The sequence below is a fragment of the Mucilaginibacter sp. genome, assembly GCF_039921305.1.
Taxonomy (GTDB): Bacteria; Bacteroidota; Bacteroidia; order Sphingobacteriales; family Sphingobacteriaceae; genus Mucilaginibacter.
This window is the reverse complement of record NZ_JBDSCA010000082.1, coordinates 1-57,671: the sequence shown is the minus strand read 5'-3', so window position 1 is coordinate 57,671 and position 57,671 is coordinate 1. Positions and strand designations below refer to the sequence as shown.

Below are 57,671 nucleotides of genomic sequence, written 5' to 3'. Positions count from 1 at the left end.
CGTTAAATTAACAAACAATGACTCAAGATGTAGTTCACGGAAGTATTGCTGCCATTGGCGCAGGTTTAGCCGTAATTGGTGCTGGTATCGGTATCGGACAAATCGGTGGTAAAGCTGTTGAAGGTATTGCCCGTCAGCCAGAGGCTGCTTCTAAAATTCAAACTAACATGATCATCGCTGCTGCACTTGTTGAAGGTGTTGCTTTGTTTGCTGTGGTAGTTGCATTGCTTTAATATTTAAAGCAACAAAAAAAGAAAAGAACTTCCCGGTGCGATTGGCCCCGGGTAAGTTTTTTTTAAAAAGACTGAAAAAATATCTGTATTAATACAATAGTAAAATGGAATTAGTTACACCCGAATTAGGTTTAGTTTTCTGGACGACGATCTCTTTCCTGATCTTATTATTCATCCTTAAAAAGTTTGCCTGGGGACCTATCATGGGTTCTATTACCGAGCGTGAGCAATTTATTGAAGATGCTTTGCAAAAAGCAGAAGCTGCTAAGGAAGAAATGGCCCGTTTAACTAACGAGAACGACCAGTTATTGAAACACGCCCGTGCTGAACGCGATTTGATATTGAAAGAAGCTAAACAAGTGAAAGATCAAATCATTGGCGAAGCTAAGGATGCGGCACAAAAAGAAGGTGCTAAAATGCTTGAGAAAGCCCGCATTGAAATTGACAGCCAAAAAGCTATCGCGATGGCTGATGTGAAAAACCTTGTTGCAGAATTATCTATCGAGATCGCTGAAAAGGTTTTACGCACAGAATTTGAAAAAGCAGGCAAACAGGATGAGTTAGTTGCTGACCTGTTAAAACAAGTGAAGTTAAATTAAGATAGTGAATAGTTAGCGGTGAGTAGTGAGTTTACGCTTACAACTCACTACTCACCAATTCACAAATCACTATAAGAATATGTCGGAATTAACAGTAGGAGCCAGGTACGCCAAATCATTGATTGATCTTGCACAGGATGAAAATATTCTGGAAGAGGTTAAGAAGGATATGGAGCTTTTTATAGATGTTGTAAAGCAGAACCATGAATTGTATGCTGTTTTGCGCAACCCTATAATATCTCACGATAAAAAAGTAAAGATACTTGATGCCATTTTTGGCGCTAAGGTTAGCAAAGCTACCATAGGTTTCTTTAAAATAATGGTAACTAAAAGCCGCGGCGAGGTTTTGTATTACACCGCTCAGGAATTTATCAACCAGTACAATACCAAAAAGAATATCATCAAGGCTTTGGTAACATCGGCTACGCCTTTATCGGCAGCTAACCAAAAACAAATTGCTGATTTGGTTGCGGCCGAAGTTGGTGGTAATATTATACTGCAAACCAAGGTTGACCCGGCATTAATTGGCGGTTTTGTATTAACCGTTGGCGACAGGCAAATTGACACCAGTATTGCCAGCAGTTTGAAGAAATTGAAATTGGAATTTGCTCAAAAGGCAGTTTAATATATAGTAAAACAAAAACTCTAAAATAAAAAAAATGGTAGAGGTAAGACCAGACGAAGTTTCAGCAATATTGCGTCAGCAATTGTCGGGCTTTAAGTCAGCATCTGAATTAGAAGAAGTAGGTACTGTACTCCAGGTTGGGGATGGTATCGCCCGTGTTTACGGATTAACCAAAGTACAATCAGGCGAGCTTGTTGATTTTGACGGCAGTTTGCAAGGTATAGTACTGAATTTGGAAGAGGACAATGTGGGTGTTGTATTGCTTGGCGCCAGTGACGGTGTTAAGGAAGGTGATACCGTTAAACGTACCAGCAAAATTGCATCTATTAAAGTAGGTGAAGGCATGTTGGGCCGTGTGGTTAACACATTAGGCCAGCCAATTGATGGTAAAGGCCCTATCACAGGTACCACTTACGAAATGCCTTTGGAGCGTAAAGCGCCAGGTGTAATTTACCGTCAGCCGGTTACTGAGCCTTTGCAAACAGGTATTAAAGCTATTGACGCGATGATCCCTATCGGCCGTGGCCAGCGTGAGTTGGTTATTGGTGACAGGCAGACTGGTAAAACCGCTGTTTGTATTGATACCATCATCAACCAAAAAGAATTTTACGAAGCTGGCAAGCCAGTTTATTGTATATATGTTGCTATCGGTCAGAAAAACTCTACCGTTGCAAACATCCTGCGTACTTTGGAAGAGAATGGTGCATTGCCATACACTATCATTGTAGCGGCTTCTGCGGCAGATCCTGCTCCAATGCAGTTCTTTGCTCCATTTGCAGGTGCTGCTATTGGTGAGTTCTTCCGTGATACCGGACGCCCTGCTTTGATCGTTTATGATGATCTATCAAAACAAGCTGTGGCTTACCGCGAGGTATCGTTGTTGTTGAAACGCCCACCGGGCCGTGAGGCTTATCCTGGTGACGTGTTTTATCTGCACAGCAGATTGTTGGAGCGTGCCGCTAAGATCGTATCGGTTGATAGCATCGCGCAAGACATGAATGATCTACCTGAATCTATAAGAGGTATTGTTAAAGGTGGTGGTAGCTTAACAGCTTTGCCTATCATCGAAACACAAGCCGGTGACGTATCAGCCTATATCCCAACCAACGTGATCTCGATCACCGATGGTCAGATCTTCTTAGAGTCTAACTTGTTTAACGCGGGTGTTCGTCCGGCTATTAACGTAGGTATCTCGGTATCTCGTGTGGGGGGTAACGCTCAGATCAAGTCGATGAAGAAGGTTGCGGGTACTTTGAAATTAGATCAGGCTCAATATCGTGAGTTAGAGGCTTTCTCTAAATTCGGTTCGGATCTGGATGCTTCAACTAAAACTGTACTGGATAAAGGTGCACGTAACGTTGAGATTTTGAAACAAGCACAGTTCTCTCCGCTATCGGTTGAAAAACAAGTAGCTATCGTTTACATCGGTACTAAGAACCTGATGCGTAACGTACCTATCAATAAAGTTAGAGAGTTTGAAGCTGAGTTTTTAAGCCAATTGGAATTGCGTCACCCTGAAGTATTAGCTGGTTTGAAAGCCGGTAAACTGGATGATAGCATAACAGGTGTGCTTGAAAGCGTAGCTAAGGATTTGACTGGAAAATATTAATTTTAAGTAGCAAGTATTGAGTATCAAGTATCAAGACGTTCCGTTTTCATTACTTGATACTTGATACTAACTACTTGATACCAAAAAAAGAATGGCAAACTTAAAAGAAGTAAGAAACAGGATAGCCTCCGTAAAATCGACCCAGCAGATCACCAAGGCCATGAAAATGGTTTCGGCGGCCAAGCTGAAGCGTGCTACCGATGCTATTATACAGCTGCGCCCTTATGCCAATAAGCTGAACGATATACTGGCCAACCTATCGGCAAGTATTGAGGATGGCTCTTCGCCATATTTGCAAGAACGTGAACCTGTACGTGTACTGGTTGTTGTTGTTGCATCAAACCGTGGTTTGGCCGGCGCGTTTAATACTAACGCTATTAAAACAGCTAATATTTTAATAGCCGAAAAGTACAGCGCGCAGTTAAAGGCAGGCAATGTTTCTATAGTAGGTATTGGTAAAAAAGCACAGGAGTTTTATCAACGACGGAAGTACAATGTTATTGGTAACAATAATGAGATATTTAACGCCTTGAATTTTGAGAACGTAAGCGTAGTTACGGAATCAATAATGGAAGGTTTTGTGAAAGGTGATTACGACCGTGTTGAATTGGTATACAACCAGTTTAAAAACGCTGCTATGCAGGTTTTGAAAACCGAGCAATTGCTACCGGTACCTAAAGCTGAAAAGAAAGCTAACGCTACTTCGACTGTTGATTACATTCTGGAGCCATCAAAGGAAGAGATTGTTGAGCAACTGATCCCTAAAAATATTAAGATACAATTATATAAAGCTGTTTTAGACTCACATGCATCAGAGCATGGGGCGCGTATGACAGCGATGGATAAAGCGACCGATAATGCAGGCGAACTGCTGCGTAACCTGAAGTTGAGCTACAACCAGGCACGCCAGGCAGCCATTACTACCGAGCTTACCGAAATTGTAAGCGGAGCAGCGGCATTATCTAACTAAGACTTTCTCCAATTATAAACCGTTTATGAAGGCTTCGCAACGCGGGGCCTTTTTTTGTTTAATCTGGTTTTAATGTGTGGTATTTATCCAACCATTATATTTGATAGATCACAAAAAAACTAAACCGTGTACACCTATACCACTCCAGATCAAAAATATCGTAACGCGAAATACATTTTGCCATTTGTTATTGGTTTCTTCTTTTTGTTAAGCGCGGGACAAATAATAGGGCAATTTGTTAAAGTAGACCAGTTGGATAAGGTAACTGGCAAAATTAGTGAGCTGCAAACCAGGATTAGATCGTACAGCAAACAAAGTTCGGGACATCGGCCCAATTACGTTTTAGCCATTATAGTTAACGGAAAAAATTACGATGTGGAAGATACTGCTGCTCGAAGTAAGCTGTCTCGACTGTTGCATGTTGATGACGAAGTAACCATTTATTATCCCAGTGTGCTTTACAAAATACTGTGTTCGGGATTTGTGCATTCGGTCAACCAGGTTGAGCTTGGTAATGAGGTTGTGTATAGTTTTAACGAGCAAAAAAAGCAGGCATATTTATTAATTATTGGTTTTGCCATAGCCGGTTGCATATTTGGAGCTGTACGCTATTACATGCTGAACGCTTATAATTGATCTTTTACATAGTCATTCAACGTTACCAGGTTATGCACCGCATCGCCCATGGTATTATTGAAATAGGCGTAAACGGTTTTGCCATCGGCCAGCCACTCGGTGATGTAGGTGGCGTATTCGGATAGGAAATCATCGGTGTAGCTTCCGCGATAGCCGCCATTGGGGCCGTGGAAGCGGAGGTAGATAAAATCGCGGTCCAATATTTCAAGGGGTGATGCTGATGCGGGCAGATCCTGGATAACCATTCCCATTTGGTATTGATCTAACAGTTGATAGGTTTTATCCGAATACCACGATTTGTGGCGGAACTCTACGGCGACATCCCATTGCTGATGTTCGTCTTCAGTTCTGATCGTACTTAAAAGGTTTTCTAACTGACGGGCGCTATCTGATTTAATTGATGGCGGGAACTGTACCAGCAGGCTTCCCTTTTTATCGCCCGCAGCGTTGATTACCTGCATAAAACGTGTTACATCATCGGGGTTGAATACTAAGCCTTTTTGATGGGTGATACCCTGCCAAAGTTTGTACGTGAATTTGAACCCGTCCGGAACTTCGCTGGCCCATTTAGCTACTGTTTTTGCTTGAGGGATTTTATAGAAAGAGCTGTTGACCTCGATACTGTTGAATAGTGAGCCGTAGTAAGTGAGGCGCGTTTTATCCTGAAACCCGGGCGGATAGCCGGCTTTGTTGGGTATGGGAAGAACGAGGCCGCTTGTACCGGAATAGTATTTAGTTTTTGGGCTCTTCATAAGCCTCCTCTTGTGTCTTGATCAGCGAATAGGTAATTGTTGAAAAAACAGCGAACACAATATGTGCCGGAACGAGCTGAATGTAATAATTTGTAAAATCTATCCAGGGTGGTAGCGGGTGCATTTTAAAGGTTGCTTTCCATACCATCACAGCCAGAATACCACTTAACGCGCCCATGATGATGCCATTTTTTAGCGTATGTTTGATTTGGCCGGTCTGCCAGAGCTCAACATACACAGCAGCAAATAACACACGTACAGCATAATGCGCGCTCCAGCCCGCTATGCGATTTGTTTTTTTTGAGCTACCGGGTGCCCTGTTTATGAGTGTTGAAAGATGCTCAGGCTCACTAAAGTTTTTTTTGGACAGTGCTGAAACAATGTAGCTAAACATCGTCATACAGTTGGTGCCCATTATACCGGAGAGTATTATCTTTTCTGCCTTGTTCATTGGTTTCCGGGTTGTTTACACGATAGCTTGTGATGATATAACAACGGCGACAAACCAAAGTTTTAACAATGGTATAAGTGTGTAAATTATGTAAGTGCTGATTATGCTTAAGTACAGCAACCAAGTAACTATATAAAAGGATAGTATATTGACGCCCCTTTGAATCTTATTGATTGATCAGATTAGTCTTAAATGCTTCTTCTTTTTGAGCGGTGTTTAGCCTTTTGTATTGGTATAATGATGATTCCCAATCGCCATAATTGGCGTTTGGTATTACGATGAAGGTTTTACCAAAAAGTGCGGAATGCTCGCGGGTGGTTTGGTTACGCTCATCGGTAGTTTTTTTGTCGAACATGGCCGAAAAGTCTGCCAGGTTATCACCCATCAGCATAATGATGTTGTGCGTTTTGGCAACTTCAAGGCGGCGGGTTTCTTTGCTTGATGGGGTACCATCCTGGTGTAATATCAAATGTGCGTTATCGGCATTAGGGAAACCATATAATTGAAGGTTTTTAATGGTTGCCGCACGTTCGCTTTCGGCGCGGTTGGTGATATAATAGATGGCGATGCCTTTTGATGCCGCGTATTTCAGAAAAGATGGCGCTCCGGGAACTGTATCGGCTTTAGCCATGGCTGTCCACTCGGCCCACGCGGCCGGTTCGTAATCTTTACCTTGTAAAGCCTGGTGTACTGAGTTTGGGCTGTTATCTAACACGGTTTCGTCAATATCGGTAACTATAGCTAAGGGTTTACTTTTAATTTTAGACTTGCTTTTGTTCTTAAGCAGGGCCATATCGGCACGTAAGTGAGCCATATTATATGCCTGGAAACATAAAGCTTTATACTCGGCGGCTTTTTGCTGGTACATGCTGCTCCACAGCTTACCATCGGCAACAAAGTTTGATGTTGATGTGCTTGTTGTGGTGGTAGTAGTTGTAGTTTGCGCTTGTGTAGTTGTGGTTATGATAGCGCTTGCCACGAAGGCTATGAGGATAGATTTTTTGAACATGGTTATTATGTTTTGTAAATTTAAAGATAGGTTAAAAGACTCAGGATGCAAGACTCAGGAATCAAGATTTTAAGTAGTGCGCAAATACGTGCACTGGTTTTTTGGAAGGAATAGCGTATTTTTGTAGGCCCCCTAACCCCCTGAAGGGGAATGAGAGTTCATTGCTATTTTAGATAAGATGTGGTTGAAAAAACCTACTTTATCCCCCCTCTTTATGGAAGATGGATTAGGTAAGATGGAAGATGTGGTTTATGAAAAAACCTACTTTATCCCCCTCTTGGTTTTTGATGGTCATTGCGGTTATTGCATGTTGGGTTAGGGCCTTGCGCTCCGTCCTTCGACTAACGCTCAGGATGACACCCATCGCGCTTTTTGAAACACCCATATTTCCCCATGTTTTATTATTGGGGTAATTGTTTTTCGTAGCAATAAAAGCTAAGGCCGGGGCGGAAGGCTAAAGTGGTCTCGCCGGCATATATGTAGCCGAGTTTTGGGAAGAGTTTTTGGGTTGCCTGATTGTTGCTGTTAGTGTCGGTACGCAGAATAGGAATGTGCCTGCTGATGGCTTCGTGCTCGGCCTGGTTGAGCAGGGCGGCGGCTATGCCGAGGCCACGGTAATCGGGGTCGACAGCGAGGCGATGGGTTACGATGGCGGTTTGAGTAATGCCCCAACCAACATTGGCATACTCGGCATCCTGATCGGTGGTGATAGCGGCTATCCCGGTAAGGTTGCCTTCAATATCGGCTACCCAAAGCTGGCAGAGTGCGATGTCGTTATTAAAGACTTCGGGGTTTGGGTAGGTGTTATCCCATTGAAAGTTGCCTGCGGCATTCATTAGAGGGACTACCTTGCGGATGAGCTGCATTATGTTTGGAATATCGGCTAAGGTGGCTTTGCGGATTAGCATATGGCTGCAAAGGTATAAATATAGTAAATGAAGAGACTGGTTTTAAGAGATAGCCTGCCGATGGAAGATAGTTGGTGCAGAAACCCCTCCCTGCACCCTCCCGTTGGGAGGGAATCGCACTTGGCCGTTCTTTACAACAAATGCTGGTTATTCAAAATAACAGCAGCTACTTCTTCAATACATCGTTACCGGGTGCCCATTTTTGTTGCCAGGCGTGGTATTTATCCAGCACTTTTTGGGGGCTGTAGGTGTACCAGCCGTAGCCATCGCGGCGTTCGCGGGCAACTTCGGCTAAGGAGTATACATACTTACTATCGCGATTGCAGAATAGGGGGCGGTGCGTTTTGAGCTCGTAATAACGTGTCCAGATGGGGGGCGCGGTTGAGTCGGTAACAGCCACACGGTCGGTAGTTGAAAGGCGGAATGGCGTTTGCTCTGGCGTTGCCTGTATGGTTTGGATACGGGTGTTATAGATCTTTGAAGCTTGAAACCATGCTGTAGCATTTTGAATGGCATCGATTATGGGCTTTGAAGGATGATCTAATCCCATTAAAAAGAGTACAATACCGCTGCTTTCGCCGTTGCAAATACTTGGTGGTTCAAACTTACGGGCCCAGGCGGGTTGGAGGGTAACCTCGTTATGTTGCTGGCACCAGGCGGTTGGTTTGCCGTTGTCCACTATCTGGGTTTTGATGATGCAATCGAGGCCTTTTTGGTAAGCGGCTGCCAATTTTTGGCGACGATCGCCATCGATAAATGCATACTCGGGTTTGTTGTTTTTGATATCGTATAGTAACCTGATAATGCCCTCGAAAACACCATCGTTAAAGGTAATGTAACGGCTATAGTTTGATTCGAGCGGGTAATATTGCGGGAAGCCGCCGTTTTGGTATTGCGATGTGAGGATGTAATCGAGACCTTTCAAAGCGGCATCTTTGTATTTATCGATATGCGTTTCGGTGTATACATTGGATAGGCAGATGATCTGGTTATAGGTGTTGTCGTTATCGTAGGTGGTGTTTGTTGCGTTTTTAGAAGCTGTAAGGCTGTTTTTTTGCTCATCGGAGAGTATGGCAAATACATCGTAGTTTTTTGGCCATCCTCCGTTGTTTTTTTGGAAGAGCAGGATGTTATCAGATACCTGGATAATATCGGCCGGTTTGTAACGGGGCCTGTTAGGTAGTGGGTTGATCACGTTGCCTTTATCGGCTATGCCATACCAGTGGCGTGAGTTATCGCCAAAGGCTTCGGCATCTACTTTGTATTTATAGGTGGTTTGCGCTTGCGCGAGATACCCCGATAGGAATAAAGAAACCGCTAATATGCCGGCCTTAAGTGTTTTCATGATGTTATAATTGATAGGTGAAGATAGGGCAATTTTAAACCGGTTGCAGAATTGTAATCAACAAAATACAAAGGGACCGTTTGGTAATAATTAAGTTACGGAAGGTTTTTAACGGTCACCTAATCAGGATTAATGCATTAATAGTAAATCATTTAAATCTTAATTATCATGAAAAAAGAACAATTAACTTGTATGGCATTGCTATGCTCAATTTTATGGATGGGATGTAGCGGTAATAAATCGGAACATAAGCTATCTACGGCCGATACGGCTTCAATTTCATCAAAAGCAGAGAGTACACAAGATAGCCTTAAGTTGGTAAAAACAGCAGATATGCATTTTAAAGTAAAGGATGTTGAACGTTCAACCGAAGATATTGCAGCATTAACCGCGAGTTGCAAAGGAATGGTTATGCATCATGCGGTACACTCTACAGTGCAAAAAAGTGAAGATATACCATTAAATAACGATTCGATAGGGCATGTTACCTTATATAATACTACAGCCGACATGCTTGTAAGAATACCAAGTGTACAAACGGAGCAGTTTATGAATCAGGTAAGTAAAATGGCCATTTATATTGATGCGCGCAATATGGATGTGCAAGACCGGACACTTGATTACCTGGCTACCAAAATGAAAACTGAAAACAGGAGCGGCGTAGTAAAGGATCAAAAAGAAGGCAGGGTAAAGCTTAAAGATTCGACCGATTTACTATCGATGAAAGACGATATTGTTGACCGGAAGATCAATAATTTACATACTGATGCAGATGTTAAATACAGCACAATTGCGTTAAGTATTTACCAAAGCAATACAATATCAAAGGATATGGTTGCCAATGATGATCCATCGGCATATCAATTGCCACTAATAAAAAGGATAGGTATGGCCTTTGAAAACGGCTGGTTGGTGTTAAGTGAGCTTATTGTTATGCTGATGAATTTGTGGCCAATTATGCTAGCTTGCATTTGCGGATGGTTTGGTTACAGATATTTTAAGAACAGACGTGTGGTTACAAGAGAACTGCCATAGATAATCACTTGTAAAAAAACTTTGGAATGCCCTATATATTTTCAGTAAACATTCCTATTTTTGGGGCAATAAAAAACGTATAACCATGAGTTCAAGAGCAAACGCAAACGATACCCGCCATTATGTAATGTTAACCATAGCCATTATTATTGGCCTGTTTGGTGTTTACATCCGTTTTTGGGGACCAGAATCGTTTATGTTAACGTCGATATCAAACGTAGTGTTTGTTGTTGGTATTTACCTTGCTTTGGTAACTACGTTCAAAATAATGAAATAAGGAGCATATCTATTATATAAAAAGCGCATTAGTTATATAACTGATGCGCTTTTTTGTTGGGGTAGCTTTTGATTAAGCCTTGTTTTTACTTCCTTTTTTATTGGCTTGCACAATAGCCTGTAGCTTTTCGTTACTACGGATGGCTTTTAAACCTTCTTCGTAGCCTATCATGTAAATTTCTTCGGCGGCGTCGGTATCAAATATGCCGTAGCCGCCAAGGCCGTGAGGCTCTATTACCACATCGCAGGATATTTTATGGGTGTTGAGGCTGGCGTTGATGGCAATCATGGCCGCGCGGTCTATCATCCTGCCAAAAGAGCTTATTTCGGTAACCACCGGTAAATGATTACAGGTTGAACCGATGATGAAATCACAATTGCCTATTAATGGTTCAACTGGGAAGTTGTTTAATATACCTCCATCAACATACATATGATCGTTAATAATGATGGGCTTAAATACGCCCGGTAAACAGCATGAGGCTAAGAGAGCCAAATCAAGCTCGCCTTCGGTAAAGTAAACCAGCCTGCCTTCGCCCAAATCAACAGATGATATGGTAATGCGGGTTTTTAATTCTTTGAATGAGTTATGCGGAATGTATTGCCTGATGAGGTGTTGTACATTTAGTATCGATAACAGGCCGGTACTACCGATAGAAGGGCGCAAAAGCTTAAACAGTTTGGCCTCTTTAATAATATTCAGAATCTCTTTAGGTGCAAAGCCGGCAGCAAAAAATGCCGCGGCAATAGCGCCCGCGCTTGTGCCGGATATATGCGAAAACTGGATACCATGATCGGTTAAAGCCTGTATAACGCCTAAGTGCGATACGCCACGAATGCCACCCCCCGAAAGCGCGAGGCCAATTTTGTGCGGTTTATTTGGGTCGGTATTTGGATTCATTTAGTATGGTTTGTACGTCATCATTGGCCATTAATTGTGCCAAAGTTATTTTAGGGTGCTTATCCATGTATTGCCTTACAATTTGCCAGCCTGTCCACACCGCAATTTTAGGTGCCGATTGGTTATGCTCGCCTAAGCCGGGTGTAAAAGGCGCTTCGTTTAAATACTTCTGTGTTTTTTGGAAGTCGCTTTCGTATAGCAAGTTTTCATCTAATATATAGGCCCAAATCTGGGGTTTGAAATCTTCGCACCATTTTAGCTGTTGGGGTGTGTAGCCTATTTTGATAGAGTCGGGAACATCGGGCAGGGTTTGATCCATACAATACATGATCTTTCCGTTGTAGATCATTTTTGCCAGCAGCATTTTATTTTCTTCCTTTTCGGGGAACATATCTTCGCGCAATACGCCTTCAATTACCCGTGATGAAATATTTTGGGGTGTAAACCGGCGCGATATGTAGTGTGGGTAATTCTCGGTCAGGCCCGGGTAGAATTTAGAACCGGCGCCTAAAAACTGGTCTAACCCGATAGCGAAGTAGCTATCCCCAATAGAGGTTTGGGCCTGAAATCCCGATAAGTAAGCAAATATCTGTGGTGTTTGTTGTTTAGGGAAATAGTATTTTATGCGTCTGAAGGCATCGGTTAGTTCTGCGTTTTGCTTATCCAGGTTGGGGTAAATGGAGTCGACCTCCTGTTTAACGGCCATATAATCTTTGCTTGCAAACATTTTACGCAGGGTGGCAAAGTATACGGTATCGTTAGTACTGCCTATTTTTAAAACGCGTTCGATAAAATCGCGATAAAAAACGCCGTATTGCTTTTTTAGTACCTCGGCTTGCGCAGACATGGGGTTAGTACGCATTAAATCAAAGTCGTGATCAAAGCGTGAGATCTTAATATTGACCGGAATATTACTTACATCAACTTTTTTATTCTGTTGGCAGGCTGCAAATAGCAGGGCTATAGAAAAAAAAAGGTAAATTTGTTTTATAGGTTTGTTGCGCAGCAATGCATTCATACAATCGCAAATTAAGTTTAAAAATTACATAAACGGAAGGCTATTCCGTTACTACCTTATACAAGATGATAAATATAGCTTTGGCCCAGCTAAATTACCACGTTGGCAACTTCGAATCGAATACAAAAAAGATAATCAGCACTATTGATGTGGCACGTAATCAAGGCGTGGATCTGATCGTGTTTTCGGAGCTATGCGTTTGCGGATATCCCGCCCGTGACTTTTTCGAGTTTAAAGAGTTTATCGATCTGTGTGAAGAAGCTGCCCAGCAAATTGCGGCGCATTGTACTGATATCGCTTGTATCATCGGTTTGCCAACACCTAATTTGAAAGATCAGGGTAAGGAGCTTTTTAACTCGGCTTATTTTATTGAGAATGGTAAAGTAAAAGCGGTTGTAAATAAGGCTCTATTGCCTAATTATGATGTTTTTGACGAGTACCGCTACTTTGAACCAGAAACGGATTTTAACTGTATCGATTTTAAAGGCTTCCGCATCGCCTTAACCATTTGCGAGGATCTGTGGAACACTATCGAAAACCCGCTATATATTACGCGCCCAATGGATAGCCTGATAGAGCAAAACCCGGATGTGATGATCAATATTGCGGCTTCGCCGTTTGCTTATAATCACGATACCGAGCGCATTGATATTTTGAGCGATAATTCTATCCATTATAAACTGCCTTTATTTTATGTAAACCAGGTGGGCGCGCAAACGGAGCTGATATTTGATGGAGGCTCATTGGTGTTTGATGCCGAAGGTAATATGCTGGATGAATTGCCTTATTTTAAAGAACATGTATCGTACTATAAATTAGATAAGGTTGGTGAAAAAGCTGTGATCAGCTTTGAGCATAGCGAAACCTTTAAGCCGCAACATACTACTGATATTGAACAAATATACCAAGGGTTACTTTTGGGCATACGCGATTATTTTTACAAGTCGGGCTTTAAGCAGGCTATTTTAGGATTGTCTGGTGGTATTGACTCTGCCGTGGTATGCGCTTTAGCCGCCGAAGCATTGGGTGCAGAAAATGTGATGGCGGTATTGCTGCCATCTAAATATTCGTCTGATCATTCTATTACCGATGCGGAAGTTTTGGTAAAAAACTTAGGTTGTAAAAGTGAGACCGTAGCCATCAAAACTATAACCGATGCTTTTGAAACGGCGTTGCAGCCGCAGTTTAATAACCTGCCCTTTAATATTGCTGAAGAGAACATCCAATCGCGCAGTCGTGCGGTATTATTAATGGCCATGTGTAATAAGTTTGGATACATCTTACTCAATACATCAAACAAAAGCGAAGCTGCAGTTGGTTACGGAACTTTATATGGCGATATGTGTGGTGGTATTTCTGTTTTGGGCGATGTTTATAAAACTCAGGTTTACCAGTTAGCTAATTACATCAATCGTGATCAGGAGATCATTCCGGTAAACTCCATTGTAAAACCGCCATCGGCCGAGTTGAGGCCAGGGCAAAAAGACTCGGACTCGTTACCGGATTATGATATACTTGATACTATTTTGATGGAGTATGTGGAGCACCGCAAATCATCAAGCGAGATCATTGACATGGGATATAACGAGGAAGTTGTAAAGCGTGTAATTAAACTGGTAAATACTGCCGAGCATAAGCGCTATCAAACACCGCCAATTTTGCGGGTATCGCCAAAAGCGTTTGGAATGGGCCGCAGAATGCCTATTGTTGGTAAATATTTATCTTAATAAACCGCGTTACTGGCGTTGATAATAATATCAAGCACGCTGACCTTACCTTTTTTAACCTCAATGGTATTAATATTGCCCTTGCCATCAAAACTATTGGCATAAATCTGATCGTTATCATCAACAAAAACAGAATAATATCCTGTTAGTAGTGCGATTGAGTAACATCCCGTATCGTCGCTTTTAGTTTTTGCAATCAATTTGGTTTTAATGTTTGAATAATGCGTGCCATTTTCTGTAACTTGCTCCCGGTTAGTTACCTCGTATATATAAATAGTCCGCTTAACAGGTTTGCCTTGTGGAGTTATTTGCCCTGGCGATGGCATGTAATTACCCTTGCGTAAATAAATTTTACCCATTATCCCTTGTTTAATTACGGGTGGATGATAAATGACTACAGACAAGGTAATTAAACTATATAGTAATAATATTTTATTCATACCCTTCAAATTAACGTTGCAATCTAATAGTTATTCTCTTAGTTATTTGGGTAATACATTTTTTATATGATTAAACTTTACACGCGTTTATTTTTATTGATTGGATTTGTTTTTTGTACAAGTGACGTAATGTCACAAAATGTATTGACAAATGCGGTTCAAATTAAACAACTTGGTAACCTTTCTACCAGTTTAACAGCGGTTAGCACCGCAAACCGTAAAAAAGCTTATGATTTGGCCGCAAAAAAAGGCTGGATGACCTTTAAAGTTACTAATAACGGAGCCATAATTAGCCTTGCCGGAGTAGACGAAAGAGGTGCCCCTGTTTATTTAATGGAATTTAACAACGTAATTGCAGCAGGAACAACCCGTACCAATACCGTTCAGGGTGGCGGCACACTCGGGCTTAATTTAAGTGGATCGAGCACCCAGATGGCCGGTAAGTTAGGCATTTGGGATGGCGGACGTATTTTAACAACCCACCAGGAATTTGCAGGTAAAACCATTACAGCGGGCGATGGTAGTTCCACAGTTAGCGATCACAGCACACACGTTGCCGGTACTATGGTAGCAAAGGGTGTGTATGCTCCGGCCAAGGGAATGTCATATGGTGCTACAACATTATTATCGTACGATTTTAATAACGATGCTGGCGAAATGGCTACAGCGGCGCCTAATTTATTGGTATCAAACCACTCATATGGCTATGTAGTTGGGTGGAATTATAACGATGCCCAGGCCAGGTGGGAATGGCTTGGTTTAGCAGGTGATACTGAAGACTATAGATTTGGCTTTTATGATAGCAATGCGCAAGCTTTTGATCAGATAGCTTTTAATGCTCCTAAATATTTAATTGTTGTGGCGGCAGGTAATAACCGCGGCTCCATCGGCCCACCTGTTGGAGTTACCTACTTTGGCTATAATACCCGTACTGATTTTACCATTGTAAATAAAGGCCCGCGCCCTGCCACTATTAGCAGTAATAATAGCTATGATGTTTTAGCGCTTACTGCAAACGCTAAAAATATACTAACAGTAGGGGCGGTTAACCCATTGCCTAATGGACCGGTAAATGTAAGTGATGTGCAAGTTGCCAGCTTTAGCAGTTGGGGGCCAACAGATGATGGCCGTGTTAAACCGGATATTTGTGGTGATGGTGTAAATGTACTATCTACCGGACCGGCATCAAATGATAACTATATCGTAGAATCGGGTACATCAATGGCTACGCCTAATGTAAGCGGATCGTTGTTTTTATTGCAGGAGTACTATTCGCAAAAAAACTCGGGCAATTTTATGCTTTCGGCTACATTAAAGGGGCTGGCCTGCCATACCGCATTTGATGCCGGCAACCCTGGCCCCGATTATATTTATGGATGGGGATTATTGGATATGCAAAAAGCAGCGCAGGCTATAACTGATAATGGTACCAAAAGCATAGTAAGTGAGAAAACCTTAACTCAGGGCCAAACACAAACAATAACGGTTGTGGCATCGGGCAATGGCCCCTTAAAAGCTACCATCGTGTGGACAGATCCGGCCGGAACGCCAACGGCTTCGGGTACGATCAATAGCCGTACCCCCAAACTGGTTAATGATCTGGACATCCGCGTAAGCGATGCCTCAATAACTTATACTCCCTGGGTACTCAATCCGGCTAATCCATCGGCAAATGCCACAACAAGTGATAATAGTGTTGATAATGTTGAGCAGGTATATTTGGCTAATGCTGTTCCGGGGGTATCATACACCATCAAAGTAAGCCATAAAGGGACTTTAAGTGGGGGAGCTCAAAATTACTCATTGATAGTGACCGGAGTTGGAGGATCAGCTTATTGCGCATCCGCGCCAGGCTCAAGTGCCGATTCGAGGATCAATAATGTTACCCTGGGAGGTATCAATAATACACAAACTACCGGTTGTACAACCTATTCAAACTACACAAACCTTATTGCCACGTTAGAACAAGGAAAAACCTACCCCATAAGTTTAACTTTGGGTACGTGTGGGGCATCGTTTAATAAAATAGCTAAAGTTTATATTGACTGGAATGGCAATGACTCTTTTACCGATGCAGGTGAATTGGTTGCAACTACGCCTGTAATTAGTACGGCTACAGGTACTTATTCTACTACAATTTCTGTACCGGCAACCGTTGTGCCGGGTAATTTTAGCTTAATGCGTGTTGTTTTAACCGAAACAAGCGACCCAACACAGGTTACTCCTTGTGGCACCTATGGTAAAGGTGAAACTCAGGATTATAAAGTAGCATTTGTAAAAGCAAGTATTGATGTAGGTGTTACGGCTATCAATACGCCAGCCACTAACGGAACATGCCCAGGTAGTAACAGTACGGTTTCGGTACATCTTAAAAACTTTGGTACAGTATCACAAACAGCTATCCCGGTAACGGTAACTCTAACTTCGGGCACAGGTGTTATAACCACTTTGAACGATACCTACACTGGCACACTTGCCCCATTAGCAGAAACGGACTTTACATTAGCAAGTACATTTACCGCCGTGGCGGGCTCTTCGTATACGGTTTTGGCAACTACAAACCTGGCATCCGATTTTATAACAACCAATAATCAGGCATCATCAACAGCGGTTGTAAATAATTCACCAGTCATTACTAGTTCAAATGCTACTTATTGTAATTATGCCGAAACCTATACTTTAACAGCGACGGGTGCTGGCTCTGTTTTTTGGTATAAAAGTTTGACCGACGCTAATGTGGTTGCTGTAGGGCCAAGCGCCACAACAATAGAAAAACCTGTAACCGATACCTTTTATGCCGGTATAAATGACTTCAGTGGCGATGTTGGTCCGGCAAATAAAGGCGTATTCTCGGCTGGTGGTTATAACCAATTTACAGGTGCTGTATACGTAACCACGGCTGTGCCCTTGGTTATCAAAAGCGCGAGGCTTTATATAGGTAATAGCGGTAAAATAACATTTAATGTAGCCACAGAGGGTGGCGCTGTTGTATCAAGCACAACCATTGATGCTGTAGCCACAAAGTCTAACCCGGCTCCGGGCGCAACTCTGGACGACGCGACTGACCAAGGTGCTATATACAATTTAAATTTGGTGTTGCCTGTTGCCGGTAACTATATTTTAAGTATAGCTTATCCGGATAACGCTACAATTTATCGCAGTAACGGAGGGGTAACCGGCTATCCATTTAGTATTGGGAATATATTTAGTATAACAAAAAATAATGCCACATCAGGCACCACACCGGTTGACCCCAATTTTTATAAAAGTTTTTACTATTACTTTTATAACATGCACGTACAGGCTTTTGGTTGCCAGTCGGTAGCAAGGGTTGCTGTTCCGTTAAGTAAGCCTATTGTTACATTAAATGGTGTTAACCTGGTATCAAATATAAGTCAGGGTAATCAATGGTTCTTAAACGGCAATAGCATAGCCGGAGCTACAAACGCTACCTACACTCCGGCAAGCAGTGGTATATACCGGATTGATGTAACCGGTAGTACAGGCTGTATTTCCAGATCGGACGATTTTAGCTTTGTTTTACCTGCCAAGGATAACAACGATGGTTCAGAAATAGCTTTGGCTGTTTTCCCGGTGCCGTCAAATGGCCGGGTGAACCTTGCATTTAATGCAACAAAGAGCGAAAGCTTAAGTGTTTCAGTTGTAAACAGCGCAGGGCAAAGTGTATATAAAACCAGTAATACAATAGCTACCGGGCCTTATAACGATATCCTTAATTTAACAAACTTGCCATCGGGTATATATTTTATGCAATTAACAATTGGCGATAAAACCTATTTACGCCGATTGTCTATCGCAAAATAATTGCAGGTAAAATAAGAGCCGCAGTATATTTAATATAGCTGCGGCTTTTTTGCTTGTAAATTGTGAAGAATTAAAAAGTGTACTTAACACCTAAACCCGGAGCCAGATCAACAAAAGGGCCGCTTGCCAATTCAATACGAGGGTTTAGATCAAGACTAACAGCAATAGGTGCTTTGGGGATTATGTATTCTAATCCAATCACACCATCAACACCTAACAGCAATTGATTATTAGTGTATGTAGTGCCATTGCTGCCAAAACGTTGATATGAGTTTCCAACCGAACCAATGTGCGCGCCTGCTCCATAATAAAACTTAAGTTCGGCAACGTTAAAAGCAGTTTGGTTGATCTCGTATAAACCGGTTATTACTACTCCGCCCGAGCGGAAACCCAATATGCCTTCTAACGCGATATCTTTTCCTGCAAAGTATTTTCCCGATATCCCGTTCTCATAACCCCCAAACTTTAAGCCGGCAGCAAATTGATAACTGGTTTGTGCCTTTGATTGTGTAGCGGCAAATAAAATTACATTAAACAGCAGTGTAGTTAGTAATAGCTTTTTCATATTAGCGTTTGTGTTGTTAGCATGCTGTTAAAGCGCATGTTGGGTTCAAAACGTAAAAATAGCATTTGCAGTATTTATTTGGTGTGTTTTTAAGACCGGAGAAAAATTAACTCGTAAAATTTACTATGCAAGCATAATTTTATATATTTGATTAATGGCATAGCCAAACCAATATAACCGCTCATTTTTGTACTTTAATACCTACTACAATGGCCATAACTAGGGTTTTTGATCTGTTACCATATAATCTGGAAAAATTTCCGATGGGCGATATGCTTGCCTATAAAGAGAACGGTGCATGGACTAAGTATGAATCGAAGCAGGTTACGGATATCATCGATAATGTAAGTCATGGTTTGTTGGAGCTTGGGATAAAAAAGGATGATAAAGTTGCCATCATGTCGGGTAATCGCCCTGAATGGAATTTTTGCGATTTTGGTATCATGCAGATCGGCGCTACACAAGTGCCTATGTACCCCACCCTAAGCGATACCGATATTGAATTTATATTGAAGGATGCCGAAATTAAAATGGTTTTTGTGTCTGATAAAGACATCTATCATAAAATTGAGATTCTTAAAGAAAAAGTAGCCCCTGATTTGATCGTTTATACTTACGACAAAATGAAAGGCGCAAAACATTGGAGCGAGGTTGTTGAATTAGGCAAAAAGCACCAGGAGCCAAACCTGCAGGAATATCGTGATAAAATACAACCTGATGATCTGCTTACGCTGATCTATACATCCGGCACAACCGGTACACCTAAAGGCGTTATGCTGACACATGGAAACCTGATCAGCAATGTGATGGAATCATCCAAACTATATCCCGCTGAAATAAAGCGTGCATTGAGCTTTTTGCCCATGTGCCATATTTTTGAGCGGATGGTGGTTTATATGTATTTCTATTTGGGTATATCGGTATATTATGCCCAAAGCATGGATACCATTGTTGCCGATATGCAGGATGTTAAGCCGCATTGCTTTACCACTGTTCCGCGTTTGTTAGAGAAGGTTTATGATAAGATAGTTGCCAAAGGAGCGGAATTACAAGGCATCAAAAAAGGCATCTTTTATTGGGCGCTTGATTTGGGATTAAAATACGAGCTGGATGGTGCAAATGGCTGGTGGTACGAAACCAAGCTTAAACTTGCACGTAAATTGGTCTTCAGTAAATGGCGCGAGGCTTTGGGTGGCGAAATTATTGCCATCGTATCTGGTGGTGCGGCTTTACAACCACGTTTGGCCCGGGTGTTTTGGGCTGCCGAGATCAAGATATTAGAAGGCTATGGTTTAACCGAAACCTCCCCTGTAATCACCGTTAATTTCCCGATGCCGGGCGGTACTAAGTTTGGTACGGTTGGCCCGGTATTGACAGGTGTATCGGTTAAAATTGCCGGGGATGGCGAGATCATGGTGAAAGGTCCCAATGTAATGAAGGGATATTATAAACGCGAAGATGCCACTAAAGAAGCCCTTGATGCCGAGGGCTATTTCCATACAGGTGATATTGGCGAACTGGTTGACGGCAAGTATCTGCGCATTACCGATAGGAAAAAGGAGATCTTCAAAACCGCCGGCGGTAAATACATCGCTCCCCAAACGCTCGAAAATAAATTTAAAGAATCACCACTGATAGAGCAGATCATCGTGATTGGCGAAAACGAACGTTTCCCTGCTGCCTTGATATTACCTGCTTTTGATGCGCTGAAAGGCTGGTGTGCTAAAAAGGGTATCAAATACACCACCAAAGAAGATATCATTACCAACGCTCAGGTTATTGAAAAATATCAGCGCGAGATTGACCGCTATAATGTAGGTTTTGGCCATTGGGAACAGGTTAAAAAGTTTGAGCTGATTGCCGATGAATGGTCGATAGCTACGGGCGAGATGACCCCTAAATTAAGTTTGAAGCGTAAGGTGATCTTAAAGAAATATGATAAATTAGTAGTGAAAATTTATCAAAGCGCTACGCCACATGCTTAAGTCATCAAATACCGTTTCAAAATATCATTACATCCTGCCCGTTGTGGCAGGATTTTTTTTGCTGGGGAGCTGTGTATCGGGGCAGTTGGGTAAAGATAATGGCGATCAGTTTCGTAACGGGATGGTGGTATGCGCTTATCCCGATGCATCGGTGGTAGGCTTAAACATCCTGAAAAAGGGTGGTAACGCGGTAGATGCCGCCGTAGCCGTTCAGTTTGCATTGGCCGTGGTTTACCCGGATGCTGGCAATATTGGCGGTGGTGGCTTTATGGTTTACCGCTCATCAACCGGCGAAACCAATACCCTTGATTTTCGCGAAAAAGGCCCGGCTACGGCAACTACCAATATGTTTTTAGATAGTGCCGGTAATGTAATACCTAACATGAGTTTAGCCACACACCAGGCTTCGGGCGTACCCGGATCTGTAGATGGTATGGTTGAGGCTCACAAAAAATACGGCAAACTTAAATGGGAGCAACTCCTGCAACCGGCTATCGATCTGGCCCGCGATGGCTTTAAGATAACCAAAAAATTGGCCGGTGCGCTGAATGCTGTTCAGGCTGATATCAAACAACTCAATCCCGGCAAGGCTTACTTTCTTAAAGATACAGGCTGGGCCGAAGGTGATATATTAGTTCAGGAAGACCTGGCTAAAACATTAGAGCTTATCCGCGATAAAGGCCGCTCAGGTTTTTATGAGGGTGCTATAGCGGATTCGTTAGTTGCCGAAATGAAAAGTGGCAATGGCCTGATTACGAAGGCTGATTTAGCCAACTACCATTCTGTTTGGCGCAAACCCATTATTGGCAATTATAAGGGATACAAGATCATCACCATGCCGCCGCCATCAAGCGGTGGCATAGCTTTATTGCAATTGCTTAAATCGGTAGAGAACTATCCCATCAAAAGCTGGGGATTCAATCGTGATTCGACCGTGCAGCTCATCGTGGAAGCGGAGCGCCGGGTATATGCCGACCGCTCCAAATACTTAGGCGATCCGGACTTTTACAAAGTGCCTGTTGATAGCTTGCTAAACCCTACGTATATTAAAGAACGAATGAAGGGTTTCAATTGGGCTGCCGCTACGCCAAGTTCAACTATTTTACCAGGCTCTTTTGTTGGTTACGAAAGCGACCAAACTACCCACTTTTCTATTGTAGATCATGATGGTAATGCCGTATCTGTCACTACAACTTTAAATGGGGGCTTCGGCTCACGCATTGTGGTAAAAGGCGCGGGCTTTTTACTGAACAACGAGATGGACGATTTTAGCGCTAAACCGGGCGTGCCCAATATGTTTGGCTTGGTTGGTGGCAAAGCCAATGCTATACAACCCTGCAAACGTATGCTCTCGTCTATGACACCCACTATCGTGGAGAAGGACGGCAAGCTGTTTATGGTGGTAGGTACACCGGGCGGTTCAACCATCATTACCTCGGTATTCCAAACCCTATTAAATGTGATCGATTTTGACCAAAGCATGCAAAAAGCTGTAACCTCAAAACGTTTCCATCACCAATGGTTACCCGATGAAATTTCTGCCGAAAAGGGTGCTATTGATAGTTTAGCTAAGATTCGCCTTGAGCAAAAGGGCTATAGGTTTAATGTTGGAGCTAAGATAGGTAGGGTAGATGCCATCTTGCTCAACAAGTGGGGGTACTATGAAGGTGGCGCCGATCCGCGGGGCGATGATACTAAGTTAGGTTGGTAGGGGAGCTGCAAGTTTTAAGCTACAAGCTTCAAGTTTTTAGTAATAGCGTATTTTAATCTATGAGAAACTTTAAAGATTATTTGGTTTGGCAAAAATCTATGGATTTGTCGATATCTATTTATGCTATTACCAATAAGTTTCCAGCCGACGAAAAATTTGGTTTGATATCTCAAATAAGGCGCGCTGCTGTATCCATTCCATCAAATATCGCAGAAGGTGCTGGTGCATCGACGCAAAATATTTTGGTGAATATTTGCAACGTGCGCTGGGTTCGTCTTTGGAATTAGAAACACAAATAATCTTATCTAATAAACTTAACTATATTACGGAGCTTACTACGCCAGAAATTCTTGAACAAATAGTTGAGGTCCAGAAAATGCTCTCCAGTCTGATCAAAAAAGTTAAAGAATAGTATTTGCTTGAAACTTGTCGCTTGCAGCTAAAAGCTCATGAAAAACTTTCTAATCATTATGCTTGCATATTAAAATCTTACTCTATATATTTGTTATGCTTGCATAGTAAATATGAACCAACAAGAAACCATCGATTATTATTTAAAAGTAGTTTGGCAAACGGTAGCTAACCGGTACAACCAGCTGGCATCCGAGTTTGGCATCACCCAATCTATTGGCTATTTGTTAATTAACATTAACGAAAAGGAAGGAACAACGGTGTCGCAGGTAGCTGCGCTGCTTGGTTTAAAATCAACCAGTTTATCGCGGATGCTGAGTAACCTGGAGGCGGATGGCTTAATTTACCGTGAGTCGAACAAAGGCGATAAACGCTCTGTTAAAATACACCTTACTGATCTTGGTCGCGAAAAAAGGCATCTGGCCCGCGTTGTTGTACGCAAGTTTAACGACTACTTAAACGATCATATCAGCGAAAGCGAAAAAGACCAGTTAGCCGAAACATTAAAAAAAATAAATCAACTGACCCTCGATTATAAACCTGAGTAAGCCCTCTTTGCAGATTCTCTCCGCCAGCCAGTGGGAGGATTTGTTTAAGGGCGAAAACATCTATCCAAATGAAGAGATCAATTAAAAAAGTAGCCGTTTTAGGTTCCGGTGTTATGGGTTCGCGGATAGCATGCCACTTTGCCAATATTGGCGTTGAGGTTTTGCTGTTGGATATTGCACCCAAAGAACTAATACCCGACGAACAAGCTAAAGGCCTGGCGCTTGATAACCCCAAAGTTAAAAACCGCATAGTCAACGCGGCTTTAGAAGCGGCGGTAAAATCGAACCCATCGCCTGTATATACCAAAGCTGTAGTGAACCGGATAAGCACCGGGAACTTTGACGATAACATGAAAGATATTGCCGGTTGCGACTGGACGATAGAAGTTGTTGTCGAAAACCTGGATATTAAAAAGAAGGTTTACGATCAGGTTGAAAAATTCCGCAAGCCGGGTACGCTGATTACGTCTAACACATCCGGCATCCCCATTCACTTGATGGCCGAAGGCCGCAGTGATGATTTTAAAGCCAACTTTTGCGGAACGCACTTTTTTAACCCGCCACGTTATTTAAGGTTATTAGAGATCATCCCAACCCCAAGCACCAGCCCAGAGGTTGTTGATTTTGTGATGCATTACGGCGATAAGTTTTTAGGCAAAACCACGGTTTTATGTAAAGATACACCAGCATTCATCGCTAACCGGGTTGGCGTTTACTCCATTATGGCGCTGTTGCATTTGGTGGAGAAAATGGATTTAACGGTAGAAGAGGTTGATAAATTTACCGGTCCGGTTTTGGGCAGGCCAAAATCAGCAACCTTCCGCACCAGCGATGTTGTGGGATTGGATACCATGATCAATGTGGCCAACGGTTTATACAATAACCTTCCGGATGATAAGGCGCACGATTTGTTCGTACTCCCTGAGTACGTGAAGAAGATGGCCGAAAACAAATGGTTGGGCGATAAAACGAAGCAAGGCTTTTACAAAAAAGTTAAAAATGCCGATGGCTCAAGCGAGATTTTAGCTTTAGACCTGAAGACATTAGAATATAAACCGCAGATCAAAGTAAAATCGGCCACGCTGGAGGCAACCAAACCGGTTGAAAACCTGCGTGAGCGGATGAAGGTTTACGCCAAAGGAACTGATAAGGCAGGCGAGTTTTTCCGCACCTCGTTCTATGGTTTGTTTGAATATGTGAGCGACCGGATCCCGGAAATATCCGATGAGCTTTATCGTATTGATGATGCGCTAAGAGCTGGCTTTGGCTGGGAGCTTGGTCCGTTTGAGGTTTGGGACGCTTTAGGTATTAAAGATACCGTTGCCAAAATGAAAGAAAAAGGCAACGAAGCCGCTGCCTGGGTACACGAAATGCTGGATGCCGGTAACCAAACCTTTTACAAGGTAGAGAACGGCGTTAAAATGTATTACGATATCCCGACTAAAAGCTATAAAGCCATCCCGGGAACGGAGCAGTTTATTATATTGGATAACATCCGCGCCAACAAAACCATTTGGAAAAACAGTGGCACAACCATTACCGATTTAGGCGATGGTATATTGAACCTGGAGTTCCACACTAAAATGAATACCATTGGCGGCGAGGTGCTGCAAGGCATTAACAAAGCGATAGACTTAGCCGAAAAAGATTACCGCGGTTTAGTTATCGGTAACGATGGAGCCAACTTTTCGGCAGGGGCCAATGTGGGTATGATATTTATGATGGCCGTTGAGCAGGAATGGGACGAGGTGAATATGGCTATCAAAATGTTCCAGAATACTTCTATGCGTATCCGTTACTCATCCATCCCGGTAGTGGTAGCGCCGCATAACCTAACCTTAGGTGGTGGCTGCGAGTTTTGCTTACATGCCGATCACGTTCAGCTTAACGCCGAAACTTACATGGGTTTGGTTGAGTTTGGCGTAGGATTGATTCCCGGTGGCGGCGGTACCAAAGAGTTTACTTTGAGAACATCCGATGAGTTTAAAGAAGGCCAGATAGAGCAAAACGTTTTAAAAGACCGCTTCCTTACCATTGGTATGGCTAAAGTTTCAACCTCGGCACAAGAAGCTTACGAATTGGGTTACTTGCTGAAAGATAAATACAGCATCAGCATGAACCGTAGCCGTTTAATTGCTGATGCCAAAGAAAAAGCGATCGAATTAGCCGATGCCGGATATACCCAACCAGCGCATCGTAAAGATATTAAGGTATTAGGTAAAGCAGGTTTAGGTATGGTTTACATTGGTGCTAATTCCATGTATTCGGGCCATTACATATCGGAGCACGATAAAAAGATCTCCGAAAAATTAGGCTACGTAATGTGCGGCGGCGACTTATCATCACCAACCTTAGTAACCGAACAATATCTGTTGGATTTGGAACGTGAAGCATTTTTATCGCTTTGTGGTGAAAGGAAGACATTAGAGAGAATACAGAGTATCATAACTAAAGGAAAACCGTTGAGAAATTAACATCACGTCATTGCGAGGTACGAAGCAATCTCTACGTAAGCAGAGCCGCTCTGTATAATTTAGAGATTGCTTCGTACCTCGCAATGACGCCAATAATAAAAAAATGGCACAAGAAGCATATATAATTGCAGGATACCGCACAGCAGTAGGAAAAGCACCGAGAGGTGTGTTTAGATTTACCCGTGCCGATGACTTGGCGGCCGAAGTTATCCGCGCCTTAGTAGCTTCAGTTCCCGGATTGGATAAAGAACGTATCGACGATGTTATCGTTGGTAACGCTACACCCGAAGCTGAACAAGGTTTAAACGTTGCACGTTTGATCTCGTTAATGGGATTAGATACTGATAAGGTTCCGGGAGTAATAATGAACCGCTACTGTGCATCAGGATTAGAAACTATCGCGACAGCTACGGCGAAGATCCGTGCGGGCATGGCAGATTGTATTATTGCCGGTGGCGTTGAAGTAATGTCGACCATTCCAATGGGCGGCTGGAAAATTGTTCCGAACGAAACCGTTGCTACAACGCATCCGGATTGGTATTGGAACATGGGCCTGACTGCCGAAGCGGTTGCTAAAGAATATAATGTTAGTCGCGAAGACCAGGATGAGTTTTCGTACCACTCACACCAGAAGGCCATCAAGGCTATCCAGAATGGGCACATGAAACAAGGTGTATTGCCTATCACCGTTAAGGAAACCTATCTGGATGACAATCTGAAAAAGAAAACCAAAGAATACATAGTTGATACTGATGAAGGGCCACGAGCTGATACCAGCATTGATAAACTGGCCAAACTAAAACCGGTATTCAGTGCCGATGGTGTGGTAACCGCGGGTAACTCATCACAAACATCAGATGGAGCGGCGTTCGTTTTGATCGTATCCGAAAAGATGCTGAAAGAATTGAATGTAAAACCTATAGCCCGTTTGGTAAGCTATGGCGTTGCAGGTGTTCCGCCACGAATTATGGGTATTGGGCCTATTTATGCTATCCCGAAAGCACTTAAACAAGCGGGAATGACCTTAGATCAAATAGACCTGTTTGAATTGAACGAAGCCTTCGCATCACAATCATTAGCGGTAGTTAGGGAGTTAGGCATTGATCAAAGCAAGTTAAATGTAAATGGCGGTGCCATTGCGTTGGGGCATCCGCTTGGTTGTACGGGCGCTAAATTAACGGTTCAATTGATGAACGAATTGAAACGAGTGGATAAGAAATATGGTATCGTTACCATGTGTGTTGGAACGGGACAAGGCGCTGCGGGCGTTTTCGAAATGTTATAAACGGGTTAAGAACAAGAAATATTAAAGTCATGGACACTATAGAAAAAAAGGCAATAAAAGGCGGTGAGTTCATTATTAAAGAAACTGAAGCCGCGGATATTTTTATACCTGAGGAGTTTGACGAGGAATCGCAGATGATCAAAAAAACCTGTGAGGATTTTTTGGCTGCCGAAGTATTCCCTAACCTTGAACGTATTGATGCACAGGAAGAAGGTTTAATGCCAACGCTAATGGATAAAGCTGGCGAATTAGGTTTGCTCAGTGTATCCATCCCCGAAGAATACGGCGGTTTTGGTAAAAACTTCAACACTTCCATGTTGGTTGCTGATGCTGTTGGCGCGGGGTATTCGTTCGCGGTGGCTTTATCTGCTCATACCGGTATCGGTACGTTGCCGATCCTTTATTATGGTAACGAAGCTCAGAAAAACAAATACATCCCTAAATTAGGTACTGGTGAGTGGAAAGCTGCTTATTGTTTAACTGAGCCAAATTCTGGTTCGGATGCTAACTCGGGCCGTACCAAAGCTATATTGAACGAAGCCGGAACGCATTATTTGATCACCGGTCAAAAAATGTGGATCACCAATGGTGGCTTTGCCGATATCTTCGTGGTGTTCGCTAAAATTGATGATGATGCTAATTTGAGCGCGTTCATTGTTGAAAAGGAATTCGGTGGTATCAGCATGAACCCTGAAGAACATAAATTGGGTATCAAAGGCTCGTCAACCCGTCAGGTATTCTTTACCGATTGCCCGGTTCCGGTTGAGAACTTGTTATCAGAGCGCCAGAACGGTTTTAAGATCGCCGTAAACATCCTGAACATTGGCCGTATCAAGTTGGGTGCAGCAGCTATTGGTTCGTCACGTATGGCTATAAATTACGCGGTTAACTATTCTAATGAACGTGTTCAGTTTAAACTGCCGATATCTAAGTTTGGTGCCATCCGTTACAAACTTGCCGAGATGGCAACACGGATTTACGCTACCGAAAGCGCGGCATATCGTGCCGGTCAGAATATTGATGATGCTTACGAAGCATTACACGCCGGTGGCATGGATCTGGCGAAAGCCAAACTAAAATCGGTAGAGCAATTTGCCGTAGAGTGCGCCATACTAAAAGTATGGGGATCTGAAACTTTGGATTATGTGGTTGACGAAGGCTTGCAGGTTTACGGTGGTATGGGTTACAGCGCCGAGGCGCCGATGGAGCGTGCTTACCGCGATAGCCGTATCAACCGGATATTTGAAGGTACCAACGAGATCAACAGGATGCTGATCGTAGATATGTTATTAAAACGCGCCCTAAAAGGCGAGTTGGATTTGATGACACCAGCCATGGCTGTTGCCGGAGAGTTAATGGCTATCCCTGATTTTGGTGCCGAAGATGATTCGCCTTTCGCTTACGAAAAAAGGGTGTTGAAAAATTTAAAGAAAACCGGTTTAATGATAGCCGGTGCCGCGGTACAAAAACTGATGGCTACCTTGGGCAAAGAGCAAGAGATATTGATGAACATTGCCGACATTATTGGTTATGTATATGTAGCCGAATCAACCATACTGCGTACCGAGAAACTGGTGAGCATGCGTGGCGAAGAAGCCTGCAAGGGCCAGCTGGATATGATGCGCATTTATTTGCACGAAGCCGTTGATCATACTTACCTTGCAGGTAAAGAGGCCCTGAACTCTTTTGCCGAAGGTGACGAGTTTACCGCAATGATGATGGGATTAAAACGATTCACCAAAACAGCGCCGTTTAATATTAAGGATGCGCGCCAGCGTGTGGCCAAACAAATTATTGAGGCCAACAAATATTGTTATTAACTGACCATTAATATATAATGCCGAAGCCGCTGCCAAAAGGTGGCGGCTTTTTATGTTAAATGCGTTATAAAACAGGCATTGAACTAAAAGTGATATTTGTGCGTTTATAGGGTTTCAAAGCATGTTTGAGCAATAACAACATATTTTATTTCAACTAAAATGTGTTAAAAAGTGTTAAGGTTCTGTTTTTGAATTTTAAAAGAATAAATTTGCCCTTTATTAGTAAAATGGGCAGAATACTGTTATTGGCATTTGCTGTGTGTATAATAATGAGCGGTTGTGGAAAAGACAATACGCTGGAAGATAACGCACGTGTACAAGCTGCCGCCGATAGCATTATAATACACAAATACCTTACTGATAACAATTTGAATACGGTGGCTAAAGAGATCAGAAAAACAGGGGAGTTTTATATTATCGATACTGTGGGTACCGGTACCGCCTTGTTTACAAACTCAACTTTGGTAACTGTTGGCTTTAAAGGTAGTATACTTGGCCAAAGCAATACATTTATTGATAATATGGCCGGTTTCCATCCATCGTTTACCTTGGGGAATGTTATTCAAGGCTGGCAATTGGGGCTTCCTTTTAATAAAAAGGGCGGCACCATCAGGCTTATCGTTCCATCGGGATATGCTTATGGGCCATATCCGCAATCTGATTATAATTTACCGGCTAACGCCATACTTGATTTTAGAATAAAACTTTACGATATAACCAACTAATTTAATGAAGCGAATTTTATATACCCTGATGGTATTGTGTGCCTTTGGCTTATTATCATGCAGAAAAAGCGGCACTGATATCAGCCTAAAACAGTTTGACGACAATCAGATACAAAACTATATTAAAAGCAATAACCTTACGGAGATGAAACCGTATACCGGCAATGGTGATACTACCGGTATTTATTACCAGGTTATTATCCCCGGTAAAGGTGATTCTATCCTGAACACTACACAAACGGCGTATTTATATACGGCCAAATCATTCGATGGTCAGTTTAACTCCAGCGATACTATATTGAACCATGTTTACAGTTATGCGCCTTATATAGGCCCAACAGGTTTACAAACCGCTATTAAAAATATAGCAAAAACAAGGGGTACTAAAATACGTGTTTTGGTGCCATCAAGAATGGCCTATGGTATTAATGGTACAACAGTAACCCGGTATACATCAAATACAACTACATCCACCACTACAATTCCGGGTAACCAGGGTATTGATTATACTATTACTATTATGGACGAGAAGGGTACCATGGTTGTTACCAACCCTTTAACCAACCAGCCCGAAACTGTTTTAAAGCAAGCGGTTTATGATGAGATCAGTATTAAAAAATACCTTGCCGCGCAAGGCTTTAGCGGTTATACCCGAATTGATACAGGTAAATATAAGGGGCTATATTACAAAATTACCAAGGCCGGTACAGGTACTGATAAAATTGGCATAGGCTCGGTTGTTGGGGTTCAGTATACGGGCTTTTTATTTAACACCGCTATTTTTGATCAGCAGATAATTGAAGGTAATTATGCGGCTTCGTCATTGATACTGTACAAAGATGAGGTTGTTGACGCGATGCTTGGCGCTTTACCTAAGGCTACTGCGGGTGCAGATATTTCTATCATTACACCATCAGCGTTGGCTTATGGTGTGGCCGGAGCTACTAATAGCGCGAGCGGTGGGTTTGGGATACCGGCATTTAGCTGTTTGCGTTTTGATATGAGCATAATAACGGTTGCCAATTAATTTATTTACTTAAAGCCGCTTTAAAAGCTTTAAGGCAACGATCGCGAGCGAAAACGTGATCAACAATGGGTTTTGGATATGTGCTGAAGTCGGCATATTCCGGAACCCATTTTTTTATGTATTCCAATTTGGGATCAAAGCGTTTGAGTTGCAGTTCGGGATTAAATACCCTGAAGTACGGAGCCGCATCATTACCCGATCCGACGGCCCATTGCCAGCCGCCTACGTTGCTTGCCATTTCGTAATCTAATAGCAGGCGGGCAAAGTAATGTTCGCCCCAGCGCCAGTCTATCAATAAATGTTTGCTTAAAAAGCTGGCAACAACCATACGTACACGGTTGTGCATATAGCCTGTGGCATTCAATTCGCGCATGCCGGCATCAACTAAGGGGTAGCCTGTTTTACCTTCGCACCAGGCTTTAAATTCGGTTTCGTTATTGCGCCATTTAATGCGGTCGTAATCTGGCTTAAAGGCATGTGTAGCCATTTGGGGGAAGTGGTATAATATCATGGCGTAGAAGTCACGCCATATCAATTCATTCAGCCATGTTTTTTCGGGGGCCTGGTTGGCATCGCTTGCCAGCTGGCGGATGCTTACTGTGCCGAAACGTAAATGCAGGCCAATGTGCGACGTGCCTTTAACAGCCGGATAGTCACGCTTCCCTGCATAATTATCAATTACATTTTTGTATTCCTTTGGTGGGAAGCTGGTTTTGCTTTTCACAAAGCTCATATCTTTTAATGTTGGGATAGGCAGTGGTTTTATCCCGACAAGGTTTTTTAGGTATTTTGTGGTAGGATATGATTTAAGATAGAAAGCGTTAAGCTTGCCATTCCATTTGCGTTTGTAAGGTGTAAATACGGTATAGGGTTTGCCGTCATCTTTAATAACCTCGTCCATCTCAAAAATAACCTGGTCTTTGTAAGTGTTAAATGAAATGCCTTTTTTATTGAATAGCTTTTTCATTTCACTATCACGCTCAAGAGCATAGGGTTCGTAATCGTGATTGGTATAAACGGATTGTACGTTGTACTCATTTAAAATCTCGTCCCAGGCATGGTAAGGTTTGGCATATTTGACTAAGAGCGATGAGTTGTGGGTTGCTAACTCGCTGTTTAAACCTTGGATGGTTTGGTAGATGAAGGTTACGCGGGCATCATCTTTATCTTCCAGTTTATCCAGTATTTCGGGATCGAAAATAAAGAGGCATAGTACAGGTGTGTTGCCTTTAAGGGCATGATATAAGCCTGCGTTATCATTTAATCTCAAGTCGCGCCGGAACCAAAAAATGCTGATGGGCTGTTTCAATTATATATTTTGTTTACCAACGTGTATTTACGTAAATGGTTTGGCAACGGATCGGTACTGCGCAATAAAAAAAAGCCCCGCTGATGGGCGGAGCTTGTGGGATATTTGATTTGAATAAGGGACTATAGAATTTGTACGCCCTGGTACGAGTTATTAATGGTAACCTTGGTATCGGAGTTGTTTTTGCCTGCGTAGCCGGTATAGGTTTTTGTTGTGGAAAAACGTTTTGAATCTTCGGGTGTTTTGTTGGTTACTTTAACACGGTCGTCGTCATATTTAAGTTCGCCACCCATTCTGATCGCTACAGAGAAATCAAAGTTGTTTTTTGAACTTAAAGTTACCGGCGCGAAAGATGAGTTAACGTTTAATATTTTTACATTTTTATCCAGACCGTTTATCTTTAAACCATCACCGTATCTTACCGATATTTCGCCCGAGCTTTTAATTGTGGATATATCGGCGGAAATACTCACACCTGTAAACTTGAGGTTATTGGCACTGCCTATTTTAACACCACCACCATTACTGTATTGGCAGTTGAGCGTGCTTCCGGTTATTGATTCGATGTTGACATCGCTAAAGCGGGTGGTTATATCGTTTTCGGTATTGGTTAAATCTTTGGCGGTAAAAGTACCGTACTGGGTATTGATCAATAACTTGCCTTTAAAATCGGGCAGGGTTACGGCGCCAAAGCGGTTTTTAATTTCTAACGCGCTTTTTGATGGCATGTATACCGTGTAATTTACCACCGCTTTGTTTACGTAGCTTTTGCCATTGTTACTCCAGCTGCCCCATTGGTGGTTCTGGCTCTCAATTTTGGTGGTGAATGATATTACGCCATTATCTTTATTATCGTTAATGGTAATGCCATCTAATAATTTTTGGGCATCTTCTTCTTCGTTAGCTATACCTTTAATTTCAACATCAACCTTAAACTCGTTTTTATTCCAGGTGTTTACGGTTACTTTACCATAGCTGTTATTGATCTGCAATTTATCACCCGAACTAACCGAATAGCTTTTGCTGAATGTTTTTGTTTTCTCTTTTACTTCGCCGCTTTTAATTTTTTCATCAAGGTTTTTATCCGAAGAGTTATAGGTAAATGTATTGCTGCTATGGCTAAAAGACTTTGCTACACCCTGATACGCTTTGGCGGCGCTTCCGTCATAAGTATAGCCATACCTTTGAACTACTAAAGGTGCTGTAGGCGCTACTTTATATACCCTGGGCGCTACCTTTAAAGCTTTAAGGCTTTTGGTAGTATAAAGTTGTCCATTAATTTTTACTTCTTTCCCGTTACTATCAATAACGATCCCCACTCCATTGGTAGAGGTGCTAAAAAGCTGACCGTTTAATGCTGCGGCCTGCAAATTGTGCCTGGTAAGTACCTTCATGCTATCAAGTTTGGTTTGCATATCTTGTAATTTCTTCTCCATTTGCACCATTTTTTCTTCAAGGGCTTTCTCTTTTGCAGGAGGCACATCCTGACTAAAGGCAATGGTATGTAGGCCCACCACCATAATCAGGGTGTATAGGCTGGTATTAAATATTTTTGATTTCATGATCTTTTTGTTGTTTTTTACTTTGATTAAACTGCTCTATTACATTTAATTGCTGATTAAGCACCTCGGTTTGTATTTGCAAGTTCCGGATCATTGCGCGTAAAACACTTTCCTGGTCGGGGCTGGTTACTAAATCTTTATTTAATTTTTTATAGGTGGAATCCATTTTTGCTAACTCGCCGCTAAACTCTTTGTATAGCTGCGGATCATTTTTTGCCAGTGTTCTTAACTCGGTACGCTTGGTTTCAACCAATGATACGTAGTGGGCCTGTTGTTTGGCATACTCAGGGCTTATGGCGTTTGCTATATCGCGGGTGTTTGTGTGATCGTGCTTTTCGGTTTTGATATAGCATACGAAACCTATAGCCATTACTACTATTATTAAAGCGGCTACACGCATTACAAAACCCAGTGTAAAGGTTTTGGCTTCGCGCTTTGGGAGCTGTACTTCCGTTGCCGGGAGTTTTGCTTCTATCTTAGTCCATAAATCATTTCCGGGTTCCAGATCATCAAACTCGTCGGTATTGTTTTTGATGAAATTTTCTAATCGCTTGCTCATGATGTTATTCCTTTCTGTTTCAAAATTTCAATTAACTTTCTTTTTGCTCTTAAAAACTGAGTGCGAGATGTATTCTCGTTTATACTTAAAACCTGCCCTATCTCCTCATGGTCATACCCTTCTAAAAGGTAAAGCGATAAAACAATGCGGTAACCTTCGGGCAATAGTTTCATGGCTTGTTTAACCTGGTCCACTTTGTATTGCAGTTCGCTATCGTCATCCGGGTCAGCATCGGCCAAGTTCTCTATTTCTTCACCGTTAATGTCAACCAAATCCATTTTGCGTTTGCGCAATTGATTTATGCAGCGGTGTACAACAATTTGCTTTAACCAAAGGCCAAAAGTTGTTTCCTGCCTAAAATCTTTTATCCGTGCAAACGCATCCAGGAATGCTTCCTGCAATACATCTTGGGCCTCATCCAGGTTATTCATCATACGGAAAGCGGTATTTAACATCGCTTTTGAGTATAATTTGTATAACTCGTAATGAGCCTGTTTGCTTCCCTGTTTACATTCAACCACCAGGTTGTAATGTTTGTCTACATAAACGGCTTCCAAATTTTTTATTCAGCTTTCAGGTTAAATGACACAGCGTTTTTTAAAACGTTGCATATGAGCGTGAAAAAATGTTAATGTTTATTAAAGATACTTTAAAGAAGCGTCATTGCTGCGAGGTACGAAGCAATCTCTTTAGGACAAACAGACTTACATAGTGGCTCTGTACAGTTGGGGATTGCTTCGTACCTCGCAATTGTAAGGGTTTATTAATTCGGTAATAGAATCAGGATTTTTATTTGTTGTTTAGGGTGGTCATTTCGATAGGTTTTTTTCCATTGATACCTTGATGTGGCCTTTCCCAATTATAGTAAACGAGATATTTAAGAAGTTCATCTTCGAGTTCTGCAAAGCTGTCAAAATCGGTATCCTCGATAAGATCTTCTTTAAGTGTACGCCAGAAACGTTCAACCTTACCATTCGTCTGCGGGCGGTAAGGCTTCATGTAACGTCGTTTGATACCTGTTTCTACCAGCATTCGTTCGAAGGGATGGTTTTTCTTATTCAAACTGGTAGAAGTGCCGAACTCCGGGCCATTATCAGCGATGATCTCTTCGAACTGAATACCGAACTCACGTTTAAGTGCCTGCATACAGCGCAGTGCTGTAAACATCGTGGTTAAAGCGGTAATATCTTCCATTACTTCTGCCCAGGCCAGGCGGGAGTGGTCGTCCAATACGCAAAGCAGGTATAGCTTCCTGTTTTGTCCCCTGATCACACTTTTACTGAGGTGATGACAGTCTATATGTCCTAATTGGCCCATACGCTCTTTGATAATCTTTCGCTTTTCTTCTTTATCTGCAACAGCTAAACGGTTCTTATTGTGCCGCTTCAGAATGTTATATACACCTGAAGGCGATGGTGTAAAGTTATTACCTTTTTGCTTAAACCGATCTGCTATCTCGAACTTATTGCAGCCTCTGGCACGCAAATCTAATACCTGCTGTTCATCTTCAGGATCAGGACGACGGGTACTATACTTCGGCCCGCGTTTGGCGGGTAACAGATCATATTCGTTGCCGGACTGCTTAAAACGATTGTAATACTTCAGAAAACTTCGTGGGTCAGTGTCATGGGCCGAATAGAAGTCCTTGGCAAACTTAAAGGTCGTGTGCTCTCCACGTTTTACCTGTTCATATTCTCCAATAAGGAAACGATACTTGCTCAGATAGTTCCGCTTTAGCGTTAGGTCATTATTAATATTCCGCATAACTTTTAGCTTACATAGTATAAAGCTAATTCTGTTACCGAATTATCTGACCTTTACAGCAATGACGCGATGGAGGTATGGTGTTTTATATGGTATGATCTTTCAAAAAATTATCAATCGCCTTTACCGCGCTTTGATATCTTTCATCACCAATACCCGAAATAACTATATATGGTGCATTTAGCGCTTGTAACTCTTTATGCCAAACCTGCATAAAGTGCTCACGCATGTTTGGGAAATCCCGTAGGGGATCATCTTCCCAGGGCAAATCGATATTGAGGAGCAGGTAGTAATCATAATGATGCTGTGATAGCTCGTCAATAACCACTTGCGGTGCTTTGCCAAACATCTGATCACTCCAGATCTTGACGGTGATAAACGTGGTGTCGCAAATGAGTATTTTGTTGGCTTGGGGGATCAGGCTGTTTTCGAGGGCTATCTGGCCGTGAAACATGTTGATCTCATCTTGCCAGGTGGGTGGTTCGGTTAAGGCGTCGCAGTACTCCCGGGCGTACTCGGGCACCCAAACGGTATGGTAATGATTAGCCAGATAGGCCGACATGGTAGATTTACCTGTTGACTCGGGCCCTACTATCGCTATTTTGATGATGCCACTCATGCCTGGATAGTTTGTTGTTTACGATAATCTTTACGCCAGTCCAGATACCCCATTAAAGCTATGGCAATATAAATGGCATACATTAGGGCAGTTAGGTTAAGATGCTTGAAAGAATATACACCAACGTATATTACGTCGACAAAGATCCAGATGAGCCAATTCTCTAAAACCTTGCGGGCTAAAAATACTTGCGCTACTAAACTGCATGCGGTGCAAAAGCTATCGATAAAAGGAAAAGCGGCATCGGTGTTTTTTTTGAGCAGAATGCCTAATAAACCTGTAAACACAATAACGGCTGCAATACTGAGGGATACTTCGGTATGGGTAATTTTTAGTACGGGGGTTTTGGCTTCGGTTTTAGGTTTGCGGCTCCAAAAATACCAGCCATAAATATTCATGACCATAAAATAAAATTGCAGGCCCATATCCGCGTAAAGCTTGGAATCCCAGAAGATGAAGATGTAAATACCAACGCTCACAATGGCGAAACTCCAGTTCCAGATGTTATTGCGGGCAGCAAGGTATACGCATAGCAAACCGGTAATTACGCCCACAACCTCCAATGTACTTTGGGCGGCCCACCAAGTTTCTATCGCCTTTGTAATATCCATTAAAAAAGGTGCTTAATAAATACCCTGGAAAAATCCCGACAAGGATACATCAAAGTAGTAGCATATTTTACGCAGGGTATCTAAACGGATATCAACCTTTCCGGATTCTAAACGGGCAATGTTGATGTTTGTTTCGGTATAGAATTTTTCCTGGCTCACCTGGTTTTGCCTACGCAAACGCTTAATTTGGAGGGCCACCTTTTTTTTAAAGGCGATTTCTGACGTGTTTAAATATTCAAAATCAGTAAGTAGCATTTGTCGTCAAATTTGTTCCTATAGGTTGTAAGTACTTCTATTGTAACTAATATATTACAATAAGTTTAAAAACAAGCGTGTTTGTTACCTACTAGGGTAACCACACCAATGAATAATTAAAGATAAATTAAATTTCCTGACGTTTTAGTATTTGTTTGTACTTATTTATGCGCTTACATTTGGTGTATACAAAACGAAGTACCAAGGCTTATCACTTTAGGAAATAAAAATTTTGCATCTACCCATGAAAAATTTTTTGTTTTGAGTTCTCAGACGCCCATGCTGAGTAATTTGTGTTCTTTGTTTGGGTTTAATCAATAGTTTAAATTAATTAGGGGAAAGGGAGCTTCAAAAGAGCTCTCTTTTTTTGCGTAAACTATTTTGCTATGCATGCATAATAGTTTATATTTGAATTATAAATTGGAATCAAGAGCCGAGAATCAAGAATCAGGACAAAAAAGCATGTCCATTGTTGGTATTTGCAAGGGGAGGAAATTGATTTTATCTCTTTATCTTGATCCTCATAACCAAACATAGATATGCATTTTGAACTATCAGAAGAACACATGATGATACGCCAGGCGGCCCGTGATTTTGCACAGCAAGAGCTTAAACCAGGTGTTATTGAGCGTGATGAGCATCAGAAATTCCCGGCAGAGCAGGTTAAGAAACTGGGTGAGCTGGGTTTTTTAGGTATGATGGTTGACCCCAAATATGGTGGGAGCGGCATGGATAGCATATCGTATGTGCTGGTGATGGAAGAGCTATCTAAAATAGACGCATCGGCATCGGTAGTGGTATCGGTTAATAATTCGCTGGTGTGTTATGGTTTAGAGCACTTTGGCAGCGAAGAGCAAAAACAAAAATATTTGGTACCCCTGGCCAAAGGCGAAAAGATAGGCGCGTTTTGCTTATCGGAACCCGAAGCGGGCAGCGATGCTACATCGCAACATACAAGCGCTATTGATATGGGTGATCATTACCTACTGAATGGCACCAAAAACTGGATCACCAATGGTAGCAATGCATCAACTTATTTGGTAATAGCCCAAACTCATGCCGAGCAAGGGCATCATGGGATCAATGCTTTAATTGTAGAGAAGGGAATGGAGGGTTTCACCATTGGCCCTAAAGAAAATAAATTAGGCATCCGCGGAAGCGATACACACTCGTTGATGTTTACCGATGTGAAAGTGCCTAAAGAGAACCGTATTGGTGAAGATGGCTTCGGTTTTAAATTTGCTATGAAGACTTTGGAGGGTGGCCGCATTGGTATCGCTTCGCAGGCGTTAGGTATAGCATCCGGCGCTTATGAGTTGGCTCTGGCTTATAGTAAAGAGCGTAAAACTTTTGGTAAGCCTTTATCTGAGCATCAATCTATCCAGTTTAAACTGGCCGATATGGCTACCGAAATTGAAGCGGCCCGTTTAATGTGTTTAAAGGCGGCCTGGCTGAAAGATAATGGACAACCGTATGCGCAAGCCAGTTCAATGGCTAAGTTATTTGCATCGGATGTGGCCATGCGGGTAACCATTGAGGCTGTGCAGATACACGGTGGCTATGGCTTTGTTAAAGAGTACCATGTAGAGCGCTTAATGCGTGATGCCAAGATCACACAGATATATGAGGGTACTTCTGAGATTCAGAAGATAGTGATATCGAGGGAAGTGCTGAAATGATGGAAAATGTGAGAGGTAAGATGGAAGATGTTGAAGTAAACGAAGAAGCGTCATTGCGAGGTACGAAGCAATCTCTTTAGGCAGAGCGGCCATGTAAGTTCGCCCTGTATAGTTAGGGATTGCTTCGTACCTCGCAATGACGCGCGGCCTAGGGGAGCTTACCTACACCTTAATAATAATCTTCTTTTTATACATCCAGGTTAGTATCAGCATAAAGAAGAGCACCATGCAAATGGCCCAGGCCAGTGAGGCGTTGACCGGTGAAAAATAGGGTGCGAAGCCATGTTGATAACAGTATTGCAGAATGCCTTGCTGCTTATCGCCTACTTTGATCAATGCTGCTGATTTTACAATAAATGCTGATAAAAAGAATACGGTGATGGCATTTACGCCGTATACTACAAATGCCTGGGTGAAGCGTTTGTAGCCCTGTACATCAATTATCCAGTAGCAAAAGGCGAGGCCGAGGGTTGCCAGTCCGCCGGCGTAGAGTACGTATGAGCTTGTCCAGAGGGCTTTGTTGATGGGGAAGAACAGATCCCATAGTAAGCCTAATATTACCGCGCCTAAGCCTACGCAAAACATCCAGGTAACTTTTGTGGGTTCGTCTTTATCTTTCCGTTTTAGCCAGGTGCCTATTAGTATGCCGAACAAGGTTGTACCACAGGCGGGGATTGTTCCTAATAAACCTTCGGGATCCCAGGTTACGGATGATTTCCAGAGGTGTGCGCTACCTATTAAGGTACGATCTACCCAGGCACCCAGGTTGGTTTCGGGTTGCAGGTTGGCGTAGCCTATTCCCGGAACGGGTATAAAAGTCATTAATATAAAGTACAGGATCAGGAATGTCCAGAACAGAATAAGTTGGGTTTTGCGTTCGGTTTTTACAAAGATGATCCCGCAAATAGCGAATACTAAACCTATGCGCGGCAATACGCCGGGGATACGCATAGTGCTGAAATTGAATTTGGGGTATAAGGCTAAAAACCAACCTAAAGCGATCAATATAGCTCCGCGCCTGATCACGCTTATCAATAATTTGCTATGGTTAGCGGTATCAGCCTTTTTAGTTTCCATGGCGAACACGATGGATACGCCTACGATGAACAGGAAGAAAGGGAATATCAGATCGGTAGGTGTACATCCATTCCACGTTGCATGCTCAAGCGGAGCATAAATGTGGCCCCAATCGCCGGGGTTATTCACCAGTATCATCCCGGCAACGGTTAAGCCGCGAAATACATCGAGCGATAATAGCCTGTTATTCAGTTTTGCATCGGGAGCAAGGGTTTGTTGGGCCATGGTTTGGTGTTGGTTTTAACAAATATAGTAAATGAGAATCAAGAAGTAAAGGTAGCCCGCCTGTTGGCAGACAGGGAATTAAGAGTTGAATGTCAATTGATCTTATACCTATTTGAAGGATTTTTCGTATTTTTGTGTTAGGAGAGGTTTGAGAATAAAGAGCAAGGAATAAGAATTAAAAAAATCTTACTTTATCCCCCTCCCTTTGGAAGAATCAAGAGTTGAGAATCAGCCTGCCTGTCGGCAGACAGGAAATCAAGACTTTAAAATTCCTACTTTATCCCCCCTTTGGCTTGAGTGGTTTTTTGAAACACCCATAAATACCCCTGTCTGCCGACAGGCAGGCATAATTTGTTATTCGGGTTATCGAAGTAATTGCACATCTTTGGTTTAAATGAATAGGCTCAACTCAAATTTACAGCGTTTATTCCAATCGGCACAAAAGGCGGAGCGGTTGGGTATCGGGCTTATGTCGGGTACATCGCTGGATGGTTTGGATGTTGCGTTTTGCCGTTTTGCCGGGAGTGGATTGAATACGAGTTTTGAGTTGGTAGCTTTTGAAACCATACCGTACCCTGATGATTTTAAGAGTGAAGTGCGGGAGGTGTTCTCTAAAAAGATGGTTGATTTGGAAAAGCTTACTCTGCTGAATGCTTTTATCGGGAGTTATCATGGTGCATTGATACTTACCTGTTTATCGGAGTGGAAGATCAATGCCGGGGATGTTGATTTTATTGCCAGCCACGGCCAAACCATATACCATGCGCCTAAAAGTTTGCACGGGCAAGTTGATTACCCCAACGCTACATTACAAATTGGCGATGGTGACCATATAGCGGTTAAAACCGGGATACTGACCATTAGCGATTTCAGGCAGAAACATATTGCAGGCGGCGGACAAGGTGCCCCGCTGGCTTTATATGGTGATGTGATTTTGGGAAGTAAAACTGGGGAGAACCGGGTATTGTTAAATATAGGTGGTATTGCTAATTTAACTTTTCTTCCGGGAGATGGGGATACTTCGAGAGTAATGTGTACCGACATTGGCCCGGGTAATACCATGATAGATGCTGTGTGTAAGCTGTACTTTGATAGGGCTTATGATGAGGATTCAAAGATAGCCTTATCGGGAACGGTGAATGATAATCTATTAAATGCTCTGCTTGATCATCCGTTTTTTAATGAGGTGTTACCCAAAACTACCGGCCCGGAGTTGTTTAATCTGGAGTATTTACGTAAAGCGCAACAGCGATCTCATACTATCGGTATAGTTCCTTCGGATATTGTGGCTACTATAAGCCTGTTTACCGCGCAAACTATTGCTAATGCGGTTATGCAATTCAATATCCCGCAAGGGGCAAAACTATTTGCCAGTGGCGGCGGCGCTCATAACCCGTTCGTAATGCAGCAATTGCAACGGTTATTACCCGATGTTGTTATTGGCAATACCAGCGAACTGGGTATACAGCCCGACGCCAAAGAGGCTATATTGTTCGCCCTTTTAGGAAACGAAGCCCTTTGCGGCGAACCTATTACAATAGGCAGTAATCCCCAGGTTTTAATGGGGAAATTCAGCTTTCCGATATAGTATTAATATAACTGTATGTTTTCGCGGCGGTAGGCGTTAAGGGCGCTATCATCAGGTTCCAGATCGGTTATCAGGCAATCTATCTGGTGCAGCTCGCAAACGCGCATGCGTTGTACGGTGTTCAGCTTTTCGGCAACACACATAATAGCCAGTTTATTTGAAGCTTTGATCATCGCCTTTTTTACCTGAACAATATCCAGGTCAGAATCGGTCAATCCATCGCCTATTGAAATGCCGTTGGTACCTAAAAAGCAGATGTCGAAACGGATCTCGCTTAAATAGCTCACAACCTGCGTGCCTACACATACCTGCGAGTTTTTTGAAAATTGGCCGCCTATTAATATCACCGTAATTAAAGGGTGGTCTGCCAGTTGCAATGCTACCAACGGACTAATGGTAAATATAGTAGCCGTGCGGGTTGGCGGCAACATGCCAACCATTTGCAAAACGGTAGTACCGCCGCCGGTTAAAACCACCATGCCATCTTTTATCAGGTCCATGCCTTTTTTAGCGATCTCTTTTTTGGCCTCGCCTGCATAAATGTCGTTTTGTTGAAATGGGTAATGATATGAGCGGGATAATGCGCCGCCATGCACTTTAACAATTGTACCCGCTTCATCCATCTCATTAAGGTCGCGGCGGATGGTATCTTCGGATACATTGAGTTGCAGGGCCAGATCGGATGATAATACTTTATTATGCAGATTTATTTCTTTGATAATTAAAGCGTGTCGTTCTTTTTTGAGCATTTTGTTTAAGGCTTATTTAGATTTTATTTAAAGTTGCATTTTTTTGCGGATTTTAAAAATTAAATTGTCTGAAACATGCAAATAATAAAATAATTTTTATTTAAATTAGCCTTGCAGTTCATATTTTGCAAACAGGGGCCTGCATGTTATTGCACGTTTGCCCGTATACCCCGATTGATTTTAGTATAAAAACAGTTATCTGAAAATCTAAACGGCACTTACGGTTTATTATTTTTCATTATACATTGCTTTTTTATTGTTACGTAGCTGTTGTGAGTTTGAGGATGGTTAGTGTTTTGGGATATGCTCTTCAATGGTTCAATTAATTTTCAACTAAATAACAACTATAAATAAACTCAAGTATGAAAAAAAATCTACTCATTCTTTTCTTGCTGATTAGTTGCTGTGCCATGCAGGTTATGGCGCAAACTACAGTTAAAGGAAAAGTTACCAATGAAAAAGATGGTACACCCATTCCCGGAGTTACCATCAAAGTTAAAAATTCGGCTATTATTGCCATTTCCAATGCCGATGGTACTTATTCTATCAGAGCAAATAATGGCCAAGTGCTGGTGTTTTCGTTCATCGGATATGTAAGTAAAGATGTTACTGTTGGTACAGCTGGCACTTACAATGTTACTCTTGCAGAATCTGAAGGAACAGCCTTAACCGAGGTTGTGGTAACGGCCTATGGTATCGAAAGGAATAAGCCGAGTCTTGGTTATTCAACGCCTACGGTAAAAGGCGACGAGGTATCCGAAACCCAACGTGAAGATTTTTTTGGTGGTTTGCAAGGCCGTGTGCCGGGCTTATCCATTAATAGCACCAGCGGTAACCCAGGCGCATCAGCCCAGATCGTTTTGCGTGGTTTTACTTCTATCAGTGGCGATAATAACGCGTTGATCGTTGTAGATGGTGTTCCGGTTAACAATACAACACTTAACCAAACCAGTCAATTGGTATCCGGTGCGGCTAACCGCGATCAGGATTATTCAAACCGTGCCATGGATATCAACCCGTATGATATAGAAAGCTATACTATAATGAAAGGCCCGGAGGCTACTGCATTATATGGTAGCGCGGGCGCGGGTGGTGCTATATTGATCACCACTAAAAAAGGTAAAGCGGGTGTGGCCAGTATCACTTATACAACAAGCGAAAGGTTAGAGCGCTTAAACAAGTTCCCTCAGTTTCAAACCGTGTATAACTCTGGTACAAGTGGTGTATTTGCCAGTTCTACCGTATTTGGTGGTCCGCGGTTTTTACCCGGAACGCAGATATATGATAATATTAACGAGTTTTATCAAACCGCATTCACATCAAAACAGAATGTTGCTATTGAGGGCGGAACAGATAAATATACCTACCGTTGGTCAAACGAGTATTCAAACCAAAACGGTGTTGTTCCAACATCGGCTTATAAACGCTTTTCGAGCCGTATAACTGCCAGCGCCGTAGTTACACCATGGCTTAAGATCACAAACACTTTTGCTTACACCAACGCTGTTAACAATAAGGTAAATAAAGGCCCTAACGGAATTTTAATGCAGTTGGCCAGGTTTAACCCTTCGTTTGATATCAGGCAATATCAAAATCCTGATGGAACGCGTTTATTGCACTATTCCTCAATTTTCAGTGAGTATGATAACCCACTATGGGATGTAAATAAAGATCCCGCTGTAGATAAAACCGATCGTATTTTAGGCAACGTTAATATACAGTTAAAACCTACAAAATGGGTTACCGTAACCGGCATATTTGGTGCCGATATAGCTTCAACCGCTGGCATACAAGTTTACAATGGTCAATCATATAAAGGCTCGGGTAGTGCATCTGCACCTACCGGTGGTTATATACTCAATTATCAAAAATTTGATAAGTTGTATAACGGTTCGTTAACGGCTTCGGCAAAAAGCAAGTTTGGAGCAAATTTTAGCGGCCAATACGTTATTGGTGGTAGCTTTAACGATTTTAATTCCAATACACAGTCGCAATCAGGTACCAATTTTTACGACCCTAACTTTTACAGTATTAACAACACCCTACCTACTACCAGGAACGCTTATAACTCTATCATACGCTTCCGCAATGTGGGTGCATTCGCACAAACTATATTTGGTTACAAGGCTCTATTATATTTAACCTTAACCGGCCGTGTTGATGGTACTTCAAGGTTATTTCCAAGCCTGAACGCCAATACCGGTACTACTGCCGAGGCACATCCATACTTTGCCTACCCATCAGCCAGTATGGCATTTAACTTTAGCGAGATAAAAAAGGTTAAAGACGCTTTGCCTTGGCTTGATAATGCTAAGCTTCGTGCATCATACGCCCTTACCGGTAAAGAGCCTTATCGCGAATACGCTTTAGGTACAAATTACGTATCAGCCTCTACAACAGGTGGCGGTTATTACCTGAGTGTTAACGCGGGTAATGCCACATTGAAGCCAGAAACATCTAAAAACTTTGAAACAGGTATCGAAGCGCAAATGTTTAACGGCCGTTTGGGTGTCGACTTCAACTTCTTTAACTTAACCAGCGCCGACCAGATCATTAACCCGCGTTTAAGTTATGCCAGCGGTTTCGTATTAGAATTATTGAACGGCGGTACGGTTAGAAACAGGGGTTTTGAGGCTCAAATAACCGGAACACCGATCAGGTCCAAAAACTTTAGCTGGGATTTAAGCCTTACCTATACCCAATATAAAGGTACCGTAGTTTCGATAGCCAACCAGTTGCCTGAGCTTTACGACTCTGATACCTGGGTTGTAGGTAACTTAAGAAGCGCGGCTTCGCCAGGAGCAAGTACTGGTAACGTAACAGGTACCCGTTTTGATAGGAACAAGGCTGGTCAAATTTTAATCAGCCCAACAACCGGTATGCCAACTGTATCTGATGCCACCTTCTACCCTATTGGTGATAGGATACCTTTATTTACTTCAGGTTTGGTTAACACTTTCAAATATAAAAGCTTAAGCTTATCTTTCCTTTGGGATTTACGCTGGGGCGGAGATGTGATAAACGATACCGAGTACGAAAACTATACAAGGGAGATCAGTACCAAAACGCTTGACAGGGAAACTCCAAGGGTGATTACCGGTGTATTGAAAGATGGACTTGAAAATACCGATCATCCAACACCTAACACCATATCGTTAACACCTTACGCTATATCTAACTACTATACTACTAACGTAGCACCCGAAATGTTTGTTGAGCACAATATCAAAGCTTTAAGGTTGCGCGATGCTACTTTGCGTTACAATCTACCACAATCAGCATTACATAAGTTAGGTTTTGTTAAGAGCCTGGCAGTAACCTTTACAGTAACCGATGCGGTATTAATTACCAACTACTCTGGCACCGACCCTGAAAGTAATGCCACCAACGCAAGTTCGGGCGGTATAGGTGGTTACGGTATTGATTATGGTAACGTAGGTAAACCTATAGGTTTCAATTTAGGCTTTACCGTTAAACTTTAAGAAGAAGAAAAAAGATGAAGAAAATATATAAAATATCAGCACTGTTAACAGCTTTGGTTTTTACTTCAGGCTGTAACAAATATCTGGATATCAACTCAAACCCGGCAGTACCACAGGTGGTTAAGGCCGAGATACTTTTGCCGCCAATGCAGTTTCAAATGGCTAATGGCACAGGACAGGATTACGAAAGGGCGGTATCAAAGTTGACCCAAAACATGGCCGGCGTTGTCAATGATGATGTAGCATACATTTGGGAGAGGCAAGGTTACGTAGGATCGAGCGATGTAAGTGGTGTAATGTGGCGCATGACCTATTACGACCTTGGTATTAACCTTGAGAACATGATCAAAGACGCGGTAGCCAACCAAAAATGGGAGTACGCGGGTATTGGTTACGCCATGAAAGCCTGGGCATATCAAACAACTACCGATGCCTATGGGCCAATAGTACTTGATGAAGCCTTTACGCCAAACCAATTAACTTTCCACTATCAGGATCAGCCTGTTGTTTATCAACGCGTACGTGAGTGGGTTGACCAGGCTATCCGTTATTTTAACATGACGGACCCATCCCCGAGCCCTGCAGCGTCATTAGCGGTACTTGCTACAGGTGATAACATTTACAGAGGTGATAAAACAAAATGGAAGAAATTTTGCTATGGTTTACTGGCCTTACAATATGGGCACTTAGTTAATAAACCAAATTTTCCAACCGCATTGGCTGATAGTGTTACTAAATACGCCGATCTTTCATTCACCAGTGTTAGTGACGATGCCACAATTTACTTTACAGCATCAAACGTTGCCGATGCTAACCCCTTTGGTGTACTTAACGCGCCCAAGTTAAACTCGGGTTGGTTATCTGCCACCGGTAGTCAGGCATCTTATTACGGAAGACAAACCACTACTATATTAAAAATGTTGACCGGCGGTATCAAAGGTACGGCAACACCATCGCCAACCACTTCGTTAGACCCTCGTTTTAGCAGGTTTTTAACTCCGGGTACAACAGCGGCAACAACTTCGCCAATATATGTTGGCGTTACGCCAGGGCTTTTTACTCCTACAAACGTCCCTCCAATTTTGGGGCAATTAGCTACGGGTACCACTGTTGGATATAACGGCAAATACATGTTTACAGATAGAGCCCGCTATCCAATAATGACCTATGCCGAATTACAATTTATTAAAGCCGAGGCACAGTTTATAAAAAGTGGTGCAACCGTGGCCTATCCAACGTATACTAATGCAATACGCGCTACATTTGACTTTTATAATACTTACGGCCGTACACAAGCTACGCCAGATCTAGTGATAGCCGCAGCAGATATTACTGCTTACATGACATCTTCGGAAGTAGCCCAAAGCGCGGCAACTCTAACTAAGTCGGATATCATGCAGCAAAAATACATAGCCTTATGGGGATGGGGTGGTATTGAAACGTGGTGCGATTTGAGAAAATATCATTACGATCCTTTAATCTATCCAAACTTTTCGTTGCCTACTTCGCCTTCGGCATTGCCTTTATCGGCCACCAACGGCGGTAAAATGTCATATCGTTTAAGGCCACGTTATAACTCGGAGTATGTATGGAACCTTGCTGAGTTGGCAAAATTTGGTGGTGATTTATCTAATTATAATACCCAGGAAATGTGGTTTAGTTTGACTACACCATAATGTTAATATTTTAAAGAAATCAAACAATGAAAAAGATCTCAATAATAACTGTTTGCGCCCTGGCCATCGTATCCGTTGTAATTTTTGGCTGTGTGAAGAACAGATTAAACTACGGCGATATAGAAAAATTTGATGGTGCGAGCCAGTCGCTCTTAAAAATCAATTACGCATCACAGTACGCTAATAACCGGTTGGTTTATTTCAAAATTAACGATCAGCGTATAAGTTACCTGGTTACAGGCAGAACACCTTTCCCGGGTGGTGGCTACAATACCGGTGGTGGTAGTACCGCCGATTTTATGCAGGTAAATTCTGGCGATGTAAAATTCTCGGTAGCATTGCCTCACAAAATTGATAATGGTACTGACTCTTTAGAGTTATTTACAACTAATGTTCAATTAAGTGCAGGAAAAAGTTATGTATTACATGTTACGGATACGGCTGCCACAGAAAAAGCTATTTTAACAGAAGAAACTTTTGCCCGCCCGGATTCATTGAGTGCAAGGTTCCATTTTATCAATTTGATGCCTAACGTTCCGGCTATTGATCTTTATTATGGCGCTACTTTAGCTACTGCTGTCGATCAAAGTACGGATTCATTAATCGTAGGCAATGTTGCATACCTGCAAAGCTCACCTGACTTCTTAATGAAATCAGGCGTAATCAAAAACTGGAAAATAAGGCCAGCAGGTGCTGCTAAAACAGCGGCAACAGTATTAGCTGTTTACACAAGTACAAGTGTACCGCTTGACAGACGTACGTATGCCGCGTATTCCAGCGGTTATAGTGGTAAAACAAATACCCAAAAACCTTATATATCATTTACCCTGATAAGATAAAGGATACAGATTTATAGGTTTGATTAAGTGAGTATATATGGCCCCGGTTGATTCCCGGGGCCATTTTAATGCGGTTGTTGGTTTTTAAGGTTGCCTAAAAGGGGTAATTACCATTACGCACTATCAAGGAGTGTAATAAGCAGACTTTACTAGTTAATAAGTGGGAAGCTAATAAACTTAATTAGCTTTCAATCCATACTTATCGCTAAACTTCCTATACAATTGCTTGTGTAAATTATCCAGATTAATGCTCCGGCCTTGTATAAAAGCGGTTTGAACGTTGATGCTAATCATGTCCAAAGCATCACCACCAGATATAAACAGGTTGGCATCTTTACCGGTTTCTAAACTACCAGTGGTTTTATCTATACCTAATATTTTGGCGTTATTCAGGGTGATCATTGATACGGCCTGTTCTTTAGTTAAGCCATAACTAACAGCCTGGCCAGCCTCAAATGGCAGGTTACGCTGGCGCCAAAAACCTGTTCCGGTTAAACCGTATAGTACACCCGCATCCTGCAAAATTTTAGGGAGTTTGTATGGCAGGTATACATCATCTTCATCCTTATCGGGAAGTGCCTGCGTTTCGCGGATGATTACTGATACATTGTTTGCCTTCAAAATATCGGCAACCAGGTACGATTCTTTACCGCCTACTATTACAACCGATACATTCATCTTTTTACCAAAAGCTACCGCCTGGATGATCTCCTTAGAACCATCGGCAATTACAAACAGCTTTTTCGATCCGTCAAACAAACCTTTCATTGCCTCAAAACGCAGATTGGTTACCGCTGGTTTTGGCAACTCGGCATAAGCTTTGGCTTCCACAAAATACTTGTCCAACTCATCCAAAATCCTTTGCGCCCTATCTGCCGCCGATTCGGCACCCGGCAAGGCCACCTGTTGCCTTCTGCCACGGCCTGCACGTGCGATTGGCCAGTTCAAATGGATAGCCATGTCCTTTTTATAAGCGGCATCTTCCCAGTTCCAGGCATCAAGCTGCACTACAGATGATTGACCCGAGATCAACCCGCCCGATGGTACCGGCTGCGCCAATAAGACACCGTTAGACCGTACTGTTGGCGTAACCTTTGAATCGGTGTTATAAGCGATGAGTGAACGAACGTTAGGATTCAGATCACCTGTTTCCGAATCGTCAACCGTACCACGTGCGCCTTCTTCAACTTCTACTAAACCTAAGGTGGTCATCGGTGCTATGAAGCCTGGGTAAACTTGTTTGCCTTTGGCATCAATTACCTGCACCCCCGGTGTTGCCGGAGCCATGCCGCTGCCAATGGCTGTAATTTTACCTTTATCAAAGGCGATGTAACCATTTTCGATAACCAGGCCATTACCAACATGTATGGTGGCGCCTGTTATTACAATAGCTTGTGATTGTGCTTTGGCAGGAACAATATTGGCCTGACCGTATGTAAGGATAGTGCCCAGCAATAATCCTCCGAAACTTAAAAATACTTTTTTCATGATTTTAATTGCTATGCGATTATTTACTTGAATCTTGTGAATAGCCTAAACCTGTTACAAATTGTGCTTCGTCGTCTTCTGTAGTTTCGCACTCGTATTGGCGGCGGCGTGGTGTGAATGCCCTTGTAGTTGGCGCGCCACTGTTTTTAGCTTCAATCATTTTCTGGATCAAACGACCTTCTTCGGCTTTCAGCGCCTTCTGTTTGGTGGCATCCTTTTCAATATCCCAATAAGGTATACCATCAACATAAGTCTTCTCAGCAACAGCATAAATAGAAAGCGGATCTGCCGACCAGACTACTAAGTCGGCATCTTTACCTGCCTTCAAACTGCCAATGCGTTTATCAACGTGCAGCATTTTAGCCGGGTTAAGTGTTACTAACTTCAAAGCTTCTTCTTCGCTCATGTTACCGTAGGTTACCGCTTTACCAGCTTCCTGGTTTAGGCGACGGGCCATTTCGGCATCATCCGAGTTAAAACCGGTTAGTACACCAACTTCGTGCATCAGCTTTCCGTTGTACGGGATTGCTTCAACAACCTCCATTTTATATGCCCACCAATCGCTAAAGGTTGAACCTGCTATGTTATGCGCTTTCATTTTATCGGCAACCTTATAACCCTCTAAAATATGGGTGAAGGTATTGATCTTAAAGCCCAGCGAATCGGCAACATGGATCAGCATGTTGATCTCCGATTGTATGTAAGAGTGGCAGGTGATAAAACGCTTGCTATCCAGTATCTCAACCAAAGCATCCAACTCCAGGTCACGGCGAACGGTGTTACCTTTTACGGCGCGTGCCGTTTTGTATTCTTTAGCACGGGTAAAGGCATCAATATAAACCTGCTCAACACCCATACGCGTTTGCGGAAAACGAACATTAGGGCCAAACTGTTGCGGGCTATTGCTTTGTTTCACGTTTTCGCCCAAAGCGAATTTGATGAAGCCATCAGAACCTTCAAATTTCATTTCCTCGGGGTTAACACCCCAGCGGTGTTTGATCAGTTGGTTTTGACCACCGATAGGATTAGCCGAGCCATGTAAAATGTGCGATGTAGTGACCCCACCGGCTAATTGGCGATACAGGTCGATATCCTCAGAGTTGATCACATCCGCTATGCGTACTTCGGCGGTTACAGCTTGGGTGCCTTCATTAATACCACCTGAGCCTGCAATGTGTGAGTGTTCGTCCACAATACCGGCCGAAATATGTTTGCCTGTAGCATCAATAACTTTGGCATTACCTGCAGCCAGATTTTTACCTACAGCTTTGATCTTGCCATTCTCTATCAGTACATCAGCATTTTTAAGGATGCCTTCTGCCTCGTTTGTCCAAACGGTGGCATTTTTAAACAATACCGTTTCTGCTTTTGGGAGTTCGACATTGCCATAAGCAACAAACGGATACACTACAGGGCCTACGCTGGTGTTAGGTTTAGTTGCCACTGTAGCATCGCCACCACGGCGACTACCAAAGCCACCCGGGCCAGCCGCTTGCGCGGGACCGGTATAAGTAGCTGTCCAGTGTGATGCCGTACCATCAGGCAACACAGCCTCGCCACGGATAGTGATTGGCGATGTCTTTTCAATATATCCGTTTAAACGGATAGTACCTGCCGGGTTCACCTTTAAATCGAAGTTGATACTTACAGCATCTCCCGTACGGGTAAATGTACCCTGAGCGCGGGTGCTATCGCGTTCAACGCTTAATATATATGTTCCTGGTGTTCCGGTAACGTTCAATTTGACGTTGGATAAGCCATCGCCGTTTAAGGTATATGCACCACGCAGATCAGAAATATCCATTTTGCTGGCAACATACTGGCGGCCCTCTATCCAGTTCTCATAGATCACAACGTCTTTTTTAAACAACGTATCCGATGTGATAATGAAGTTGGCCATTTTACCTTTAGCTAATGTTCCAACTTTATCACTAATGCCTAACATGCTTGCCGGTATTTCGGTCAGTGCTTTTAGGGCTTGTTTTTGAGTTAGACCGTAATCTATCGCTTTACGCAGATTGGTCCAAAAATCGCGTGAGTTCTCCAAACCATAAGTAGTGATGGCGAAGTTGATACCCGCTTTTTCTAAAATAGCCGGGTTGGTTGGCGATAGCTCCCAGTCTTTCATTTGCGCGTAGCTTACGTTACGGGCATCAAAAGGGTCCTCAACATCATAAGTGCCGGGGAAGGTAAGCGGAATAATGAAACTGCTGGCGGTAGCTTTCATATCATTAATGCGCTGGTATTCCTTACCATCGGTTTTAAAGATGTAGGTTTTGCCAAACTCTTTAGCTATCTTATTGGCTCGCATAATATTCAGCGGGTCGGTAGCTTCAAAAATTTGTGGCAGGCCTTGCGTTTTATTAAACTCATCTAACGAGATATTATATTCCTCTTTTTGAGTTTTATACCATTGCGCATCATAATAGGTTTGGCGCAATAAAGCGATGCTGCCCATTAACGATGATGGATAGTTGGTAGCCGCAGTACCTTTGCTAAATGAGTAATGTGCAGCTACGTTATCATTCAACATTACAAAATTATCGCGCTCGTCGCCTAAAGTAACTGCTATAGAAGTGCCGCGGGCAATACCATCATGTATTAATGATTGTACCACACCAAAACCATTTTTTTTCAGGTCAGCGGCTTTTGTAGCATCTGCATGGAAAACACTTTTGGCGCTCATTTCGGGCTTGATAGATTCGTTCCATCCGTACGGGCCAGGTTTGGTTGAAACCGGTACAGATACACGATTGAAACCACCACCTCCGCCGCCACCCGGGCCAAATGCCTGGCGTGCCGCTTCGGGTGTGCCATAGGTTGTATAGGCATCAATTAGGCTTGGGTAAACAAATTTGCCTTTCAGGTTAACAATAATATAGCCTTTTGGAATGCTGAGGCCCGGTCCAACGTCTTCAATTACACGATCTTTAATTAGCAGGGTGCCATTGATAATGGTTTGATCGGCACTAACAACAATGGTTGCGTTGGTGAATGCGTAGAGCCCTGGGCGCACATCCCACGAGCCGTTAACCGGATAGGTTTGTGCCCGCGTGTAATGCATCGCCAAAAGGGCGAAGCAAAAGAGTAGAATTTTTTTCATTATAAGGTCAGTTTTAAGCTCTAATATATCTTTAAAAGATCAGTAAATTAATATAATTCCTTATCATAATATATTTGTTACATCAAAGGCCCAATCAGCAGCATAAATATTTCTTGTATATTCGCATCAAACAATAATTTCGCCATGAACGCTTACGGCTTTTTCAAATATTTTCACTCGGGTTTCAGGTATGTAGTAGTGATACTGGTACTGCTTGCCCTAATACAATCTATAGCTGGTATGTTAGGTAAAAAACCTTATACCAATGGTAACAGACTGGTCAATCTATTTGCCATGATATCGGCGCATACTCAATTGTTATTAGGTATAGTGCTTTACTTTTTGAGCCCGTTTGTACAATTTGGAAGTACAACGATGAAAGAGGCTACCACCCGTTATTGGACGGTTGAGCATTTAGCCATGATGATATTCGCCATTGTGTTAATTACCATTGGCCATAGTAAATCTAAAAAAGCGGTACTTCCAGAGGCTAAGCACCGTGCGGTATTTATATTCTACGGATTGGCCCTGTTGATAGTTGTAGTGGCTATTGTTCAGAGTCACAGACCATTCTTTGGCGTTTCGGCTTAAAAAATAATTTGCATAAAAATTTGCGCTTTCAAAAAACTTTCTAAATTTGCGCCACAATATGATACAAATCACAAATAACCGTAATTGGTGGCACCACATAGTGGCAGCCGGATGATCTGTGTCTATTGAAAAAAATCTAATCAATTTTAAACCTAATAGAGAACCCGGCGAAACCCATCGACCGGGTTTTTCTTTTTAATCATAATTTAGCATCAACAACAAAATGGCACAATATAAATTAACAACAACCTACAAAAAGCTACTGGCCGATACCACAACGCCGGTAAGCATATACCTGCGCTTGCGCGATGTTTTTCCTAACGCTTTGCTGTTAGAGAGCTCGGATTATCACAGTCGCGAAAATAGCTTAAGCTATGTTTGCTGCGAACCCATCGCGGGCTTAACCCTAACCGATGGCGAACTGCAAACCAAATATCCTGATGGAACAAGCAACAGCATCAGCAAAGGTGGCTTTGATCTGGTTACCCAGATAGAGGCTTTCATCGCCGCTTTTGATGCCGAAGAAACACCGCTCAAGGTTATATCAAACGGCTTATTTGGTTACTTTACCCACGAAGCCGTTGAGCATTTCGAAACTATCAAACTCAAACAGATTGATAGCGATATCAGGATACCCGAAATGCAATACCATGTTTACCGCTACATTATCGCGATAGATCATTTTAAAAACGAACTCTACATTTTCCATAACGAATACGAGGGCGCTCAAAACGAAGGCGGCTTGCAAAAGGTTGAGTTTTTGATCAAGAACAAAAACTTCCCCGAATACCATTTTGAAGCAACCGGCGAAGAACAATCCAATCTAACCAACCAGGAATTTATGGATATGGTAGAGAAAATGAAGACACACATTTACCGTGGTGATGTTTTCCAGATCGTACCATCACGCGCTTTCTCAAAATCATTCCTTGGCGATGAGTTTAATGTATACCGTGCCTTGCGCTCTATCAATCCATCACCGTATTTGTTCTACTTTGATTACGGCAACTTCCGCATCTTCGGTTCATCGCCCGAGGCGCAGATCACCATCAAAAATCGCACGGCAAGCATCTTCCCAATAGCCGGAACCATTAAACGTACTGGTAACGATGAGAGCGATATTGAAGAAGCACGCCGTTTAGAAAACGACCCTAAAGAATCTGCCGAGCACGTGATGCTGGTTGATCTGGCCCGTAACGACCTAAGCCGCCATTGCGAACATGTAGAAGTTAAGGCCTTTAAAGAAGTTCAATACTATTCGCACCTCATCCACCTGGTATCACACCTAAGTGGCAAATTGAAACCGGGCGTATCATCTTTCAAAATCGTTGCCGATACCTTCCCCGCAGGAACACTGAGCGGGGCACCGAAATACCGCGCTATGGAAATCATAGACGAAAACGAGAAAACCAAACGCAGCTTTTACAGCGGAGCAATAGGTTATGTAGGCTTTAACGGTGATTTTAACCACGCCATCATGATCCGCTCATTCCTAAGCAAAAACAACGTACTACACTATCAGGCTGGTGCCGGTATCGTAGCAGATTCCATCGCCGAAAACGAACTGCAGGAAGTGAACAACAAAATTGCCGCCCTGCGCAAAGCCGTTGATATGGCACAAACGATTAATGTAGTAGTAGCAGGTATTTAGTATCAAGTATCAAGACAGAAGATTACATGCATAATTTTAAAGAACTTAAAGTTTGGAAAAGTGGTATTGAGTTATCGAAGTCCATATTTACATTAACTAAAACATTCCCTGCTGATGAAAGATTTGGTTTGATCTCACAAATGAATAGAGCGGTGGTTTCTATACCTTCAAATATTGCCGAAGGATGTGGGAGAAAGTCAAGCAAAGAGCTCCACCAGTTTTTGAACATTACTTTAGGCTCAGCGTTTGAATTGGAAACACAACTAATAATTGCCAAAGAGTTTGAATATATTAATAATGAAATACTAAATACTACCTGTAACTTAGTTACAGAAATACAAAAAATGATATATGGTTTGCAAAAAAGCCTTAATACTTAATAAATCTTGCTACTTGATACTAACTACTTGATACTAAAATGAAAATACTCATCATAGATAATTACGATTCCTTTACGTACAACTTAGTCCACTTGGTTAACGAGCTTGGCCTGGAATGTGAGGTTTGGAGAAACGATAAGTTCGAATTAGCCGATGTGGAAGCATTCGATAAGATCATCCTATCACCCGGTCCCGGTATACCGTCCGAAGCCGGTTTACTGCTTAAAGTAATTGAGCAATACGCGCCAACCAAAAGCATCTTCGGGGTATGTTTAGGCCAGCAGGCTATTGCCGAAGTTTTTGGCGGAACGCTTTACAACCTGAGCCGACCAATGCATGGCATTGCTACGCCTATCAAAGTAACTGATGCTAACGAGATAGTTTTCAAAGAGCTTCCAACTGAGTTTAAAGTAGGCCGTTATCATTCGTGGGTGGTATCAAACGATGGTTTACCCGATGTACTGGAAGTAACCGCAATCGACGAAAAGGATGGTTCCATTATGGCCCTGCGCCACAAAACTTACGATGTTCGCGGCGTACAGTTTCACCCGGAATCTGTACTGACCGAATACGGCAAGCAAATGATGGGTAACTGGGTAAACTCGAACTAATTTACAAATGTCATTGCGAGGAACGAAGCAATCGCACGGAAGCAGATCGGACTTGCATAGTCCGCGATTGCTTCGTTCCTCGCAATGACAACACCATATTGAAATGAACATACTGGATCAAATCGTCATCAATAAAAAAAAGGAAGTAATAGCGGCTAAGGCTAAAACCTCAACAGCAGAACTGGAGCAATCAGCAGCCTTTAACAGCGGAACCTATTCCTTCCGGGATTTTTTGCTGGCGCCTGCTCGTACCGGCATCATCGCCGAGTTTAAGCGCCGTTCCCCATCAAAAGGAATCATCAACGATAAAGTGTCGGTTGAGGATGTAACCACCGCCTACGCGGCGGCAGGAGCATCGGCTCTATCCGTATTAACAGATACCGACTTTTTCATGGGCCAGCAGATCGATCTGCTTAAAGCCCGCGCCGTAAACCAGATCCCTATCCTCCGCAAAGATTTCATGATCGACGAATACCAGATCATTGAAGCCAAAGCCTGGGGTGCCGATATCATCCTGCTCATAGCGGCCATACTAACTCCTGCCGAGATCAAAAGCATGTCGGCCTTAGCCAAAAGTTTGGGCTTGAATGTGTTGCTCGAAGTGCATAACCTCGAAGAGTTGCAACGCTCAATCGATCCTAACCTAACCGCCATCGGTGTAAACAACCGCAACCTGGCCGATTTTACCGTATCGGTAGAAACTTCGTTCCAGCTATTTGAGCACATCCCAACCGAGTTCCTCAAAATATCCGAAAGCGCCATCAGCAATACCGATACCATCAAACAACTTAAAGCAGCAGGTTACAACGGTTTCCTCATCGGCGAAAACTTTATGAAAGAGCAAGACCCGGGCGCCGCAATTCGTGAGTTTGTGAAGGGATTATAAAAATAACCCGAATAACAGATTGTGGGTATTTTAAAAACTATAAAACTGTGTCATTGC

General features: G+C 42.6%; 51 protein-coding genes. 30 read left to right on the top strand and 21 right to left on the bottom strand.

Going from position 1 to position 57,671, the window contains the following annotated elements:
• Positions 1-17 precede the first annotated feature (17 nt).
• From atpE to ABIN91_RS24415, 6 genes are all read left to right on the top strand, one after another.
• The gene (gene atpE / locus ABIN91_RS24440; protein ID WP_230546206.1) at positions 18-233 is read left to right on the top strand and encodes an ATP synthase F0 subunit C; all 216 of its coding nucleotides are present in this window, start codon (positions 18-20) and stop codon (positions 231-233) included.
• A gap of 104 nt (positions 234-337) precedes the next feature.
• Positions 338-832, top strand: a complete 495-nt coding sequence (locus ABIN91_RS24435; RefSeq protein ID WP_348054344.1) for a F0F1 ATP synthase subunit B — start codon at positions 338-340, stop codon at positions 830-832.
• Positions 833-911: 79 nt separating this feature from the next.
• Positions 912-1,457 carry an ATP synthase F1 subunit delta gene (atpH, locus tag ABIN91_RS24430; RefSeq protein ID WP_348054343.1) on the top strand — a complete coding sequence of 182 codons (546 nt, stop codon included), beginning with the start codon at positions 912-914 and terminating at the stop codon, positions 1,455-1,457.
• Positions 1,458-1,491: 34 nt separating this feature from the next.
• Positions 1,492-3,066 carry a F0F1 ATP synthase subunit alpha gene (gene atpA, locus ABIN91_RS24425; protein WP_348054342.1) on the top strand — a complete coding sequence of 525 codons (1,575 nt, stop codon included), beginning with the start codon at positions 1,492-1,494 and terminating at the stop codon, positions 3,064-3,066.
• 91 nt (positions 3,067-3,157) lie between these two features.
• The gene (atpG, locus tag ABIN91_RS24420) at positions 3,158-4,036 is read left to right on the top strand and encodes an ATP synthase F1 subunit gamma (RefSeq protein ID WP_348054341.1); all 879 of its coding nucleotides are present in this window, start codon (positions 3,158-3,160) and stop codon (positions 4,034-4,036) included.
• A gap of 126 nt (positions 4,037-4,162) precedes the next feature.
• Positions 4,163-4,672 carry a hypothetical protein gene (locus ABIN91_RS24415; protein ID WP_348054340.1) on the top strand — a complete coding sequence of 170 codons (510 nt, stop codon included), beginning with the start codon at positions 4,163-4,165 and terminating at the stop codon, positions 4,670-4,672.
• Here ABIN91_RS24415 and ABIN91_RS24410 read toward each other — a convergent pair.
• From ABIN91_RS24410 to pelA, 5 genes are all read right to left on the bottom strand, one after another.
• A complete protein-coding gene (locus ABIN91_RS24410) occupies positions 4,663-5,424 on the bottom strand; it encodes a DUF72 domain-containing protein (protein WP_348054339.1) in 762 nt (253 codons plus the stop codon). The two genes, ABIN91_RS24415 and ABIN91_RS24410, sit on opposite strands and share 10 nt — an antisense overlap.
• Positions 5,405-5,875, bottom strand: coding sequence for a hypothetical protein (locus tag ABIN91_RS24405; protein WP_348054338.1), 471 nt, complete (start codon positions 5,873-5,875; stop codon positions 5,405-5,407). The genes ABIN91_RS24410 and ABIN91_RS24405 overlap by 20 nt, the downstream gene beginning before the upstream one ends.
• A 166-nt stretch (positions 5,876-6,041) precedes the next feature.
• Entirely contained in the window at positions 6,042-6,884 is an 843-nt protein-coding gene (locus tag ABIN91_RS24400; RefSeq protein ID WP_348054337.1) for a 5'-nucleotidase, lipoprotein e(P4) family, read from the bottom strand.
• Between the two features lie 401 nt (positions 6,885-7,285).
• Positions 7,286-7,792 (bottom strand): GNAT family N-acetyltransferase, encoded by a 507-nt coding sequence (locus tag ABIN91_RS24395; protein WP_348054336.1) that lies wholly within the window; start codon positions 7,790-7,792, stop codon positions 7,286-7,288.
• A gap of 166 nt (positions 7,793-7,958) precedes the next feature.
• Positions 7,959-9,137, bottom strand: coding sequence for a pectate lyase (gene pelA / locus ABIN91_RS24390; protein WP_348054335.1), 1,179 nt, complete (start codon positions 9,135-9,137; stop codon positions 7,959-7,961).
• Between the two features lie 168 nt (positions 9,138-9,305).
• Between pelA and ABIN91_RS24385 the strand changes: the two genes are divergently transcribed.
• Positions 9,306-10,172, top strand: a complete 867-nt coding sequence (locus ABIN91_RS24385) for a DUF4349 domain-containing protein (RefSeq protein ID WP_348054334.1) — start codon at positions 9,306-9,308, stop codon at positions 10,170-10,172.
• A gap of 85 nt (positions 10,173-10,257) precedes the next feature.
• Positions 10,258-10,449, top strand: coding sequence for a hypothetical protein (locus ABIN91_RS24380; protein WP_348054333.1), 192 nt, complete (start codon positions 10,258-10,260; stop codon positions 10,447-10,449).
• A gap of 72 nt (positions 10,450-10,521) precedes the next feature.
• Here ABIN91_RS24380 and ABIN91_RS24375 read toward each other — a convergent pair whose 3' ends face one another.
• Both ABIN91_RS24375 and gldB read right to left on the bottom strand, forming a co-directional pair.
• Positions 10,522-11,349, bottom strand: a complete 828-nt coding sequence (locus ABIN91_RS24375) for a patatin-like phospholipase family protein (protein ID WP_348054332.1) — start codon at positions 11,347-11,349, stop codon at positions 10,522-10,524.
• Complete coding sequence (gldB, locus tag ABIN91_RS24370) at positions 11,324-12,367, bottom strand: gliding motility lipoprotein GldB (protein WP_348054331.1); 1,044 nt, start codon at positions 12,365-12,367, stop codon at positions 11,324-11,326. The genes ABIN91_RS24375 and gldB overlap by 26 nt, the downstream gene beginning before the upstream one ends.
• Before the next feature lie 68 nt (positions 12,368-12,435).
• On the opposite strand from gldB, the gene ABIN91_RS24365 reads away from it, so the two are divergent.
• A complete protein-coding gene (locus tag ABIN91_RS24365; protein WP_348054531.1) occupies positions 12,436-14,094 on the top strand; it encodes an NAD+ synthase in 1,659 nt (552 codons plus the stop codon).
• Here ABIN91_RS24365 and ABIN91_RS24360 read toward each other — a convergent pair.
• Positions 14,091-14,534 carry a hypothetical protein gene (locus ABIN91_RS24360; RefSeq protein WP_348054330.1) on the bottom strand — a complete coding sequence of 148 codons (444 nt, stop codon included), beginning with the start codon at positions 14,532-14,534 and terminating at the stop codon, positions 14,091-14,093. The two genes, ABIN91_RS24365 and ABIN91_RS24360, sit on opposite strands and share 4 nt — an antisense overlap.
• A 129-nt stretch (positions 14,535-14,663) precedes the next feature.
• Here ABIN91_RS24360 and ABIN91_RS24355 point away from each other — a divergent pair, with 129 nt between their 5' ends.
• On the top strand, positions 14,664-18,359 hold the full coding sequence (locus ABIN91_RS24355) for a S8 family serine peptidase (RefSeq protein ID WP_348054329.1): 3,696 nt from the start codon (positions 14,664-14,666) through the stop codon (positions 18,357-18,359).
• A gap of 70 nt (positions 18,360-18,429) precedes the next feature.
• Here the strand turns inward: ABIN91_RS24355 and ABIN91_RS24350 are convergent, their stop codons facing one another.
• Positions 18,430-18,924, bottom strand: coding sequence for a hypothetical protein (locus ABIN91_RS24350; RefSeq protein WP_348054328.1), 495 nt, complete (start codon positions 18,922-18,924; stop codon positions 18,430-18,432).
• A gap of 209 nt (positions 18,925-19,133) precedes the next feature.
• Here ABIN91_RS24350 and ABIN91_RS24345 point away from each other — a divergent pair, with 209 nt between their 5' ends.
• The 10 genes from ABIN91_RS24345 to ABIN91_RS24300 all read left to right on the top strand — a co-directional run bounded on the left by ABIN91_RS24345 (position 19,134) and on the right by ABIN91_RS24300 (position 30,910).
• Positions 19,134-20,909 carry a long-chain fatty acid--CoA ligase gene (locus ABIN91_RS24345; protein ID WP_348054327.1) on the top strand — a complete coding sequence of 592 codons (1,776 nt, stop codon included), beginning with the start codon at positions 19,134-19,136 and terminating at the stop codon, positions 20,907-20,909.
• Entirely contained in the window at positions 20,902-22,620 is a 1,719-nt protein-coding gene (ggt, locus tag ABIN91_RS24340) for a gamma-glutamyltransferase (protein WP_348054325.1), read from the top strand. The genes ABIN91_RS24345 and ggt overlap by 8 nt, the downstream gene beginning before the upstream one ends.
• Positions 22,621-22,679: 59 nt before the next feature.
• Positions 22,680-22,907: a four helix bundle protein gene (locus ABIN91_RS24335; RefSeq protein WP_348054323.1), complete on the top strand. Its 228-nt coding sequence runs from the start codon at positions 22,680-22,682 to the stop codon at positions 22,905-22,907.
• Positions 22,874-23,032, top strand: a complete 159-nt coding sequence (locus tag ABIN91_RS24330; protein ID WP_348054321.1) for a four helix bundle protein — start codon at positions 22,874-22,876, stop codon at positions 23,030-23,032. Before ABIN91_RS24335 ends, ABIN91_RS24330 begins: the two co-directional genes overlap by 34 nt.
• 112 nt (positions 23,033-23,144) lie before the next feature.
• Positions 23,145-23,579, top strand: a complete 435-nt coding sequence (locus ABIN91_RS24325; protein ID WP_348054320.1) for a MarR family transcriptional regulator — start codon at positions 23,145-23,147, stop codon at positions 23,577-23,579.
• 68 nt (positions 23,580-23,647) lie between these two features.
• A complete protein-coding gene (locus tag ABIN91_RS24320) occupies positions 23,648-26,053 on the top strand; it encodes a 3-hydroxyacyl-CoA dehydrogenase NAD-binding domain-containing protein (protein WP_348054319.1) in 2,406 nt (801 codons plus the stop codon).
• A gap of 103 nt (positions 26,054-26,156) precedes the next feature.
• Positions 26,157-27,338, top strand: a complete 1,182-nt coding sequence (locus ABIN91_RS24315; protein WP_348054318.1) for an acetyl-CoA C-acyltransferase — start codon at positions 26,157-26,159, stop codon at positions 27,336-27,338.
• 29 nt (positions 27,339-27,367) lie between these two features.
• Positions 27,368-29,158: an acyl-CoA dehydrogenase family protein gene (locus tag ABIN91_RS24310; protein ID WP_348054316.1), complete on the top strand. Its 1,791-nt coding sequence runs from the start codon at positions 27,368-27,370 to the stop codon at positions 29,156-29,158.
• A gap of 269 nt (positions 29,159-29,427) precedes the next feature.
• A complete protein-coding gene (locus ABIN91_RS24305; RefSeq protein ID WP_348054315.1) occupies positions 29,428-29,883 on the top strand; it encodes an FKBP-type peptidyl-prolyl cis-trans isomerase in 456 nt (151 codons plus the stop codon).
• A gap of 4 nt (positions 29,884-29,887) precedes the next feature.
• Complete coding sequence (locus ABIN91_RS24300) at positions 29,888-30,910, top strand: FKBP-type peptidyl-prolyl cis-trans isomerase (protein WP_348054314.1); 1,023 nt, start codon at positions 29,888-29,890, stop codon at positions 30,908-30,910.
• Position 30,911: 1 nt separating this feature from the next.
• Here ABIN91_RS24300 and ABIN91_RS24295 read toward each other — a convergent pair whose 3' ends face one another.
• The 8 genes from ABIN91_RS24295 to ABIN91_RS24260 all read right to left on the bottom strand — a co-directional run bounded on the left by ABIN91_RS24295 (position 30,912) and on the right by ABIN91_RS24260 (position 37,589).
• On the bottom strand, positions 30,912-32,219 hold the full coding sequence (locus tag ABIN91_RS24295; protein ID WP_348054313.1) for a deoxyribodipyrimidine photo-lyase: 1,308 nt from the start codon (positions 32,217-32,219) through the stop codon (positions 30,912-30,914).
• A gap of 122 nt (positions 32,220-32,341) precedes the next feature.
• Positions 32,342-33,781: a hypothetical protein gene (locus tag ABIN91_RS24290; protein ID WP_348054311.1), complete on the bottom strand. Its 1,440-nt coding sequence runs from the start codon at positions 33,779-33,781 to the stop codon at positions 32,342-32,344.
• Complete coding sequence (locus ABIN91_RS24285; RefSeq protein ID WP_348054310.1) at positions 33,762-34,340, bottom strand: hypothetical protein; 579 nt, start codon at positions 34,338-34,340, stop codon at positions 33,762-33,764. Before ABIN91_RS24285 ends, ABIN91_RS24290 begins: the two co-directional genes overlap by 20 nt.
• On the bottom strand, positions 34,337-34,897 hold the full coding sequence (locus tag ABIN91_RS24280; RefSeq protein WP_348054309.1) for an RNA polymerase sigma factor: 561 nt from the start codon (positions 34,895-34,897) through the stop codon (positions 34,337-34,339). Before ABIN91_RS24280 ends, ABIN91_RS24285 begins: the two co-directional genes overlap by 4 nt.
• 232 nt (positions 34,898-35,129) lie before the next feature.
• Complete coding sequence (locus ABIN91_RS24275; protein WP_348054307.1) at positions 35,130-36,104, bottom strand: integrase core domain-containing protein; 975 nt, start codon at positions 36,102-36,104, stop codon at positions 35,130-35,132.
• 85 nt (positions 36,105-36,189) lie between these two features.
• Positions 36,190-36,723, bottom strand: coding sequence for an ATP-binding protein (locus ABIN91_RS24270; RefSeq protein ID WP_348054306.1), 534 nt, complete (start codon positions 36,721-36,723; stop codon positions 36,190-36,192).
• On the bottom strand, positions 36,720-37,334 hold the full coding sequence (pnuC, locus tag ABIN91_RS24265; RefSeq protein ID WP_348054305.1) for a nicotinamide riboside transporter PnuC: 615 nt from the start codon (positions 37,332-37,334) through the stop codon (positions 36,720-36,722). Before pnuC ends, ABIN91_RS24270 begins: the two co-directional genes overlap by 4 nt.
• Positions 37,335-37,346: 12 nt before the next feature.
• The gene (locus ABIN91_RS24260; RefSeq protein WP_008506389.1) at positions 37,347-37,589 is read right to left on the bottom strand and encodes a helix-turn-helix transcriptional regulator; all 243 of its coding nucleotides are present in this window, start codon (positions 37,587-37,589) and stop codon (positions 37,347-37,349) included.
• A gap of 539 nt (positions 37,590-38,128) precedes the next feature.
• On the opposite strand from ABIN91_RS24260, the gene ABIN91_RS24255 reads away from it, so the two are divergent.
• A complete protein-coding gene (locus ABIN91_RS24255; RefSeq protein ID WP_348054303.1) occupies positions 38,129-39,268 on the top strand; it encodes an acyl-CoA dehydrogenase in 1,140 nt (379 codons plus the stop codon).
• A gap of 162 nt (positions 39,269-39,430) precedes the next feature.
• Here the strand turns inward: ABIN91_RS24255 and ABIN91_RS24250 are convergent, their stop codons facing one another.
• The gene (locus tag ABIN91_RS24250) at positions 39,431-40,570 is read right to left on the bottom strand and encodes a DUF5009 domain-containing protein (RefSeq protein ID WP_348054302.1); all 1,140 of its coding nucleotides are present in this window, start codon (positions 40,568-40,570) and stop codon (positions 39,431-39,433) included.
• 394 nt (positions 40,571-40,964) lie between these two features.
• On the opposite strand from ABIN91_RS24250, the gene ABIN91_RS24245 reads away from it, so the two are divergent.
• Entirely contained in the window at positions 40,965-42,158 is a 1,194-nt protein-coding gene (locus ABIN91_RS24245) for an anhydro-N-acetylmuramic acid kinase (protein WP_348054301.1), read from the top strand.
• Between the two features lie 2 nt (positions 42,159-42,160).
• Here the strand turns inward: ABIN91_RS24245 and ABIN91_RS24240 are convergent, their stop codons facing one another.
• Positions 42,161-42,907: a DeoR/GlpR family DNA-binding transcription regulator gene (locus tag ABIN91_RS24240; protein WP_348054300.1), complete on the bottom strand. Its 747-nt coding sequence runs from the start codon at positions 42,905-42,907 to the stop codon at positions 42,161-42,163.
• Positions 42,908-43,269: 362 nt separating this feature from the next.
• Here ABIN91_RS24240 and ABIN91_RS24235 point away from each other — a divergent pair, with 362 nt between their 5' ends.
• From ABIN91_RS24235 to ABIN91_RS24225, 3 genes are read left to right on the top strand one after another with little or no spacing between them, the layout of a single operon-like run.
• Positions 43,270-46,389: a SusC/RagA family TonB-linked outer membrane protein gene (locus tag ABIN91_RS24235; RefSeq protein ID WP_348054298.1), complete on the top strand. Its 3,120-nt coding sequence runs from the start codon at positions 43,270-43,272 to the stop codon at positions 46,387-46,389.
• A gap of 14 nt (positions 46,390-46,403) precedes the next feature.
• Entirely contained in the window at positions 46,404-48,065 is a 1,662-nt protein-coding gene (locus ABIN91_RS24230) for a SusD/RagB family nutrient-binding outer membrane lipoprotein (protein WP_348054296.1), read from the top strand.
• A gap of 26 nt (positions 48,066-48,091) precedes the next feature.
• A complete protein-coding gene (locus tag ABIN91_RS24225) occupies positions 48,092-48,904 on the top strand; it encodes a DUF4397 domain-containing protein (RefSeq protein ID WP_348054295.1) in 813 nt (270 codons plus the stop codon).
• Between the two features lie 177 nt (positions 48,905-49,081).
• Here ABIN91_RS24225 and ABIN91_RS24220 read toward each other — a convergent pair whose 3' ends face one another.
• Together ABIN91_RS24220 and ABIN91_RS24215 are read right to left on the bottom strand one after the other, a co-directional pair.
• Positions 49,082-50,392: an amidohydrolase family protein gene (locus tag ABIN91_RS24220; protein WP_348054294.1), complete on the bottom strand. Its 1,311-nt coding sequence runs from the start codon at positions 50,390-50,392 to the stop codon at positions 49,082-49,084.
• Positions 50,393-50,411: 19 nt separating this feature from the next.
• Positions 50,412-53,495: an amidohydrolase family protein gene (locus ABIN91_RS24215; protein ID WP_348054293.1), complete on the bottom strand. Its 3,084-nt coding sequence runs from the start codon at positions 53,493-53,495 to the stop codon at positions 50,412-50,414.
• Positions 53,496-53,639: 144 nt separating this feature from the next.
• Here ABIN91_RS24215 and ABIN91_RS24210 point away from each other — a divergent pair, with 144 nt between their 5' ends.
• From ABIN91_RS24210 to trpC, 5 genes are all read left to right on the top strand, one after another.
• The gene (locus tag ABIN91_RS24210) at positions 53,640-54,086 is read left to right on the top strand and encodes a cytochrome B (protein WP_348054292.1); all 447 of its coding nucleotides are present in this window, start codon (positions 53,640-53,642) and stop codon (positions 54,084-54,086) included.
• Between the two features lie 223 nt (positions 54,087-54,309).
• The gene (locus ABIN91_RS24205) at positions 54,310-55,737 is read left to right on the top strand and encodes an anthranilate synthase component I family protein (protein WP_348054291.1); all 1,428 of its coding nucleotides are present in this window, start codon (positions 54,310-54,312) and stop codon (positions 55,735-55,737) included.
• A 26-nt stretch (positions 55,738-55,763) separates the two neighbouring features.
• Positions 55,764-56,117 carry a four helix bundle protein gene (locus ABIN91_RS24200; RefSeq protein WP_348054290.1) on the top strand — a complete coding sequence of 118 codons (354 nt, stop codon included), beginning with the start codon at positions 55,764-55,766 and terminating at the stop codon, positions 56,115-56,117.
• Positions 56,118-56,155: 38 nt separating this feature from the next.
• Positions 56,156-56,728 (top strand): aminodeoxychorismate/anthranilate synthase component II, encoded by a 573-nt coding sequence (locus tag ABIN91_RS24195; protein WP_348054289.1) that lies wholly within the window; start codon positions 56,156-56,158, stop codon positions 56,726-56,728.
• Positions 56,729-56,831: 103 nt separating this feature from the next.
• On the top strand, positions 56,832-57,614 hold the full coding sequence (gene trpC / locus ABIN91_RS24190; RefSeq protein ID WP_348054288.1) for an indole-3-glycerol phosphate synthase TrpC: 783 nt from the start codon (positions 56,832-56,834) through the stop codon (positions 57,612-57,614).
• The last annotated feature ends 57 nt before the right edge of the window (positions 57,615-57,671 follow it).

Excerpts from the sequence above, each read along its gene's own strand:
- atpE (WP_230546206.1), top strand. The coding sequence starts at position 18 with ATGACTCAAGATGTAGTTCACGGAAGTATTGCTGCCATTGGCGCAGGT.
- ABIN91_RS24435 (WP_348054344.1), top strand. The coding sequence starts at position 338 with ATGGAATTAGTTACACCCGAATTAGGTTTAGTTTTCTGGACGACGATC.
- atpH (WP_348054343.1), top strand. The coding sequence starts at position 912 with ATGTCGGAATTAACAGTAGGAGCCAGGTACGCCAAATCATTGATTGAT.
- atpA (WP_348054342.1), top strand. The coding sequence starts at position 1,492 with ATGGTAGAGGTAAGACCAGACGAAGTTTCAGCAATATTGCGTCAGCAA.
- atpG (WP_348054341.1), top strand. The coding sequence starts at position 3,158 with ATGGCAAACTTAAAAGAAGTAAGAAACAGGATAGCCTCCGTAAAATCG.
- ABIN91_RS24410 (WP_348054339.1), bottom strand. The coding sequence starts at position 5,424 with ATGAAGAGCCCAAAAACTAAATACTATTCCGGTACAAGCGGCCTCGTT.
- ABIN91_RS24405 (WP_348054338.1), bottom strand. The coding sequence starts at position 5,875 with ATGAACAAGGCAGAAAAGATAATACTCTCCGGTATAATGGGCACCAAC.
- ABIN91_RS24400 (WP_348054337.1), bottom strand. The coding sequence starts at position 6,884 with ATGTTCAAAAAATCTATCCTCATAGCCTTCGTGGCAAGCGCTATCATA.
- ABIN91_RS24395 (WP_348054336.1), bottom strand. The coding sequence starts at position 7,792 with ATGCTAATCCGCAAAGCCACCTTAGCCGATATTCCAAACATAATGCAG.
- pelA (WP_348054335.1), bottom strand. The coding sequence starts at position 9,137 with ATGAAAACACTTAAGGCCGGCATATTAGCGGTTTCTTTATTCCTATCG.
- ABIN91_RS24385 (WP_348054334.1), top strand. The coding sequence starts at position 9,306 with ATGAAAAAAGAACAATTAACTTGTATGGCATTGCTATGCTCAATTTTA.
- ABIN91_RS24380 (WP_348054333.1), top strand. The coding sequence starts at position 10,258 with ATGAGTTCAAGAGCAAACGCAAACGATACCCGCCATTATGTAATGTTA.
- ABIN91_RS24375 (WP_348054332.1), bottom strand. The coding sequence starts at position 11,349 with ATGAATCCAAATACCGACCCAAATAAACCGCACAAAATTGGCCTCGCG.
- gldB (WP_348054331.1), bottom strand. The coding sequence starts at position 12,367 with ATGAATGCATTGCTGCGCAACAAACCTATAAAACAAATTTACCTTTTT.
- ABIN91_RS24360 (WP_348054330.1), bottom strand. The coding sequence starts at position 14,534 with ATGAATAAAATATTATTACTATATAGTTTAATTACCTTGTCTGTAGTC.
- ABIN91_RS24355 (WP_348054329.1), top strand. The coding sequence starts at position 14,664 with ATGTCACAAAATGTATTGACAAATGCGGTTCAAATTAAACAACTTGGT.
- ABIN91_RS24350 (WP_348054328.1), bottom strand. The coding sequence starts at position 18,924 with ATGAAAAAGCTATTACTAACTACACTGCTGTTTAATGTAATTTTATTT.
- ABIN91_RS24345 (WP_348054327.1), top strand. The coding sequence starts at position 19,134 with ATGGCCATAACTAGGGTTTTTGATCTGTTACCATATAATCTGGAAAAA.
- ggt (WP_348054325.1), top strand. The coding sequence starts at position 20,902 with ATGCTTAAGTCATCAAATACCGTTTCAAAATATCATTACATCCTGCCC.
- ABIN91_RS24335 (WP_348054323.1), top strand. The coding sequence starts at position 22,680 with ATGAGAAACTTTAAAGATTATTTGGTTTGGCAAAAATCTATGGATTTG.
- ABIN91_RS24325 (WP_348054320.1), top strand. The coding sequence starts at position 23,145 with ATGAACCAACAAGAAACCATCGATTATTATTTAAAAGTAGTTTGGCAA.
- ABIN91_RS24320 (WP_348054319.1), top strand. The coding sequence starts at position 23,648 with ATGAAGAGATCAATTAAAAAAGTAGCCGTTTTAGGTTCCGGTGTTATG.
- ABIN91_RS24315 (WP_348054318.1), top strand. The coding sequence starts at position 26,157 with ATGGCACAAGAAGCATATATAATTGCAGGATACCGCACAGCAGTAGGA.
- ABIN91_RS24310 (WP_348054316.1), top strand. The coding sequence starts at position 27,368 with ATGGACACTATAGAAAAAAAGGCAATAAAAGGCGGTGAGTTCATTATT.
- ABIN91_RS24305 (WP_348054315.1), top strand. The coding sequence starts at position 29,428 with ATGAGCGGTTGTGGAAAAGACAATACGCTGGAAGATAACGCACGTGTA.
- ABIN91_RS24300 (WP_348054314.1), top strand. The coding sequence starts at position 29,888 with ATGAAGCGAATTTTATATACCCTGATGGTATTGTGTGCCTTTGGCTTA.
- ABIN91_RS24290 (WP_348054311.1), bottom strand. The coding sequence starts at position 33,781 with ATGAAATCAAAAATATTTAATACCAGCCTATACACCCTGATTATGGTG.
- ABIN91_RS24285 (WP_348054310.1), bottom strand. The coding sequence starts at position 34,340 with ATGAGCAAGCGATTAGAAAATTTCATCAAAAACAATACCGACGAGTTT.
- ABIN91_RS24275 (WP_348054307.1), bottom strand. The coding sequence starts at position 36,104 with ATGCGGAATATTAATAATGACCTAACGCTAAAGCGGAACTATCTGAGC.
- ABIN91_RS24270 (WP_348054306.1), bottom strand. The coding sequence starts at position 36,723 with ATGAGTGGCATCATCAAAATAGCGATAGTAGGGCCCGAGTCAACAGGT.
- pnuC (WP_348054305.1), bottom strand. The coding sequence starts at position 37,334 with ATGGATATTACAAAGGCGATAGAAACTTGGTGGGCCGCCCAAAGTACA.
- ABIN91_RS24260 (WP_008506389.1), bottom strand. The coding sequence starts at position 37,589 with ATGCTACTTACTGATTTTGAATATTTAAACACGTCAGAAATCGCCTTT.
- ABIN91_RS24255 (WP_348054303.1), top strand. The coding sequence starts at position 38,129 with ATGCATTTTGAACTATCAGAAGAACACATGATGATACGCCAGGCGGCC.
- ABIN91_RS24250 (WP_348054302.1), bottom strand. The coding sequence starts at position 40,570 with ATGGCCCAACAAACCCTTGCTCCCGATGCAAAACTGAATAACAGGCTA.
- ABIN91_RS24245 (WP_348054301.1), top strand. The coding sequence starts at position 40,965 with ATGAATAGGCTCAACTCAAATTTACAGCGTTTATTCCAATCGGCACAA.
- ABIN91_RS24240 (WP_348054300.1), bottom strand. The coding sequence starts at position 42,907 with ATGCTCAAAAAAGAACGACACGCTTTAATTATCAAAGAAATAAATCTG.
- ABIN91_RS24235 (WP_348054298.1), top strand. The coding sequence starts at position 43,270 with ATGAAAAAAAATCTACTCATTCTTTTCTTGCTGATTAGTTGCTGTGCC.
- ABIN91_RS24230 (WP_348054296.1), top strand. The coding sequence starts at position 46,404 with ATGAAGAAAATATATAAAATATCAGCACTGTTAACAGCTTTGGTTTTT.
- ABIN91_RS24225 (WP_348054295.1), top strand. The coding sequence starts at position 48,092 with ATGAAAAAGATCTCAATAATAACTGTTTGCGCCCTGGCCATCGTATCC.
- ABIN91_RS24220 (WP_348054294.1), bottom strand. The coding sequence starts at position 50,392 with ATGAAAAAAGTATTTTTAAGTTTCGGAGGATTATTGCTGGGCACTATC.
- ABIN91_RS24215 (WP_348054293.1), bottom strand. The coding sequence starts at position 53,495 with ATGAAAAAAATTCTACTCTTTTGCTTCGCCCTTTTGGCGATGCATTAC.
- ABIN91_RS24210 (WP_348054292.1), top strand. The coding sequence starts at position 53,640 with ATGAACGCTTACGGCTTTTTCAAATATTTTCACTCGGGTTTCAGGTAT.
- ABIN91_RS24205 (WP_348054291.1), top strand. The coding sequence starts at position 54,310 with ATGGCACAATATAAATTAACAACAACCTACAAAAAGCTACTGGCCGAT.
- ABIN91_RS24200 (WP_348054290.1), top strand. The coding sequence starts at position 55,764 with ATGCATAATTTTAAAGAACTTAAAGTTTGGAAAAGTGGTATTGAGTTA.
- ABIN91_RS24195 (WP_348054289.1), top strand. The coding sequence starts at position 56,156 with ATGAAAATACTCATCATAGATAATTACGATTCCTTTACGTACAACTTA.
- trpC (WP_348054288.1), top strand. The coding sequence starts at position 56,832 with ATGAACATACTGGATCAAATCGTCATCAATAAAAAAAAGGAAGTAATA.